Source organism: Neisseria sp. HMSC056A03, assembly GCF_001815685.1.
GTDB classification, from domain to species: domain Bacteria; phylum Pseudomonadota; class Gammaproteobacteria; order Burkholderiales; family Neisseriaceae; genus Neisseria; species Neisseria subflava.
On record NZ_KV821626.1, the window covers coordinates 110,010 to 154,080 of the forward strand.

38 protein-coding genes and 1 pseudogene are annotated in these 44,071 nt (G+C 48.6%); 19 read left to right on the top strand and 20 right to left on the bottom strand.

The features are described 5' to 3' along the window. Window positions 1-49: 49 nt before the first annotated feature. Complete coding sequence (gene argH, locus HMPREF3052_RS05460) at window positions 50-1,429, bottom strand: argininosuccinate lyase (RefSeq protein ID WP_070749027.1); 1,380 nt, start codon at window positions 1,427-1,429, stop codon at window positions 50-52. 93 nt (window positions 1,430-1,522) lie between these two features. Here argH and HMPREF3052_RS05465 point away from each other — a divergent pair, with 93 nt between their 5' ends. Together HMPREF3052_RS05465 and acnB are read left to right on the top strand one after the other, a co-directional pair. Further along, window positions 1,523-2,560, top strand: coding sequence for a sensor histidine kinase (locus tag HMPREF3052_RS05465; RefSeq protein WP_049329839.1), 1,038 nt, complete (start codon window positions 1,523-1,525; stop codon window positions 2,558-2,560). Window positions 2,561-2,760: 200 nt separating this feature from the next. Next, window positions 2,761-5,346 (top strand): bifunctional aconitate hydratase 2/2-methylisocitrate dehydratase, encoded by a 2,586-nt coding sequence (acnB, locus tag HMPREF3052_RS05470; RefSeq protein ID WP_070749029.1) that lies wholly within the window; start codon window positions 2,761-2,763, stop codon window positions 5,344-5,346. A gap of 183 nt (window positions 5,347-5,529) precedes the next feature. Here acnB and HMPREF3052_RS05475 read toward each other — a convergent pair whose 3' ends face one another. After that, the gene (locus HMPREF3052_RS05475) at window positions 5,530-6,924 is read right to left on the bottom strand and encodes a DEAD/DEAH box helicase (protein ID WP_141756613.1); all 1,395 of its coding nucleotides are present in this window, start codon (window positions 6,922-6,924) and stop codon (window positions 5,530-5,532) included. Between the two features lie 428 nt (window positions 6,925-7,352). Here HMPREF3052_RS05475 and HMPREF3052_RS05485 point away from each other — a divergent pair, with 428 nt between their 5' ends. Continuing rightward, on the top strand, window positions 7,353-7,685 hold the full coding sequence (locus HMPREF3052_RS05485) for a hypothetical protein (RefSeq protein WP_070749035.1): 333 nt from the start codon (window positions 7,353-7,355) through the stop codon (window positions 7,683-7,685). A gap of 197 nt (window positions 7,686-7,882) precedes the next feature. Here HMPREF3052_RS05485 and clpX read toward each other — a convergent pair whose 3' ends face one another. Then, the gene (gene clpX, locus HMPREF3052_RS05490) at window positions 7,883-9,148 is read right to left on the bottom strand and encodes an ATP-dependent Clp protease ATP-binding subunit ClpX (RefSeq protein WP_070749037.1); all 1,266 of its coding nucleotides are present in this window, start codon (window positions 9,146-9,148) and stop codon (window positions 7,883-7,885) included. A 289-nt stretch (window positions 9,149-9,437) separates the two neighbouring features. Here clpX and HMPREF3052_RS05495 point away from each other — a divergent pair, with 289 nt between their 5' ends. After that, window positions 9,438-10,370 (top strand): serine hydrolase, encoded by a 933-nt coding sequence (locus HMPREF3052_RS05495; protein ID WP_063068055.1) that lies wholly within the window; start codon window positions 9,438-9,440, stop codon window positions 10,368-10,370. A gap of 108 nt (window positions 10,371-10,478) precedes the next feature. Next, a complete protein-coding gene (locus HMPREF3052_RS05500) occupies window positions 10,479-11,252 on the top strand; it encodes a M48 family metallopeptidase (protein WP_070749039.1) in 774 nt (257 codons plus the stop codon). A gap of 63 nt (window positions 11,253-11,315) precedes the next feature. Here the strand turns inward: HMPREF3052_RS05500 and HMPREF3052_RS05505 are convergent, their stop codons facing one another. Next, entirely contained in the window at window positions 11,316-11,810 is a 495-nt protein-coding gene (locus HMPREF3052_RS05505; protein WP_070749092.1) for a DMP19 family protein, read from the bottom strand. A 113-nt stretch (window positions 11,811-11,923) separates the two neighbouring features. On the opposite strand from HMPREF3052_RS05505, the gene HMPREF3052_RS05510 reads away from it, so the two are divergent. Further along, window positions 11,924-12,121 (top strand): zinc-finger domain-containing protein, encoded by a 198-nt coding sequence (locus HMPREF3052_RS05510; protein WP_003686023.1) that lies wholly within the window; start codon window positions 11,924-11,926, stop codon window positions 12,119-12,121. 3 nt (window positions 12,122-12,124) lie between these two features. Continuing rightward, complete coding sequence (locus HMPREF3052_RS05515; protein WP_036473192.1) at window positions 12,125-12,481, top strand: hypothetical protein; 357 nt, start codon at window positions 12,125-12,127, stop codon at window positions 12,479-12,481. A 6-nt stretch (window positions 12,482-12,487) separates the two neighbouring features. Here HMPREF3052_RS05515 and mutY read toward each other — a convergent pair whose 3' ends face one another. After that, complete coding sequence (mutY, locus tag HMPREF3052_RS05520; protein ID WP_070749041.1) at window positions 12,488-13,522, bottom strand: A/G-specific adenine glycosylase; 1,035 nt, start codon at window positions 13,520-13,522, stop codon at window positions 12,488-12,490. 162 nt (window positions 13,523-13,684) lie between these two features. Here mutY and HMPREF3052_RS05525 point away from each other — a divergent pair. Next, window positions 13,685-14,726: pseudogene (locus HMPREF3052_RS05525) on the top strand (zinc-dependent alcohol dehydrogenase family protein). A gap of 69 nt (window positions 14,727-14,795) precedes the next feature. On the opposite strand, the gene trmA reads toward HMPREF3052_RS05525, so the two are convergent. From trmA to HMPREF3052_RS05560, 7 genes are all read right to left on the bottom strand, one after another. Continuing rightward, complete coding sequence (gene trmA, locus HMPREF3052_RS05530) at window positions 14,796-15,878, bottom strand: tRNA (uridine(54)-C5)-methyltransferase TrmA (RefSeq protein ID WP_070749043.1); 1,083 nt, start codon at window positions 15,876-15,878, stop codon at window positions 14,796-14,798. Between the two features lie 117 nt (window positions 15,879-15,995). Continuing rightward, window positions 15,996-17,498 carry a phosphate acetyltransferase gene (gene pta, locus HMPREF3052_RS05535; RefSeq protein ID WP_070749045.1) on the bottom strand — a complete coding sequence of 501 codons (1,503 nt, stop codon included), beginning with the start codon at window positions 17,496-17,498 and terminating at the stop codon, window positions 15,996-15,998. Window positions 17,499-17,646: 148 nt separating this feature from the next. Further along, window positions 17,647-18,723 carry a peptide chain release factor 1 gene (prfA, locus tag HMPREF3052_RS05540; protein ID WP_049329850.1) on the bottom strand — a complete coding sequence of 359 codons (1,077 nt, stop codon included), beginning with the start codon at window positions 18,721-18,723 and terminating at the stop codon, window positions 17,647-17,649. A gap of 156 nt (window positions 18,724-18,879) precedes the next feature. Next, a complete protein-coding gene (locus HMPREF3052_RS05545) occupies window positions 18,880-20,148 on the bottom strand; it encodes an NRAMP family divalent metal transporter (RefSeq protein ID WP_070749047.1) in 1,269 nt (422 codons plus the stop codon). 287 nt (window positions 20,149-20,435) lie between these two features. Continuing rightward, the gene (locus HMPREF3052_RS05550; protein ID WP_070749049.1) at window positions 20,436-21,203 is read right to left on the bottom strand and encodes a TatD family hydrolase; all 768 of its coding nucleotides are present in this window, start codon (window positions 21,201-21,203) and stop codon (window positions 20,436-20,438) included. 13 nt (window positions 21,204-21,216) lie between these two features. Beyond that, window positions 21,217-22,200, bottom strand: coding sequence for an asparaginase (locus HMPREF3052_RS05555; RefSeq protein WP_070749051.1), 984 nt, complete (start codon window positions 22,198-22,200; stop codon window positions 21,217-21,219). Window positions 22,201-22,266: 66 nt separating this feature from the next. Next, complete coding sequence (locus HMPREF3052_RS05560; protein WP_070749053.1) at window positions 22,267-22,929, bottom strand: DedA family protein; 663 nt, start codon at window positions 22,927-22,929, stop codon at window positions 22,267-22,269. Window positions 22,930-23,178: 249 nt separating this feature from the next. On the opposite strand from HMPREF3052_RS05560, the gene ubiD reads away from it, so the two are divergent. Continuing rightward, window positions 23,179-24,657: a 4-hydroxy-3-polyprenylbenzoate decarboxylase gene (gene ubiD / locus HMPREF3052_RS05565; RefSeq protein ID WP_070749055.1), complete on the top strand. Its 1,479-nt coding sequence runs from the start codon at window positions 23,179-23,181 to the stop codon at window positions 24,655-24,657. Window positions 24,658-24,924: 267 nt separating this feature from the next. Here ubiD and HMPREF3052_RS05575 read toward each other — a convergent pair whose 3' ends face one another. From HMPREF3052_RS05575 to nirK, 4 genes are all read right to left on the bottom strand, one after another. Then, on the bottom strand, window positions 24,925-27,018 hold the full coding sequence (locus HMPREF3052_RS05575) for an AsmA family protein (protein WP_070749059.1): 2,094 nt from the start codon (window positions 27,016-27,018) through the stop codon (window positions 24,925-24,927). 178 nt (window positions 27,019-27,196) lie between these two features. Next, a complete protein-coding gene (gene rpsO, locus HMPREF3052_RS05580) occupies window positions 27,197-27,466 on the bottom strand; it encodes a 30S ribosomal protein S15 (protein ID WP_003679932.1) in 270 nt (89 codons plus the stop codon). Between the two features lie 210 nt (window positions 27,467-27,676). After that, window positions 27,677-28,432 carry a formylglycine-generating enzyme family protein gene (locus HMPREF3052_RS05585; protein WP_070749061.1) on the bottom strand — a complete coding sequence of 252 codons (756 nt, stop codon included), beginning with the start codon at window positions 28,430-28,432 and terminating at the stop codon, window positions 27,677-27,679. A gap of 174 nt (window positions 28,433-28,606) precedes the next feature. Beyond that, complete coding sequence (gene nirK, locus HMPREF3052_RS05590) at window positions 28,607-29,764, bottom strand: copper-containing nitrite reductase (protein ID WP_070749063.1); 1,158 nt, start codon at window positions 29,762-29,764, stop codon at window positions 28,607-28,609. 399 nt (window positions 29,765-30,163) lie between these two features. On the opposite strand from nirK, the gene HMPREF3052_RS05595 reads away from it, so the two are divergent. From HMPREF3052_RS05595 to HMPREF3052_RS05605, 3 genes are all read left to right on the top strand, one after another. Next, window positions 30,164-32,419 carry a nitric-oxide reductase large subunit gene (locus HMPREF3052_RS05595; RefSeq protein ID WP_070749065.1) on the top strand — a complete coding sequence of 752 codons (2,256 nt, stop codon included), beginning with the start codon at window positions 30,164-30,166 and terminating at the stop codon, window positions 32,417-32,419. Between the two features lie 95 nt (window positions 32,420-32,514). Continuing rightward, entirely contained in the window at window positions 32,515-33,414 is a 900-nt protein-coding gene (gene prmB, locus HMPREF3052_RS05600; RefSeq protein ID WP_070749067.1) for a 50S ribosomal protein L3 N(5)-glutamine methyltransferase, read from the top strand. Window positions 33,415-33,688: 274 nt separating this feature from the next. Beyond that, on the top strand, window positions 33,689-34,378 hold the full coding sequence (locus HMPREF3052_RS05605) for a toxin-antitoxin system YwqK family antitoxin (protein WP_232444977.1): 690 nt from the start codon (window positions 33,689-33,691) through the stop codon (window positions 34,376-34,378). 45 nt (window positions 34,379-34,423) lie between these two features. On the opposite strand, the gene HMPREF3052_RS05610 is transcribed toward HMPREF3052_RS05605, so the two are convergent. Continuing rightward, complete coding sequence (locus HMPREF3052_RS05610) at window positions 34,424-34,984, bottom strand: adenine phosphoribosyltransferase (RefSeq protein WP_003682296.1); 561 nt, start codon at window positions 34,982-34,984, stop codon at window positions 34,424-34,426. Between the two features lie 168 nt (window positions 34,985-35,152). Here HMPREF3052_RS05610 and gmk point away from each other — a divergent pair, with 168 nt between their 5' ends. From gmk to HMPREF3052_RS05625, 3 genes are all read left to right on the top strand, one after another. Beyond that, on the top strand, window positions 35,153-35,770 hold the full coding sequence (gene gmk, locus HMPREF3052_RS05615) for a guanylate kinase (protein WP_070749068.1): 618 nt from the start codon (window positions 35,153-35,155) through the stop codon (window positions 35,768-35,770). A gap of 52 nt (window positions 35,771-35,822) precedes the next feature. After that, the gene (gene rpoZ / locus HMPREF3052_RS05620; protein ID WP_003682294.1) at window positions 35,823-36,029 is read left to right on the top strand and encodes a DNA-directed RNA polymerase subunit omega; all 207 of its coding nucleotides are present in this window, start codon (window positions 35,823-35,825) and stop codon (window positions 36,027-36,029) included. Window positions 36,030-36,133: 104 nt separating this feature from the next. Further along, complete coding sequence (locus HMPREF3052_RS05625) at window positions 36,134-38,290, top strand: RelA/SpoT family protein (protein ID WP_070749070.1); 2,157 nt, start codon at window positions 36,134-36,136, stop codon at window positions 38,288-38,290. Window positions 38,291-38,407: 117 nt separating this feature from the next. On the opposite strand, the gene HMPREF3052_RS11605 is transcribed toward HMPREF3052_RS05625, so the two are convergent. From HMPREF3052_RS11605 to HMPREF3052_RS05635, 3 genes are all read right to left on the bottom strand, one after another. Further along, window positions 38,408-38,569 carry a hypothetical protein gene (locus HMPREF3052_RS11605; RefSeq protein ID WP_141756612.1) on the bottom strand — a complete coding sequence of 54 codons (162 nt, stop codon included), beginning with the start codon at window positions 38,567-38,569 and terminating at the stop codon, window positions 38,408-38,410. A gap of 75 nt (window positions 38,570-38,644) precedes the next feature. Next, window positions 38,645-39,106, bottom strand: coding sequence for a recombination regulator RecX (gene recX, locus HMPREF3052_RS05630; protein WP_070749072.1), 462 nt, complete (start codon window positions 39,104-39,106; stop codon window positions 38,645-38,647). Window positions 39,107-39,206: 100 nt separating this feature from the next. Beyond that, a complete protein-coding gene (locus tag HMPREF3052_RS05635; RefSeq protein WP_070749074.1) occupies window positions 39,207-39,920 on the bottom strand; it encodes a phosphoglycolate phosphatase in 714 nt (237 codons plus the stop codon). Between the two features lie 421 nt (window positions 39,921-40,341). Here HMPREF3052_RS05635 and HMPREF3052_RS05640 point away from each other — a divergent pair, with 421 nt between their 5' ends. The 4 genes from HMPREF3052_RS05640 to HMPREF3052_RS05655 all read left to right on the top strand — a co-directional run bounded on the left by HMPREF3052_RS05640 (window position 40,342) and on the right by HMPREF3052_RS05655 (window position 44,005). Further along, entirely contained in the window at window positions 40,342-41,607 is a 1,266-nt protein-coding gene (locus tag HMPREF3052_RS05640) for a Glu/Leu/Phe/Val family dehydrogenase (RefSeq protein ID WP_003685975.1), read from the top strand. A gap of 160 nt (window positions 41,608-41,767) precedes the next feature. Continuing rightward, complete coding sequence (locus HMPREF3052_RS05645; RefSeq protein ID WP_049352165.1) at window positions 41,768-42,583, top strand: FKBP-type peptidyl-prolyl cis-trans isomerase; 816 nt, start codon at window positions 41,768-41,770, stop codon at window positions 42,581-42,583. Window positions 42,584-42,679: 96 nt separating this feature from the next. Then, complete coding sequence (gene purN, locus HMPREF3052_RS05650) at window positions 42,680-43,306, top strand: phosphoribosylglycinamide formyltransferase (RefSeq protein WP_070749076.1); 627 nt, start codon at window positions 42,680-42,682, stop codon at window positions 43,304-43,306. Between the two features lie 30 nt (window positions 43,307-43,336). Further along, entirely contained in the window at window positions 43,337-44,005 is a 669-nt protein-coding gene (locus HMPREF3052_RS05655; protein ID WP_049329869.1) for a DUF3108 domain-containing protein, read from the top strand. Window positions 44,006-44,071: the final 66 nt, after the last annotated feature.

Sequence of the window (44,071 nt, forward strand, 5' to 3'; positions counted from 1 at the left end):
GGCCGTCTGAAAATTTTCAGACGGCCTTTTATTGTGTGTTTAGATGGGTTTAAGCCAACAATTCACGCCAGCGTTTAACTTGGAAACGGACTTGTTCAGGCGCGGTGCCACCCAAGTGGTTGCGTGCGTTTAAGCTGCCTTCGGGTGTCAGCACGCTGTAAACATCTTCGGCAATCAAACCGCTGAAACCTTGCAGGACTTCAAGCGGCAATTCGCTCAAATCAACGCCAGCTTCATCGGCATGGCGCACAGCTTGGGCAACAACTTCGTGGCTGTCGCGGAAAGGCATGCCTTTTTTCACCAAGTAATCCGCCAAGTCGGTAGCCGTTGCAAAACCCTGCATCACGGCGGCGCGCATATTGTCGGGTTTGACGGTCACGCCGCGCATCATATCGGCGTAAATGCGCAGGGTGTCGATAAGTGTGTCGGCAGTGTCAAACAAAGGCTCTTTGTCTTCCTGATTGTCTTTGTTGTATGCCAAAGGTTGCGATTTCATCAGGGTAATCAGGCCGATCAGGTGGCCAATCACGCGACCGGATTTACCGCGCACGAGTTCGGGTACGTCGGGGTTTTTCTTTTGCGGCATGATGGACGAGCCGGTGCAGAAACGGTCGGCAATATCGATAAAGCCAAAACGCGGGCTCATCCACAAAATCAATTCTTCGGAAAGACGGCTCAGGTGAACCATAATCAGAGAAGCGGCAGCAGTGAACTCAATGGCAAAATCGCGGTCAGACACGGCATCGAGCGAGTTTTGGCAGATTTGCTCAAAGCCCAACAACTCGGCGGTAATTTCGCGTTGAATCGGGTAGGTAGTACCGGCAAGGGCTGCTGCGCCGAGCGGCATACGGTTGACGCGTTTGCGGCAGTCGGCCATGCGCTCGAAATCGCGGCCGAGCATTTCAACGTAGGCGAGCATGTGATGCCCGAAGCTGACCGGCTGGGCAACTTGCAGATGGGTAAAGCCGGGCATAACGGTTTCCGCATTTTGTTCTGCCAAATCAACCAAGGCCGTCTGAAGGTTTTGAATCAGGCTTTGAATAACGGTAATTTGATCGCGCAGCCACAGGCGGATGTCGGTAGCGACTTGGTCGTTGCGGCTGCGGCCGGTGTGCAGGCGTTTGCCGGCATCGCCGATTTTGTCGGTGAGGCGGCGTTCGATGTTCATGTGGACATCTTCCAAATCCAGCGACCAGGAAATCGTTCCTTCTTTGATTTCTGCTATAATCTCGGCCATGCCCTGACGGATGGCGGAGAGGTCGTCTTCGCTCAAAACGCCCGACTGTGTCAGCATTTGCGCGTGTGCCAGCGAGCCTTGGATGTCCCATTCTGCCAGTCGTTTGTCAAAATCAATCGAGCCGGTATATTTTTTGACCAGCTCGGAAACAGGTTCGTTAAAACGGCCTGACCAGGTTTTGTCCTTGCTCATATCAGCATCCTTAAAATATAAATAAAAAAACAGGGTCTACGTCTTCAATATAGCAGACCCGTCTATACATTATGAAAGAAAACGGTTGAAATCATGTCTATTATACGTCAAATAAACCAGAATTTCGCAGTGCCGGATTTGCGCAATTCCGCAACTTTGGTGCGCCTGCTCATTATTTTGTTAATCAGTTTGTTTATCTTTCCGTTGATGACAGTATCGGGGGTGCCTTATCCGGAACAGATTTTCCAACATTTTTCATGGGCTTGCCCCGTCATCCTTTTAATTTTACTTAAAGTCTATTTCTTACAGGCATTTGCGCCGTCCCTGCTTCGCTCGCAGTACAGCGTTGTGGTTTCCTACGTCTCCAACCTGCTGATTTTCTTGTTTGTCGATTTAGTAATTTTGAAGACAGATATTTGGTCGTTGATTCAGCACTTCTTCTTGCTGACCTTTTTTTGTTTCAGTTTCATGTACATCGAAGCGGCCCGCCGCAACAGCCTTGCGCCTTCTATTTCCGAAGCCAGATTGAGTGCGTTGACGGCGCGTATCCGTCCGCATTTCTTGTTTAACAGCCTGAATGCCGCCATCAGCTTAATCCGTCTGCGTCCGTATGATGCGGAAACTTTGCTGGAGAATCTAGCCAACCTGTTCCGCGCACAACTGCGCGACGGTAGTCAAAACAGCACCTTGGGGCAGGAAATCGAGTGGGCGCAGGAATATATTGCCATCGAGCAAATCCGCATGGGACATATGCGTGTACAGGTTATGTGGCAGCACCATGCACCCGACGATGCGGAAACGCCGCATCTGCTGCTGCAACCGCTTTTGGAAAATGCTGTATTCCATGGTGTCGAATCCAGCCACCGCCCAGGGATAATTACAGTATTAACAAAATTGGAAAAATCATCTATTTTCATCAGTATCGAAAATCCGTGTGGAAAAGAACCTAATGAAAATACCAAGCCGCATAAAGGCAATTCTATGGCCTTACGCAATCTGAAAGAGCGTCTGACTTTGATGTATGACACCGACGCGAAAATCAGAAACATCCAATCAGACGGCCTGTTCCGCGTTGAAATCATATTGCCGTACCGTAAAAAATCAGCCGAAGTTTCCCGTCTGTTTGGCTAAAACGCATAGAAGAGGGCGACTTTAGATAGGTTAGACTATTAATACATTAAATAAAATAGTTTAAATTTATTACATTCAGTAACATAACTGTTCCCATTTTTTGAAAACTGGTCTATGATGCTTAAAAGGATTGTTTACAATCTTTAATTGCAAATCATTTGCAATTACCCAGAAGAAAAAACAGAAAAAGGAACAAAGAGATGTTAGAAGCCTATCGTAAAGCCGCCGCCGAGCGCGCCGCCCTTGGTATTCCCCCCCTTCCTCTGACTGCTCAGCAGACTGCTGATCTGGTTGAGCTGCTGAAAAATCCACCTGCCGGTGAAGGTGAATTCTTGGTTGAGCTGTTGGCTCACCGCGTACCACCCGGTGTGGATGATGCCGCCAAAGTTAAAGCCTCATTTTTGGCTGCCGTTGCCGAAGGCAGCGCATCCAGCCCGTTGGTTTCCCCCGAATATGCGACCGAACTCTTAGGTACGATGCTCGGCGGTTACAACATTCACGCCTTAATCGAACTCTTGGACGACGACAAACTTGCGCCTATTGCCGCCAAAGGTTTGAAACATACGCTTCTGATGTTCGATTCTTTCCATGACGTTCAGGAAAAAGCCGAGAAAGGCAACAAATACGCGCAGGAAGTTTTGCAATCTTGGGCGGATGCCGAATGGTTCACCTCACGCGCCAAAGTTCCCGAAAAAATCACCGTTACTGTCTTTAAAGTTGACGGTGAAACCAATACAGACGACCTCTCTCCCGCACCTGATGCTTGGAGCCGTCCCGATATTCCACTGCACGCGCTGGCAATGTTGAAAAACCCGCGCGACGGCATCAATCCTGACAAACCGGGCGAAGTCGGTCCAATTAAACTGTTGGAAGAACTCAAAGCCAAAGGTCATCCCGTTGCCTATGTCGGCGATGTGGTCGGTACCGGTTCTTCTCGTAAATCCGCGACCAACTCCGTTATTTGGCATACCGGCGAAGACATCCCGTTCGTACCGAACAAACGCTTCGGCGGCGTATGCTTGGGCGGCAAAATCGCGCCGATTTTCTTCAATACTCAAGAAGACTCCGGCGCATTGCCGATTGAAGTCGATGTTTCCGCACTGAAAATGGGCGATGTCGTCGATATTCTGCCTTACGAAGGCAAAATCGTTAAAAACGGTGAAACCGTTGCCGAGTTCAGCCTGAAATCCCAAGTATTGCTGGACGAAGTGCAAGCCGGCGGTCGTATCAACCTGATTATCGGCCGTGGTCTGACCGCCAAAGCGCGTGAAGCCCTGAAACTGCCTGCTTCCACTGAATTCCGCCTGCCTCAAGCGCCTGCCGAAAGCAAAGCCGGTTTCACGCTGGCACAAAAAATGGTCGGTCGCGCCTGCGGTTTGCCGGAAGGTAAAGGCGTGCGCCCGGGTACTTATTGCGAACCGCGCATGACGACTGTCGGCTCGCAAGACACTACCGGCCCGATGACCCGCGACGAGTTGAAAGACTTGGCTTGTTTGGGCTTCTCCGCCGATATGGTGATGCAGTCTTTCTGTCACACCGCGGCTTATCCGAAACCTGTCGATGTCAGAACCCATAAAGAACTGCCCGCCTTTATTTCTACCCGTGGCGGCGTATCCTTGCGTCCGGGCGACGGCGTGATCCACTCATGGCTCAACCGCCTGCTGCTGCCCGATACCGTCGGCACCGGCGGCGACAGCCACACCCGTTTCCCTATCGGTATTTCCTTCCCTGCCGGTTCCGGCTTGGTTGCTTTCGCAGCAGCCACCGGCGTAATGCCGCTCGATATGCCTGAGTCCGTACTGGTACGCTTCAGCGGCAAGCTGCAACCGGGCGTCACCCTGCGCGATTTGGTGAACGCCATTCCGCTTTACGCGATTAAACAAGGTTTGCTCACCGTTGCCAAAGCCGGTAAGAAAAATATCTTCTCTGGTCGTATCCTCGAAATCGAAGGCCTGCCTGATTTGAAAGTGGAACAAGCCTTTGAATTAACCGACGCATCCGCCGAACGCTCCGCTGCCGGCTGTACCGTGAAGCTCAACAAAGAGCCGATTATCGAGTACATGAAATCCAACGTCGTATTGATGAAAAACATGATTGCCAACGGCTATCAAGATCCGCGCACTTTGGAACGCCGCATCAAAGCCATGGAAAAATGGCTGGCTAATCCGGAGCTGCTCGAAGCAGATAAAGATGCCGAATACGCCGCCGTGATTGAAATCAACATGGACGACATCAAAGAGCCGATTATCGCCTGCCCGAACGACCCGGACGACGTATGCTTCATGTCCGAACGTTCCGGCACCAAAATCGACGAGGTATTCATCGGTTCATGCATGACCAACATCGGTCACTTCCGTGCCGCTTCCAAACTCTTGGAAGGCAAGAGCGACATCCCCGTACGCCTGTGGGTAGCGCCACCGACCAAAATGGACGCAAAAGAGTTGTCCGACGAAGGCCACTACGGCGTACTCGGTCGCGCCGGCGCGCGTATGGAAATGCCGGGTTGTTCATTGTGTATGGGTAACCAAGCCCAAGTACACGAAGGCGCAACCGTCATGTCCACCTCTACCCGCAACTTCCCGAACCGCTTGGGTAAAAACACCTTCGTTTACCTCGGCTCGGCTGAGTTGGCGGCAATCTGTTCCAAACTGGGTAAAATCCCGACTGTTGAAGAATACCAAGCCAATATCGGTATCATCAACGAGCAGGGCGACCAAATCTACCGTTACATGAACTTCAACGAAATCGACAGCTACAACGAAGTAGCCGAGAAAGTGAATGTTTAATATAGCAAGGTAAACCGATTTTCAGACGGCCTTAAGTAACAAAGGCCGTCTGAAACGGAAAAATAAAGGACGTGTTCATCACGTCCTTTTTATTTTTAGTTTAATAAAAGGCCGTCTGAAAGATAAGTTTCAGACGGCCTTTGCTTAGGATAAATAATCAGAAAACCGATTAATCAGTGTTGTTTACTTTACGCCAAAACTAGGTTGGAGCAGGGCGCAAGGTTGACGCTCGTGACGGCTGCGGCGTGTTCTGCCGGTAATTTTACCGCAGACAATACTCGGATCGTTTTTCTCTTCTGCTTTTTTCGAGTTTTTGTCTGATTTATTCGCGTATTCGTTGCGTTTGTTTCTATCATCGCGGCGAGAGCGGCTGTCGTTGTGCTGAACCGGTTGCGCTTCGGTTTCATCTTGATTGTCATTACCCCACCAATGCGGCTCAAAGCCTTCGATGCGTTCCACATTCAAATCGCTGCCGATCAGCTCTTTAATGGATTCAAACATTTTCTGTTCGGTTTTATCCATTAAGGAAATAGCAACGCCGTCGGCACCGGCCCGGCCGGTACGTCCGATGCGGTGGACGTAGTCTTCGGGTTGGGTTGGCAGCTCGTAGTTGATGACGAAAGGTAACTCGGCAATATCCAGGCCGCGCGCGGCAACGTCGGTGGCAACCAAAACGCGTAATGTACCTTCTTTAAAGGCGTTGAGGGTTTCCAGTCGGCTTTGTTGGGATTTGTCGCCGTGGATGGATTGCGCGGCAATGTTGCGACGGACGAGGTCGCGGGTAACTTGATCGACGCTTTGTTTGGTTTTGCAGAATACAATGACTTGATTCATATGCAAATCAACAATCAGACGTTCGAGCAGGTTGCGTTTTTTGAGTGCATCAACGGCAATGATGTGTTGCTCGACATTGGCGTTGGTGGTGTTTTGCGCAGCCACTTCAACCATTTCAGGCGTGTGCATAAAATCTTGCGCAAGCTTGCGGATAGGTGGTGAGAAAGTGGCGGAGAAAAGCAGGGTTTGTCGCTGTTTGGGCAGCATCTGCATGATTTTGCGGATATCGTCGATGAAACCCATATCAAGCATACGGTCGGCTTCGTCGAGTACGACGATTTCGACTTTGTTTAAATTGATGTTTTTTTGTTTAACGTGGTCGAGCAGTCGGCCAACTGTAGCGACAACGATTTCACAACCGGCGCGCAAGTCGGCAGTTTGTTTGTCCATATTGACGCCACCGAAGAGGACGGTGTGGCGCAAAGGAAGATTTTTAATGTATGCCTGCACGTTTTGATCGATTTGATCGGCTAGTTCGCGGGTTGGGGTCAATACCAACATACGGACAGGGTGCATGGCAGGGGAGGTGCTGGATGTGGCGTAGCGTTTCAGGCGTTCGAGGCTGGGCAGCATAAAGGCGGCGGTTTTACCTGTGCCGGTTTGTGCTGCTGCCAAAAGGTCGTGTCCTGCCAAGGCTTTAGGAATCGCTGCGGCTTGAATAGGCGTCGGGTTTTCATAACCCTGATCGGTCAGGGCAGAGACTAATTCGCTGCCTAAACCGAGTGAAGAGAAAGGATTCATGATGGTGGCTTTCTGTTCAGACGGCCTTTTGAATGATAGGCCGTATGAAAAATCTGATTCTGAAATGGACAAACCGCAGTATGATTTTGATTCTGCGGTTTGAAAAAATGGGGAGCGGAACAATCCGTCAAGTAGTCCATTATGCCATAAAAAGAGGGACTCCCCAAATGATGGTTGCGGCTAGGATTGACCAAGTTTTGATATTTTTACAGTTCAAAAACAGAAAAATTTACTGGCCTGCAAGGTTTTGAGTTTATTGGGAATTAAGCATTTGTCTTAACGGCAATAGAATTAATTTATCAAAAACTTACAGGCTGAAATGAAACTAAATTGTACTCACGTACTCAATATTGAGGTGCAGAGCTTGTTTTGTAGCCTGTATCTCCCGTTTAACGGTAAACCATAAAATCAAAATTTAGGAATATACAATTATGAAAACTTTATTGATCGCTCTTGCAACCGGTAGCCTGATGTTGGCAGCTTGTTCTTCTTCCAAACCTGAAGAAGCGGCAGCGCCACGCATCACTGTTGAAGAAGCAATGACTCAATGTCAACAAGCATCTGGTGAAAATGCTGATCGCGCTGTATTTGATGCCTGCATGAAAGGCAAAGGCTATCAACGTACGGCTGAATCAGCTGCCTCCGAGCCTGCTGCATCTGAACCAGTAGCTGATTCTGAAACTGCTGCTCCTGAAGTTGCAGCTTCTGAGCCTGCCGCCAAAGCTGCTCCTGCTAAAAAAGCTGCTAAGAAAGCAAAAAAATAAGCTTCATAAAATTCAAGGAAGTCACCTCTCATCAATACTCCGGATGAAGATAGACTTAGAGCAACTTGAAAACAAAGGTCGTCTGAATATGTTTCAGACGGCCTTTATTTTTCATGTATAAGGCCATTATTTAGAGATATGTTTAAAAAATAAAAAAAGACGTGTAACGAGTACACGTCTTTTTCTGAGAATGATCCTTATTGCTTATATTCGCTACCGTCTTCGCGGAAAAGTTTTGGCTGTTCGCCTTTTTCCACGACCTCTTTATTGATGACGACTTTTGCTACGCCTTTCAAATCCGGTAGGGCGTACATGGTGTCCAAGAGGCAACGTTCGACGATAGAGCGCAGGCCGCGCGCACCGGTTTTACGTTCCATCGCCAGTTTGGCGATGCTGCGCAAAGCATCTTCTTCAAACTCAAGGCCGACATCTTCCATTTCAAACAAGGTTTGATATTGTTTGACCAAGGCATTTTTCGGTTCAGTCAAAATGTTGACCAAAGCATCCTCGTCCAATTCTGCCAATGTAGCAATCACGGGCAGACGGCCGATAAGTTCGGGAATCAAACCGAATTTAATCAAATCTTCAGGCTCGACTGTTTCAAACAGGGCTGAAATATCGGCGTTTTCATCTTTGCTGTGCACCGCCGCACCAAAGCCGATACCACCTTTTTCAGTACGTTGTCGGATGACTTTTTCCAAGCCGGCAAATGCGCCGCCGCAGATAAAGAGGATGTTGGTGGTATCAACGTTGATGAATTCTTGGTTCGGATGTTTGCGTCCGCCTTGAGGGGGAACGCTCGCTACCGTGCCTTCAATTAGTTTCAGCAGGGCTTGTTGCACGCCTTCACCGGATACGTCACGCGTGATGGACGGATTGTCGCTTTTGCGTGAAATTTTATCGATTTCATCGATATAAACGATGCCGCGCTGGGCTTTTTCAACGTCAAAATCACATTTGCCCAAAAGTTTGGTGATGATTTGTTCGACGTCTTCACCGACATAACCCGCTTCGGTTAAAGTTGTGGCATCTGCCATGACAAAAGGCACATCCAGTTTGCGCGCCAAAGATTGCGCCAACAGGGTTTTACCTGAGCCGGTAGGGCCGATGAGCAGGATATTGGATTTGGACAATTCAACTTTGCCCTCTGCTTTCGGGTGGCGCAGGCGTTTGTAGTGGTTGTAAACCGATACTGCCAACGCTTTTTTTGCGTGTTCCTGACCGATAACGTGGTCGTTGAGGTTGGCAACGATTTCGGCCGGGGTAGGCAGTTTTTTCTCGGCGTTTTCTTCTTTCGCTTTGGCAAGCTCGTTTTCAATCTCGCCTGATTCGTTGTCTTGCAGCATTATGCCGCAAGTTTCTACACATTCGTTGCAGATGAAGGCGTGTTCGCCTTCGATCAGATTTTTAACGTCGTTTTCGGACTTCCCGCAGAATGAACAGGTGCGTTTTTCTTCAGACATAATAATTTCTTCGTATGGTTGTATGGAGGCTGTGTTGTAAAGGGGGAACAGATATTTCGGGCGTATTGCCGGATTGAGGGAATGCCTCTGACAAAGGAGCCTAAGTATAATGACTATCTTGTGTTTTTTCAAATCAGAGCAGGCATTGTGCCGTATCGTCTAAGAAACAGATGAGGGCGCTGGATTTGAATATTTCGCAAACAAACGCAAAGTTTTCTCAACTCGCTTTACAATTAGCGAAAAATTCAACAGAATGTTGAATTAAATGTATTTTTTTGAATTGGCAGATATGAAATTCTATAAAACTTTAGGAATGGTATGGACAGGTGTGGCATTGGCCTTTGCTTCTGCGCCTGCCGTTGCCGATGATATGGATGTATTGGGACAATTTTTGGAGCAAAATTTCCCAGTGCAAAATGACCCGATGGAAGCTTTTGCGTTGAGTCATGCTGACCAAGTCGAAGCTCAAGCCGCTTTGGCAGGTCCTCTGCTTTCTTCGCAATCTGCTTTGATTTTCAATAATAAAACCGGTGAAGTGCTGTATCAGAAAAACCCTGATCGTGTCATGCCGATTGCCTCTATTTCCAAATTGATGAGTGCGATGGTGGTGTTGGATGCGCATCTGGATATGAACGAGCCTATCACGATTACCGAGGCTGAAATCGACCGTCTGAAAGGTACAGGCAGCCGTTTAAGCATCGGCACGACGCTGACACGCGGCGAACTGTTGCACCTGAGCCTGATGAGCAGTGAAAACCGTGCTACTCATGCGTTGGGCCGTACCTATCCGGGTGGTATGAGCGCGTTTGTTGCGGCAATGAATGCCAAAGCACAAAGCCTGGGCATGACCAGCAGCCGTTTCTATGAGCCTACCGGTCTGAATTTCCAAAACGTTTCCACTGCACGCGATTTGAACCGCATGGTTGCGGCAGCCAGCAAATATCCGCTGATCCGCAAAAATTCTACTTCAAATTATGGCTCGGTTTGGACGGCAAATGGTCGTCAAAACTACAAAAACTCCAATGCCTTGGTGCGTGAGGGCAGCTGGAATATTGAATTGCAGAAAACCGGCTATATCCGCGAGGCAGGACGTTCTATGGTGGTTAAGGCCAATGTACAGAATCAGCCGATTACCATCGTATTGCTCAACTCTCCGTCTTCCACAACACGCGTGAACGATGCGCGTAAGATTGAGTCTTGGATGTTGCAGCGCCGCTCTTAAATATTGCGCTTAAAGGCCGTCTGAAACCGTTCAGACGGCCTTTTGTGTAAAGTGTATTAAATTTGGGTACAATGTCGTTACATTAATTTTAAAACACAGAGAGAAAACATGTTGAAAAAATGGAATAAAAAATATTGGGCCGGCATGGGCGTGATTTTGGCGTTGACCGGCTGTACTTCTGTAGCAGATATGGTTGGCTACGATACCGCGACTTTAAATGAAGATGCGGCTAAAAGTTACACACAAGTCATTCAAAAAGCGCGTGGTCAAAAAGCTTTGGATGTTTCATCTCCAACTGCTCAACGCGTTCAACGTGTGTTTGCACGTCTGCGTCCTCATGCTGAGCGCGCCAACAAAACCGGCGTGCCCTTCAACTGGCAGATGAACGTTATCCGCAGTGATGAAATGAACGCATGGGCAATGCCGGGCGGTAAAATGGCCGTGTACACCGGCATAGTAGAAAAATTGAAGCTGACTGATGATGAAATTGCCGCCGTTGTCGGCCATGAAATGACCCATGCTTTGTTGGAACACAGTAAAAAAGCTTTGGGCGGACAAGTATTGACCGGCTTGGGCGGTTCGATTTTGGCCAGCTCAACCGGTGTGGATGGTGATTTGGTCGGCTTGGGTGCAGATTTGTTGGCAACCAAACCGTTCTCACGTTATCAGGAAAGCGAAGCGGATGCCGGCGGTGTGCGTTTGATGGCTGAAGCAGGCTACAACCCTGAGGCAGCGGTAAGCGTGTGGGAAAAAATGAACAAAGTACAGGGCGGCAGCTCATTGGCTATTTTGTCGACTCACCCGACCAATCAGGCGCGTATCAATGCAATCCGCAAAATGTTGCCTGAAGTGATGCCGATTTATCAGAAAAACAAACGTTAATTTGACGTATTGATGATTTTGCCGGTTTGAACAGATGATTCAAACTGGCAAAGTTTTATGGTTTCAGCCTGACAGTTTGGCAAATTTATCCCAATTTGCCTGAACGTAGGCTGCTGCGGTTTCCAAGTCTTCGTCGGCAACATCATAATAATCGCCGTCAAGCTCTTCAAAATCGGGAAAAGCTTTGCGGATTTCGTCGAAATCCCTTTGCTCGTCTGCCATTTTTTCAATGGCTTCGCCGTGTTTTTCGTACAGGGCTTTGGCTTTGTCTAAGATTTTCGGTATCGGCTTGATGCGCCAGCGGCGCAGGCTGTCGGCAACCGGATTGCCGAAGATGTATTCTCCGTATCCTGAAGCGATAAGCTGTACAAAGCCGCCTTCTTGAACCTGGCTGTCGAGGTAGCAAAGGGCAGTCAATGTATGCTGTTCGTCGTTGAGGCCGGACATTTCCTCGTCGCCTGCCTGTTCGGTGTGGTCCAAATAGGCTGCGCTGAGTGTATAAAGAAATGAAGCGTAATCGGAAGTATCGAAATCTTGAAGGCGGAGCAGGGTCGTCATAATCATCAAAGGCCGTCTGAAAAAAGTGATTATATAATGTTTTCAGTCTGAACCTAGCGGCCGTTTTGCTTTACAATATCGGAAGATAAGAAAACATAGTGAGGAACCAAACCATGAGTACACAGACTGAAAAAAACGTTGTAGTCATCAAGCCGCAGGATTTGCCGCTGCATTGCTCCGGCCCTAATCATGAAACATGGAACGGCCATCCGCGTGTGTTCTTGCCGATTCAGTCCAACAGTGAGATTGAATGCCCGTATTGCGGCACTTATTACCGTCTTGATGGCGAGATTCCGCATCACCATTACTAATCTATGCCTATGTTGAACAAAATCATCTGCGCTTTGTGCGTGAGTTTGTGCGCTGCGTGCGGTTCTTATAAGGCCGTGCGCCCTGACGCGCCGTTACCTGTCATTGCACAAGCGCAGACGTATTCTGTCCGTTATCAATCCGCACAAGGCCGGACGATTACTGCAATTTATATCAACAGCCACAGCCCGATGATGGTTGAGCTGCGTGAAGGCAATACGGTTGAAAAACTGGTGCAAGTCCGCTTGCGCAGTCAGGGCGTCGAGTACGCCAATCCAAGCTCGCGTTGGCAGATCGGCGATGGGTTTGCCGTACTGATTCGCGGTGGGAAAGAAGTTGTATTTAAAGAGATTGTGGAATAGGGCGGTTTAGCCTTTAGCCAAATATTTGATTAAAGGTTTGGGCAAACCATAATCCGCCAAATGTTCCAATGATACCCAAAGGCCGTCTGAAAGATGTTCAGACGGCCTTTGTTGCGTCTGAAAAGGGGTAATCATCAATAAACGGTGGGTCAGGCGGTGGGTAAACGTGGTTTGTTCTTCAAGGCCGTCTGAAACAATGCCGAAGTGTTCGGCGTAAGTATACAAATCGTCTAATTTTTCAAAACAGGGTACGCAATACAGACCGCCCCAAATGCCTTTGGCAGGGCGTTTTTCAAGCAATAATGCGCCGTCAGTGTGATGAATAATCAGCCAATAAAGCGGTAGGGTTTGCACTTCGGGAGCAGTTTTTTTGCGGGGCAGCTCGTCAATGCGGTTTTGTTTTTTTGCTTCGCAGATCTCTGCCATAGGGCATTGATGACACAAAGGTTTTGTCCGTTTACAGACGGTTGCGCCCAAATCCATCAGCCCTTGTGTATAGGCAGGCATATCGGCGTTTTCAGACGGCAGCAGGCTTTCGGCAAGCGTCCAAAGCGAGTTTTCAAATTTTTTGTCTTGCGGATTGCCATCTTGGGCAAATACACGGCAGAGAACACGTTTGACGTTGCCGTCCAAGATGGTTTCGAGTCGGTTGAAAGCAAAGGCAGAAATGGCGGCGGCGGTACTTCTGCCTACGCCGCAGAGCGTCTCCAAGTCTTTGCGCTCGGATGGAAAGATACCGCCGAATTGTCCGACGACTTGTTGCGCTGCTTTGTGCAGGTTGCGTGCGCGGCTGTAATAGCCCAAGCCTGCCCACAAGGATAAAACCTCGTCTTGCGGCGCGGCGGCCAGTGATTGCACGGTTGGGAATTTGGCTAAGAAACGCGGATAGTAGTCCAATACGGTAGCAACCTGCGTTTGTTGGAGCATGATTTCTGAAAGCCAGACGGAATAAGGGTCTTTGACCTGCCAAGGCAAGTCGTGACGGCCGTGTTGGCGCTGCCAATCGATGAGTCGTCGTGCGAAGGATGAGGGTGTGTTCATTAATATTTACTTTTTAATTATTTATTTTTAAAACAGTATATTACACTATAATATACAAAATAATAATCAGGATTGACTTATCTTATGGAGGGGTATATAAATATAGTTAACGTGGATTTACGCTGTATTGTTAAAATTTATTAACCGTCCAAGGAGATTCACTTGAAAGCAATGGTTTATCATGGCGCAAACGACATCCGTTTCGAAGAAAAACCTCGTCCTCAAATCATCGATCCGACCGATGCAGTCGTCAAAATCGTTAAGACCACGATTTGCGGTACTGACTTGGGTATTTGGAAGGGTAAAAACCCTGAAGTTGCCGACGGTCGTATTCTCGGTCATGAGGGCATCGGTATTGTAGAAGAAGTCGGCGATGCTGTAAAAAAACATCAAAGTCGATGATAAAGTCATTATTTCATGTGTCAGCAAATGCTGTACTTGCGACAACTGTAAAATCCAACTTTATTCACACTGCCGCAACGGCGGTTGGATCTTGGGCTATATGATTGACGGTACTCAGGCCGAATACGTCCGTACGCCTTATGCCGACAACAGCTTGGTTCCACTGCCTGACAACGTCAATGAAGAAGTTGCCCTGCTGTTGAGCGATGCCTTGCCGACCGCCCACGAAATCGGCGTGCAATATGGTGATGTGAAACCTGGCGATACCGTGTTCATCGCCGGTGCCGGCCCTGTCGGTATGTCTGCCTTGCTGACTGCGCAACTGTATAGCCCTGCTGCCATCATCGTTTGCGATATGGACGAAAACCGCTTGAAACTGGCGAAAGAATTGGGCGCAACCCATACTATTAACCCTGCTTCTGGCGATGTGAGCAAGCAAGTTGCCGATATCGTCGGCGAAGACGGCGTAGATTGCGCCATTGAAGCGGTCGGTATCCCGGCAACTTGGAATATGTGTCAAGACATCGTGAAACCCGGCGGCCATATTGCTGTGGTTGGCGTACATGGTCAATCCGTTGATTTCAAACTGGAAAAACTGTGGATTAAAAACCTTGCCATCACTACCGGCCTGGTTAACGCCAATACTACTGAAATGCTGATGAAAGCCATTTCCAGCAGCTCAGTGGATTACACCAAAATGATGACCCACCATTTCAAATTCAGCGAATTGGAAAAAGCTTACGATGTATTCAAACACGCTGCTGAAAACCAAGCCATGAAAGTGGTTTTGGAAGCGGATTGATTTGAAAATCGCTTAATATGCCGTTAATTAAAGGCCGTCTGAACATTCAGACGGCCTTTTTGTATGATTTTATTTTTTCTTCAACCAAACGCCGCTTTCGATATGGTGGGTAAATGGGAATTGGTCGAACAGGGCGGCGCGTTCGATGGCATGGGTTTGACAGAGCGTGTCGAGGTTGGCACGCAGGGTTTCAGGGTTGCAGGAAATATAGAGTACGTTGTCGAATCGGGCAACCAATTTGAGAGTTTCATCATCAACACCGGCGCGTGGAGGATCAACGAAAATGGTTGAAAAATCATAGTTTTTCAAGTCGATGCCTTGTTCTTGCAGGCGGCGGAATTCACGGTTTTGCGTGTATGCCTCGGTAAATTCTTCCGCAGACAGGCGGGCGATTTTGAGATTGGTAATTTGGTTGGCTTCAATATTCCATTGGGCGGCGTTGACGGAGGTTTTGGAAACTTCGGTCGCCAATACTTGATTAAAATGTTGCGAAAGCGGCAGGGTGAAATTGCCGTTGCCACAGTACAGCTCAAGTAGGTCTTTGCCTAAGTTTTGCGCAGCATCACACGCCCACGTCAGCATTTTTTGGCACACTTGGGCATTGGGTTGGGTAAAGCTGCCCTCAATTTGACGATAGCGGAAGGTCTTTCCGTTGACTTCTAATGCTTCGGTCACAAAATCTTGGCTCAATACGATTTTTTGTCCGCGGCTGCGGCCAATGATGTGGATGCCCAAATTGTGCGCCAACTCTTGCGCGGCTTGTTGCCATGCTTCGTTCAGTTTCTTGTGGTAAATCATGGTAACCAGCATTTCGCCGCTTAACGTGGACAAAAATTCGACGGCGTACCAGCGGTTTTTCAGCTCGGGATGATTGGATGTGGCTTCAATCAATTTCGGCATCAAGGCATTGATGGATTCGGATGCGGCAGGAAATTGGTCGCAACGGATCAGGCTTGCCCCGCTTGCCTTTTGCCCGCGCTCAAACATGGCGTAAAACATTTCACCGCCCTCATGCCAGATACGGAACTCGGCACGCATCCTGTAATGCTGTTCCGGAGATTCAAAGACTTCGATTTCAGGGAAATCCAGTCCTTGGAAAAGTTGCTGAAGATATTGCTTTTTGTCGGCTAGTTGTTGTTGGTAGGCAGTCATTGGGGCAGTCTTTCAGAAAATAATGGCGAATTATAATATAGTTGGTGCAAAGATACGAAAGGCCGTCTGAAACATCGGTTTCAGACGGCCTTTGATTTCAAAGCATCAGCTTGTCAATCAGCCTTGCATTTGTTTGGCTTGAACGGCAGTCAGGGCGATGGTGAAGACGATGTCTTCAATCAATGCACCGCGGGACAAGTCGTTAACCGGTTTACGCAAACCTTGCAACAACGGGCCTACGCTCAGGACGTTGGCGCTGCGTTGTACGGCTTTGTAAGTACAGTTGCCGGTATTGAGGTCTGGGAAAATCAGGACAGTTGCCTGACCAGCGACAGCGCTGCCCGGAGCTTTGGATTGGCCGATAGATGGAACGGTAGCCGCATCGTATTGCAACGGACCTTCGATGGCCAAATCAGGGCGTTTTTCGTTCGCCAGTTTGGTTGCTTCGATCACCGCATCGACATCAGGGCCGCTGCCTGAGTTGATGGTAGAGTAGGAAATCATGGCTACTTTTGGATCGATACCGAAGGCTTTGGCGCTGTCGGCAGATTGGATGGCGATGTCGGCCAGTTGTTCCGGAGTTGGGTTTGGGTTAACCGCGCAGTCGGCAAATGCTAATACTTGGTTAGGCAGCAACATGAAGAATACGCTGGATACAAGGCTTGCGCCCGGAGCGGTTTTAATCAGTTGCAGGGCAGGGCGGATAGTGTTGGCAGTAGTGTGGACTGCACCGGAAACCAAACCGTCTACGTCGTTTTGAGCCATCATCATGGTACCCAGTACGACGGTATCTTGCAGCTGTTTGCGTGCGTCTTCAGGAGTCAGGCCTTTGGATTTGCGCAATTCGCACATCGGCCCAACGTATTGCTCAACCAAAGAAGCAGGATCAATGATTTCCAAAGAATCAGGCAGGGAGATGCCGCGTTCTTTAGCTATGGCCTCAACTTCTTCGCGGGTAGCCAACAGTACGCAACGGGCGATGCCTTTTTCGTGGCAGATGGCGGCGGCGGCGACGGTGCGCGGTTCTGCGCCTTCAGGCAGAACGATGCGCATATCGGCTTTGCGGGCAAAATCGATCAGGTTGTAACGGAATTGGGCTGGAGACAGGCGTTTGGCTTCGCGTTTGGCCAAAGCGGATACGTCTTGTAGTTTGTCGCTGGAGCCGAAGAAAGTCAGGCCGGTTTGTTCGGCAACTTGTGCGCCCAAAGCAGCGGCTGCGCCGTCAATGATAAAGCCTTCCAATAAGCCTGGAGAGTTGGTATAGAGCTGTTTGGCAAGATTCAATTGTTGAGTGACGGCAGCGGCATCAGTGTTGTCGGATTTCAGCGCCAATACAACGCCTGCATCCAAAGACAGCGCCAATTCAACGTTTTTGCCTGCCAAGAACAATTTGTCCGCATCAGGAGTGATGCCTTCGATAACGAGATTGTCTGCATTCAATGCTGCAACTTTACCGACAAGTGCGTCAAACCAATCGTCGCTTTTGCCTTGAGCCAACAGGGTTTCGGCAGCAGGGTCAACGGCTTGGAAAACTTGCGCATTTAATGCTGCTGCAAATGCTTTTGCCGCTGCATCGGCGCTCAGACCGGCAGATACCGGTGCGATCAGGATTTTTGCCATTTTGTGTCCTCTCATTCGGTGATTGTAGAAGGGTGTTGCTGTGGCGCAGCTGGTGCTGCATTTATCACTTCGGGATAACATATACACGGCCATATTAACATATGTCATCAGGCCGTCTGAAAAGTATAAACGCAATGGACCAAATCCATCAATCCCCCATTGCTGCCAAAAGCTCGGCTTGATGCTCGGCAATCAGGGCATTGGTGATTTCTTCTAAATCGCCGTCCATCACAAAATCCAGTTTGTGCAGGGTAAGGTTGATGCGGTGGTCGGTAACGCGACCTTGTGGGTAGTTGTAGGTGCGGATGCGTTCGCTGCGGTCGCCGCTGCCGATCAGGGATTTGCGTTCAGCGGCTTCTTTGGCTTGGGCTTCGCGTTTTTGTGCGTCGTTCAGGCGGGCAGCGAGGACTTTCATTGCCTGCGCTTTGTTGGCGTGTTGGCTGCGGCCGTCTTGGCATTCGACCACCATGCCTGTCGGCAAGTGGGTAATACGGACGGCGGAGTCGGTTTTGTTGATGTGTTGACCGCCCGCGCCGGATGCACGGAAGGTGTCGATGCGCAGATCGGCTGGGTTCAACTCGATGTCTTCGAGTTCGTCCGCTTCGGGCATGACGGCAACGGTACAGGCGGAGGTGTGGATACGGCCTTGGCTTTCGGTAGCAGGGACGCGTTGCACGCGGTGGCCGCCGGATTCAAATTTCAGACGGCTGTATGCGCCCAAGCCGATAATGCGGGCGATGACTTCTTTATAGCCGCCCAATTCGCTTTCATTGGCGGAAACGATTTCGACCTGCCAGCGGTTGCGCTCGGCGTAGCGGCTGTACATACGAAGCAAATCGCCTGCAAACAGCGCGGCTTCGTCGCCGCCCGTTCCGGCGCGTACCTCGATAAAGATATTTTTGTCGTCGTCGGCATCTTTTGGCAGCAGCAGTTTTTGCAATTCGGTATCGAGTTCGTCGATTTTGGCTTTTGCCGCTTCGATTTCTTCGGCGGCAAAGTCTTTCATTTCAGGGTCGGACAGCATTTCTTCGGCATCTGCCAAGTCGCTTTGCGCCAGCTGGTAGTTTTGGAAGACTTCGACAACGGGGGTCAGTTCGGCGTGTTCACGTGTGAGTTTGCGGTAGTTGTCCATGTCGGACGTGGCTTCAGGCTGACCGAGCAGGTGGGTGACTTCTTCCAGTCGGTCGCTGAGTTGTTGTAGTTTTTCTAAAATAGACGGCTTCATAAATTTTCCAAAATACGGATGCCGTCGAGTGGTCTGCAACGGCGAAATAAGGAGTCATTATAATGGGTTTGAATGAAAATTCAAAAAGATATGATTGATTGGAAAGGCCGTCTGAAACCTGTTTTTGAGTTTCAGACGGCCTTTTTTAGTATGGGCTTATTTAGGTGCAGCCAAGATACCTGTTTGGTTCAGTAGGAACAAAACGGTAAAGCCGGTCAGGTAAATCAAACCGATAATGGCAAGGAAGTTCATGCCCATGGTCAGTTTGTGGCGTTTGTCACCTTTGACGAGGCGGTAGTTCAACCAAGCGAACACAGGGGCTGAAACGAAGGCGGTGATCATGGCGAATTTGAGCAGCTCGGCCATCGCGCTGTTGAACCAGAAAATCACGGCCAAGCCCGAACCTGCAACCCAGACGTTCCAGGCAAACAATTCGGCATTTCCGGTTTTGTCTTTGCCGCGCAGCAGGCGTACCGGTTCGGCAATCGCGCGTGCGTAGCCGTCCACTACGGTAATGGTGGTGCCGTACATGCAGGCAAAGGCAATAAATGCCACCAGTGGACGCGACCAGTCGCCGATGGTTACGGCGTACATATTAATCAGCTGGCCGACATATTTGCCACCGGCCATTTGTACGGCTTCGCCGTTGCCGTATTGAACATATGCACCCAAGGCCAAGAAGACGACCGCCAACACTGCGCTGGTGATGTAGCCGACATTGAAGTCGAAAATACCGTCGCGGTAGCTGGAAGGGTTGATGCGTTGTTTTTCGGTTACCCACAAAGAGTTGATGGCGGAAATTTCAATCGGCGCAGGCATCCAGCCCATCAGTGCGATTAAGAAGCCCAAGCCGGTCAGCGTCCATGGGGTAGGCTCGATAAAGTCGGGCTTCATCTGCATACCGCGAGACATGGCCACGGCTGCCGCGGCGACGGTGGCAATGGTCAGGCTGACGATGATGATTTTGGAAACGTTGTCCAATGCTTTATAGCGGCCGCTTGCCAGAATCAGCAGGCAGGAAGCCATGATCAGGGCGGACACTATACCGGTATCGAGAGTCAGCGATGGGATTGCCATTTTGACGATGGCGGCGGTAACGATGGCAACCGCACCCGCGTTAATCGTTGCCGATGCAATACACAAAATCAAAAATACCCACAAATAAACGCGGCTTTTTTCGGCATAGCCTTCAATCAGGCTTTTGCCCGTGTCCAGTGTGTAATGTGCGCTGAAGCGGAAAAACGGGTATTTAAAGAGATTGGTCAGAATAATGATCAGCGCAAGCTGCCAGCCGTAAAGCGCACCTGCCTGCGTGGAGGCAATCAGGTGCGAGCCGCCGACCGCTGCCGAAGCCATCATGATGCCAGGGCCGAGGGCATTAATTTTGCTCTGCCAGGTAGAGGAGTGTGTATGTTGTTCTGCCATAAGTATTTTCCGCCTGTTTCAGACGGCCTTATTATCAAAAAAAAGCATATTTTAACGTAAATAAAAAGTTTGCCCAATAATATGCGTAATACTTTTTATCAATCAAAGGAAAAATACGGTTTTAAAAAGCTGAAATGGTGCAATGAACGATATTTTGTGCCAAAAACATTTTTTCAGACGGCCTTGTATCGCTTTTTATTCATGAATATGGGGTAGGGAGGGCAGAGTGTGTCGGTTTGGAAACGAAATGGCAGTGCAAGGCTTTTTGATGCCTTGAGGAAGGCATATCAAGGGGAAGTATGGAGCAGGGAGTCCACGTTTTGCTCGGTGATTTCAGCCAGTTGCGCCAGCGGTACGCCGCGTAGTTCTGCGGCAATTTCGGCGATACGGCGGATGTTGGCTGGTGTATTGGTTTCATGGCCGAGCATAAAAGGGCTGTCGGTTTCGAGAACAAAATCCGTGTCGTTTAAAGCTTGTAAGGCGGCACGGACTTTTTTTGCATTGGGATTGAGTAGCAGCGAGCCTATGCCGATTTTGAAGCCGAGTTTCACCAAAATCTGTGCTTCTTCTACGCTGCCGGAGAAGGCGTGAACGATACCGCCTTGTGTGAAACCGGCGGTTTTAACGGCGGCGGCAATGGCGGCGGTGGCTTTCAGATTATGGATGATGACGCGGCGGTTGAGGTTTTGGGCGAGGATGAGTTGGCGGATAAAGGCGTCGGTCTGCGTGTCGCGTTGGGCTTGGGTTTGCTCTTTGCCATAAAAATCCAAGCCGATTTCGCCAACCCATGCTTGCGGATGCCGGATTAATTCGGACTCTAACTCTTGGAATGCCGCTTCGTTGAGGCCGTCTGAAAACCAAGGATGAATGCCCAAAGCGATATGGATGTTTTCAGACGGCCTTTCCAACTGTGCAACTGCCTGCCAATCATTTGGTGATGTAGCCGGTACGATAAAACGCGCTACGCCAACGGCTTGCGCTTCGGCAAGCACGGCAGGCAGCGTGTCGGCAAGTTTGGGATCAGCAAGATGACAGTGAGTGTCGGTGAAAGTCATATTAAATGGCGGTTTACAGCAGATTTAATTGTCGCAATTCTTGTTGCACCTTATCCGCATTCCAGTCATGCGATACGGCAAGGGTCATCAGCGCAGTGGCGGTTTCAAGGTTGCATTTGCCGCCATTAATGATGCCTGCCTGACGCAAAGCATCGCCTTGGGCATAGACGGCGGCGGCGCAACCTTGCGGCACTTGGCTGATGTTGAGCAGCAATTTGCCTTGTTGCGTAAAGGCTTGGACGGCTCGGACAAACGCATCGTCGCTCGGCGCATTGCCGTGGCCGTAGCTTTGCAGAATCAGGGCTTGGGTGGAAAGATGGGGCAGGCCGTCTGAAAGTTCTTGCGCGGTATAACCGGGAATCAGCGTGCGGACGGAAACTTTTGCTTCGGGGGATGGAAGACGCGGTTTGAGGCCGTCTGAATGTTGGGTCGGGGCGGTACGGATATTGTGCCAACCTTTGTTTTTCTCCCATTCGGCAAGCGCGCCAAAATGCAGGTTGTCAAAACCTGCGGCGGTTTCGGTGCTGACCTTGCTGCTGCCGACGGCTGGGAAGAGCTTGCCGTCAAAGGCAATCGCCACTTGTTTGAGTTTGAGCGAGAAGGCGGAAACGGAGATGGCAAGGTTGCGCGGCGCATCGCTGTTGGCGGCATCGTAAGGCCATTGCGAGCCGGTCAGGATAATAGGTTTGTCCAAACCTTGCAGCGAAAGGGCGAAGAGGTTGGCTGTGTACGCCATGGTATCCGTGCCGTGCAGTACCAAAATACCGTCATAGTCAGGCAGTTTGGCGATAATAAGCTCCAACCAGTCGCGTTGGTTTTGCAGCGTTACTGCGGAAGAATCGATGAGCGGCTGGCAAACGTGCCATTCGAAATCAAGGCCGTCTGAAAAGGGGGCAAGGGCTTTATCGACGAGGGCGGTGTCGGGACGCAGGCCGGCGCTGCTTTGGGTCATGCCGATGGTGCCACCGGTGTAGAGGACGAAGATTTTTTGTTTCATGGTGTTTCTGATGAATGATTGAGGCCGTCTGAAAGCAAGGAAGTGTTTCAGACGGCCTGGAATGGTTTATTGATTGGTTTGTTTTTTGGCTTTTGCAGCGCGTTTTTCGTGTAATTTTTCACGGAAGAAGGTATGGCGGCGGTGTTTTCTCCACCAAATCCAGCCGACAATGACGGCACCGATGCCCAGTACCGCAAAGATACCGGATTGCAGGCTGTGCATTTTTTTCATCAGCCAGTCGGTATTGCGTGCGCCGTATTCGCCCAGATAAATCCAAACCGGAACGGAAATCAGCGCGGCCAAGCCGTCCATCAGGATAAAGCGCAGGTAGGAAACCTTGCGGCTGATGCCGGCGGTTACGAAAACGGCGGTACGCAGGCCGGGCAGGAAACGGGCGACGAATAAAACCCAGTTGCCGTATTTGTCGAATTTTTCCTGTACTTGGGCGTAGCGTTTGGGTGTCATCACGCGCGCAATCGGTTTAAATTTAAGGATTTTTTGCCCCCAAATCCGGCCGGCCGCAAACATAAAGCCATCGCCCGCCAATACGCCGAGCATACCGACAAGAAACATAATATGAGGGTTGGTATAACCCAGGCCGGAAATCACGCCGCCGGTTACCAGTGTCAAATCTTCAGGAATCGGCACGCCGAAGCCGCAAATAACCAAAACGAAAAACACGGCCGCATAGCCGTATTCAACGAAAAAAGATTCTAAAAATGCAAACATGGCCGCTGTCCCACGATAGATATTGATTGATGACTGGATTAAGTTGGAATTTTACCAAAGATAAGGCCGTCTGAAAGCAATCACAAGCAGATATTGTTTAAATTTGACGGTAGTTTGCAAAAAATCTCGAAATTCGGACGTGGAAAGTTGGGATTTGAACAGATTTGGCAGGTACAATAGCCGCTGGTTTATCTTTTAAACCCGAAATGGCAGTCTGTTTTCAGACGGCCTGTTCAGGAAAATGAAATCATGAAATACAGAGATTTGCGAGAATTTATAGCCGGATTGGAAGCTGATGGCAAACTCAAGCGCATTCAGCATCCGGTGTCGCCGCATTTGGAAATGACCGAAATCGCCGACCGCGTACTGCGTGCCGAAGGGCCGGCGTTGTTGTTTGAGAATCCGATTAAGCCTGACGGTACGCGTTATGATTATCCTGTGTTGGCGAATCTGTTCGGCACGCCCGAACGCGTGGCGCTGGGCATGGGTGCGGACAGCGTATCCAAGCTGCGCGAAATCGGGCAGACGCTGGCGTATCTGAAAGAACCTGAACCGCCCAAAGGCATTAAAGACGCGTTTTCCAAACTGCCGCTGTTGAAAGATATTTGGAGCATGGCGCCGAACGTGGTGAAAAATGCGCCGTGTCAGGAAATTGTGTGGGAAGGCGAAGACGTTGATTTGTATAAACTTCCGATTCAGCATTGCTGGCCGGAAGACGTTGCGCCGCTGGTAACATGGGGCTTGACCGTCACGCGCGGACCAAACAAAAAACGCCAAAATCTCGGTATTTACCGTCAGCAGTTAATCGGCAAAAACAAGCTGATCATGCGCTGGCTGTCGCATCGTGGCGGCGCACTGGATTATCAGGAATTCCGCAAACTCAATCCTGATACGCCGTATCCTGTCGCCGTCGTGCTCGGCTGCGACCCTGCCACCATTTTGGGCGCGGTAACGCCTGTTCCCGATACCTTGAGCGAATACCAGTTTGCCGGACTGCTGCGTGGTTCGCGGACGGAGCTGGTGAAATGTATCGGCAGCAATTTGCAAGTGCCTGCCCGTGCTGAAATCGTGTTGGAAGGCGTGATTCATCCAAACGAAACCGCGCTGGAAGGCCCATACGGCGACCACACGGGCTATTACAATGAGCAGGATCATTTCCCCGTATTTACGATCGAACGCATTACCATGCGTGAAAACCCGATTTACCATTCGACCTACACAGGCAAACCGCCCGATGAACCCGCCGTTTTGGGTGTGGCGTTGAACGAAGTGTTCGTACCGCTTTTGCAAAAGCAGTTCCCCGAAATCACCGATTTCTACCTGCCGCCCGAAGGCTGCTCCTACCGCATGGCGGTGGTCAGCATGAAAAAACAGTACGCCGGACACGCCAAGCGCGTGATGATGGGTTGCTGGTCGTTCCTGCGCCAGTTTATGTACACCAAATTCATCATCGTGGTGGATGACGATGTGAACGTGCGCGACTGGAAAGAAGTCATCTGGGCAGTAACCACGCGCATGGACCCTGTACGCGATACCGTTTTGATGGAAAACACGCCCATCGACTACCTCGACTTCGCCAGCCCCGTCAGCGGACTCGGTGGCAAAATGGGTTTGGATGCGACCAACAAATGGACGGGCGAAACCGACCGCGAATGGGGGCGTGTGATTAAAAAAGACCCTGCCGTTACGGCTAAAATCGATGAGATTTGGGAGCGTTTGGGTTTGTAGATGTCAGATTTATTGGAATTTCTACTTCAAATATTGATGGAAATGATTGGGTCTATGTTTGAGGGTACGGTAGAAATATTGAGGCTCGATTGGAGAAAAAGAAAACTCTCCAAAACAGGCTTGATAATGTTGGTTATATGGTTTGCCATTATTGTTGCACTGATTGTGTATATGGTCATTCCTCAGTAAACATCTTATTCTGACAAGGCATCTGTTAAAAGGCCGTCTGAAACTTTTGGGGTTTCAGACGGCCTTTGACTTGAAAACCTAGCGTGGTTTGAGCCACTTCCATTGTTCTTGTATGGTTTCTTGCAGGGCTTTTTGTTTTTCTGCTGGTGTGTTCATGCCATTGGTCAAGCGGCTGTAGTCGAGGGTAATGGAAGGGTTTTGTACGGTTCCGCCGATTTTTAGGGGAATTGGTTTGTTTTTAGGTTGCAGTACGTTGCTGATAAGCAGGTTTTCCGATAGCTTTTGGGTATTCAAATCGGTATAGCCGCTGCTGACAACGTGCAGGCTGTCGGAAAACAGTTCGGTGTTGATATGATGGCTGATGCCTTTCTCGATTTCACTATTGAGGGTGAAATGATGGAAAGGGGTTTTGAGGTTGCTGTTGTCGATTTTTTCCGAAGAGATGCCGTTTTTCAGAATGCTGTCCATATCAATACCGTGCCATGCGCCGTTGGTAATATCGAGGAGCAGGCTGCCGTTTAGGGCTTGTATCATTTGGGTGCGGTCGTTGCCGGTGGTTTTTATGTCGATAACGGCGTCGCCGCTGCCGCTGAAGCTGTGGAAACCGAACAGGTCTTGTAGTAACGGTTGAATTTGTATGCCTTTTGCGTTTTGCTGAAGGTGGTAGGAAGCAGGTTGGGTCGCCGCAATACTCAGGCCGCCCTCGGTTTTGCCGCCATAAAGCCCGGCTTTGAAACGGTGCAGGGCGATATGTTCTTTATCGGCGGTGAGCAGGGATTCGATGTTTTCTAATTGCAGGCCGGCAGTTTGAATGCTGCCGATTTGGAGGTTGGCCTCAATGTCGGGCAACCAGGATTTAGCCAGCAGGGAAGGAAGGTTTAGTGATGGCTGGGTTTTCAGATCTTCCAAGTAAGGGGTCAGATTGAGTTTTTGTAAGGCGATACCGGCGTCAAGGTGCGGGCGCGGTTGGGCATCGCGTTGGTATTTAAAGGCCAAGGCAAGGGCTTGTCTGTCAAATGCACCTTTCAGACGGCCTTCCCATGTATTGAGGCTGAAATTGGCCTGGCCTTCGAGGGTGCTGATGAATCGGGGGCGGGGAAGGCGGTTGATGGTGTCTTGCAGGGTGCTGAGGTGCAGTTTGGGCGCATCGATGCCTTTGCCTTTTTGCCAAACCAATGGGCTGGAAAAGGTAAAGTTGGTTTGGAGGCGGTCGTTTTTATGGCTGCCTTTGAGTTCAAAATTGGCGGAGGTCAAAACGGTTGGATAGAGGTTGGCTTTGTCCAGTTTGAATGAACCGTCCCATTGGTTGTTTTCACTGCCGGCGGTCAATGCGCCGTTGAGTGTGTTGAGGTGCAAATAGCCGTTTTTGAATTGCAAGAGGGGCGAACGTGCGTTGATATGCAAGTTTTGATAGTCGCTTTCGGCTTGCAGATTGAAGTCGCGGAAAAGGACGGTCTGATTTTGCCAATTAAGGCTGCCTGCGATTTGGGCATCCAGCTTGTTTTTGAGTAATACGGTTTGCAGGTTTAATTTGAGGGAGGGAACGCTCCAGCCGGCATCATCTTGTACAAGATGGCCGGCACCCTGCCAACTGATGGGGTTGCCGATGTTTTGCAGTGTGCTGCTGATATCGAATGGACGGCCGTCTGAATCGGCTCTGCGCAGGGAAAATTGCAGATCGTTTAAGGCAATATCTTGCTCTTTATTGTGATAGCGGATGTTGCCGCTATTGATGATGACGCGGTTGAGTTGGAAGCTTTCTTTTGATGTGTGGTTTTGCTGCAGGCAGGCAGGCAGGTGGTTCTTGGGACCCAATGTCAGCGACGGATTGGAAAGAATCCATTTTTCAATAATGGGGGCGTCTGACCATAGGCTGCTCCAGCCAAAGCCCATTTTGGATTCGGCAATGCTCAGTGTCGGCGTGTCTGGTTCGGAAGATGAAAGGCTTAGATCTTTTAAAATAAGCGTAGGGCGCGGCAGCCATTTTCTGCTGATATTGGCATTGTATTTGACTTGGCAGCCATGGGCAGAAAAGTTTTTCTGTATGAATGCGTCAATGTTTTCTGTATTGAATATGCGGAACATTAAGGCACTCAAGACCGCCGCGAGGCATAAAAGCACGGCAATGCTGAAAACCAGGGTTTTCAGCCAAAATTTTCCTGAGTGCAACATGGAATGAACAGACAATTCAGATTCTCGCTTTGATGGGAGCTTTAAGGAGTGATTGGAAGTTTAAGCCTTGCTGCTTAAGCGTGTGGAAGTATAACACAGAGCGTGGGCCTGTGTTTCAGACGACATCGGTATGTTAATAAAAAACACCGCCCGAAGGCGGTGTTGATTTAAGCATAAATTATTTACGCAGACCCAGGCGGGTAATCAGTGTACGGTAAGTATCAGGCTGAGTACGACGCAGGTAAGACAACAGGCGACGACGTTGGCTAACCATTTTCAACAGGCCGCGACGGCTGTGGTGGTCTTTAGGGTTGGCTTTGAAGTGAGGAGTCAGGTCGTTGATGCGGAAAGTCAATAGAGCGACTTGTACTTCAGAAGAGCCGGTATCGCCTTCTTTGCGTTGGAAATCTTTAACAATTTGTGCTTTTTGTTCTACGGTCAATGCCATGATGGATAACTCCGAAAATAAAAGAACCTTTTCAGGTTCGGACAAGTTTGCCAAGCCGAACGACCTAAGCAAACTCCTAAGTGCCTTTTTATAAAGACGGGCGGATTATGCCACAATTTGTCTTTGTGCGCCATATCTTTTCAGACGGCCAAAAAAAGCGGCGATACCTTTCAGTACCGCCAAAGCTGCTTTGGTGATAAAAACTAAACTTTATTTGCTTGCGCAACGGAAGCCCAAGTTATTTAAAACATATTTGGACTGCAGACTGGTGCGGATGCCGTAGCGTAAGAATGCCGCATAGTTGGACGGATCGCTTGAACCTACGGATGCGCCGCTACAGAACATTTGCGTATTGGACGAGCCGGCAGAGAGTTGGCTGCTGTTGAAGTCTTCAGTCCATTCCCAAATCAGGCCGTGCATATCATATACGCCCCAATAGTTGGGTTTGTTTTTACCGATGTCGCGCAGACCGTTGCGACCGCCGTCTGCGTACCAATCTAAGATGGTGCGGTTGTAGCCAGGTTCGGCAGAGCCGTCTTTTTGAGTGGCAGAAGCCAAGCCTGCAAATTCCCACTCGTCAATAGTCGGCAGGCGTTTACCTTTGGAAACGCAGTAAGCATTCGCGGCGAACCATGAAACATTGGTTACCGGATGTTTGAGTTCGCTGGCTTTAGGCGCAAAACTGTTGCTGCCGTTCTTTACCCAATGTTTCAGGTAAGCTTTTTCAGCATGTCTGGAACTGATTTTGCCTTTTTGCCATTGCGGATGTGTGTTCACAAATTCGGCAAATTCGGCATTGGTTACCGGATATTTGTCAAGTTGGAAGGGTTTGACTTTAATAAGGGAAGTGTCTTTTTTGAGATAGAGAGGACGGTAGCTGCCTCCTTCGATTTTTACCATTTCGGCAGCAAATGTATTGCCGCAGATTAAGGCACTGCCTAAGAGGAGGAGTCGTATGAGTTTCATGGTACGCCCTTATTATCGATTGAAACAGGAAATTTATTTTTCAGATAGCCTAATCATAACAAGGCCGTCTGAAAAATCAATCTGTCTGATTTGAACAGGAAGATTAATCGTGATGGAAGCCACTGTTGCTCTAAAGAGTAGGGCAGCAGTGGCTTGGCGTATTAAACCGAGAGATTATTTAGCGGCTTCAGAAGCACCAGACGCAGCTGCTGGAGCAGAAGTGGCAGCACCGGCAGGTTGGTAAACGGTGTCGCTCAGTTTTTTGGTCATGATTTCAGGGTTTTCATCACCCTCAACTTTCAATTGACCCAAAGCACCTTTGTTGAACGCACGGAAGATAGAGTGGTCAACCAAAGTGTAGCTGCCTGGAACGTCGACTTTGAATTCGATCATGGCGGCGCCACCGGCAGGAATCACAGTGCTTTGTACGTTTTCGTTAATCAGTTTACCACCTTCAACATATACTTTGTCGAAGATTTCGCCGATAACGTGGAAAGAAGATACCAAGTTAGGACCACCGTTACCAACGTACAAACGAACAGTTTCACCAGTTTTAGCTTTCAGAGCGTTGTCGCCTGCGATAGAGCCTACGTGACCGTTGAATACAACGTATTCAGGTTGTTCAGCAATCGCTTTATCCATATCGAAAGGTTGCAAGCCTTGAGCACCTTTTTTACCTTTAGTATAGAAGTCGCCTTGTACGATGTAGAACTCTTTGTCCACTTTAGGCAGACCTTCTTTAGGTTCAACCAAGATCAAACCGTACATACCGTTGGCGATGTGCATACCTACAGGAGCAACGGCACAGTGGTAGATGTACAAGCCAGCTTGCAGTGCTTTGAAGCTGAAGGTAGAAGTGTGGCCAGGAGCAGTAAAGCTAGCTTCTGCACCACCGCCTGGACCGGTTGCAGCGTGGAAGTCAACGTTATGAGGAACGGTAGAAGAAGGGTGGTTAGAGAATTCAACTTCAACAGTATCGCCTTCACGTACACGGATCATTTGACCTGGAACGTCGCCGTTGAATGTCCAGTAGTGGTACTCAACACCGTCTTCCATGGTCATGGTTTTTTCAACGGTTTCCATTTTAACGCGTACTTTAGCCGGATGATCGCGATCAGTTGGAGGTGGAACTTCCGGAGCGTGAGTTACGATGGCATCGATTACAGGCAGTTCTGAAGAAGGAGTTTCTGCAGCAGCTTGTGGGTTGGAAGCGGCAGGAGCTTCAGCAGAAGCGGTAGCAGCCGGAGTTTCAGCTGGTTTAGCAGCTTGTTCGCCGCATGCGGCCAGTGCAAATACAGAAGCGATAAGTGCAGCTAAGGTTTGGCGTTTCATGTTTAAAGTTTCCTTATTGAAAGAAAAGTTAAGTATCCTGATAGGATGGTTTGAAATTTTGTATGATTATGTAGGCGCTTGTTTGGGTGTATTTTGACATAAATCAAATTGTTCAATGAATATGAATCTTTTAATCCTTAAATACTCCTTTAGTAGTATAAAAAACTAAACCGAAAAGTTTATTTTTGTGTGAAAATGTTAGTGTGGGCTTAACACAAAATATAACAAAGGAGGAGTTATACAGGATAATAGGAATCAATATCATGTAAGTTAATGGTTTTAAAGGAATATTATTGACAAAATATTTCTTTACTTTTAAAACCGTGATACAATCTTTAACATTCATATTTGATGAATTAATACCCAACCACTTTTTACCAAAATCAAGGAGTACTCAAAATGGGACAGTACAAGAAGCTTTGGTACTTGCTGTTTGCCGTACTGGCAGTATGCTTTACCATTCTTGGTTATATGGGTAGCGAGGTCTATAAAAAGGCTCCGCCATACCCTGAACAAGTCGTTTCTGCATCCGGCAAAGTCCTGATGACCAAAGACGATATTTTGGCAGGTCAATCTGCATGGCAAACTACCGGCGGTATGGAAGTTGGCTCTGTATTGGGTCACGGTGCATACCAAGCTCCGGACTGGACTGCCGACTGGCTGCACCGCGAGCTGGTTGCATGGTTGGATCTGACTGCGCAAGAAACTTACGGCAAAAAATTTGACGAAGTTTCTCCTGAAGAACAAGCTGTTCTGAAAACACGTTTGGCTGACGAATACCGCAACCAAAGCCGTATTAAGGAAGACGGTTCTGTCGTTATCAGCGATACCCGCGTGAAAGCGATCGAAAGCATTCTGCCTTACTACCACGGCGTGTACAGCGACGATCCTAAGTTTCAAACCACTCGCGAACACTTTGCAATGAAAAACAACACATTGCCAAGCCAAGAAGCGCGTGAAAAACTGTTCAACTTCTTCTTCTGGACTTCTTGGTCTGCTTCGACCAACCGTCCTGACGAGAACTTCACCTACACCAACAACTGGCCACATGAGCCTCTGATCAACAACGTACCGACTACTGAAAACTACATGTGGTCTTTCACCAGCGTGGTATTGTTGCTGATGGGTATCGGCTTGTTGATGTGGGGTTACTCTTTCTTGACCAAGCATGAAGAGGTTGAAGTACCTACTGAAGATCCTATCTCTAAAGTACAACTGACTCCTTCTCAAAAAGCGTTGGGCAAATATGTATTCCTGACTGTTGCGCTGTTTGTCGTACAAGTACTGTTGGGTGGTTTGACCGCTCACTATACTGTCGAAGGTCAAGGCTTCTACGGTATCGATACCGCACTGGGCTTTGAAATGGCCGACTGGTTCCCATATGCGTTGACCCGTACTTGGCACATCCAATCCGCTATTTTCTGGATTGCAACCGGCTTCCTGACAGCAGGTCTGTTCTTGGCTCCGATTGTGAACGGCGGTAAAGATCCTAAATTCCAACGTGCCGGTGTGAACTTCCTATACATCGCCCTGTTCATTGTAGTTGGCGGTTCTTACGCAGGTAACTTCTTTGCTTTGACTCACATCATTCCACCTGAACTGAACTTCTGGTTTGGCCACCAAGGTTACGAATACTTGGATTTGGGTCGCTTCTGGCAACTTCTGCTGATGGTCGGCCTGCTGTTGTGGCTGTTCCTGATGCTGCGTTGTACTATCTCTGCCTTTAAAGAAAAAGGTACAGATAAAAACCTGTTGGCTATCTTCGTAGCTTCTATGGTCGGTGTGGGTGTGTTCTACGCTCCTGGCCTGTTCTACGGTGAGAAATCTCCAATCGCTGTGATGGAATACTGGCGTTGGTGGGTGGTTCACCTGTGGGTAGAAGGCTTCTTCGAAGTGTTCGCTACTGCCGCCTTCGCATTCATCTTCTACAACATGGGCTTTGTCCGCCGTAGTACTGCTACTGCTTCTACTCTGGCAGCTGCTGCAATCTTCATGTTGGGCGGTATTCCAGGTACATTGCACCACTTGTACTTCTCCGGCTCTACCTCTGCTTCTATGGCAATCGGTGCATGTTTCTCCGCTTTGGAAGTTGTACCTTTGGTTCTGCTGGGTCGAGAAGCTTACGAACACTGGTCTTACCAACACCTGTCCGACTGGGCAAAACGTCTGCGTTGGCCTCTGATGTGCTTCGTAGCAGTTGCTTTCTGGAACATGATCGGTGCCGGCGTATTCGGCTTCTTGATTAACCCGCCGATTTCCCTGTTCTACATCCAAGGTCTGAACACTACTGCAGTTCACGCTCACGCGGCTCTGTTCGGTGTGTATGGTTTCTTGGCTCTGGGCTTCGTATTGCTGGTTGCACGCTACCTGAAACCTAATGTTCAATTTGACGACAAACTGATGACTTGGGGTTTCTGGCTGCTGAACGGCGGTCTGGTGGGTATGATTGCCATCAGCCTGTTGCCGGTCGGCGTGATTCAAGCTTACGCTTCTATCACTCATGGTCTGTGGTATGCACGTAGCGAAGAGTTCCTGCAAATGGAAATCTTGGATACCCTGCGTTGGGTTCGTACCGCTGCTGACTTGATCTTCATCGGTGGTGCTGTCTGCGTTGCTATCCAAGCTACCAAAATTGTATTCAGCCGCGATAAATAATCTTAAGCTGAATTAAATCGAAGGCCGTCTGAAAAGTTTTCAGACGGCCTTTCTGTTATAATTTCAACATTCTTAAATTGACAAGACAAAACATTATGTTTAACCAAGCTGCTCAAGAGCTGACCACTGTTCGCGATTTATTGCGTTTCGCCGTCAGCCGTTTTAATGATGCCGGACTGTTTTTCGGACATGGAAGTGATAATGCCCATGACGAGGCAGTCTATCTGATTTTGCACGCTTTGAACCTGCCTTTGGATATGTTGGAGCCTTATTTGGATGCTAAATTGTTGCAAAGTGAGAAGGAGGAAGTGCTGTCGATTATCGAACGCCGCGCAGTTGAGCATATTCCTGCCGCGTATCTGACGCATCAGGCATGGCAGGGCGAGTTTGATTTTTATGTTGATGAGCGCGTTATTGTGCCTCGTTCTTTCATTTATGAATTGCTTGGCGACGGTATCCGTCCTTGGATTGAACATGATGAATTGGTGCATCGAGCTTTAGATTTGTGTACCGGTAGCGGCTGTTTGGCCATTCAAATGGCGCATCACTATCCCGACGCACAAATCGATGCCGTTGATTTAAGCTTGGATGCACTGGAAGTGGCTGCGATTAATATTGAAGATTATGGCTTGGAAGACCGCATCAGCTTGGTGCATACCGATTTGTTTGAAGGTTTGGATGAAACCTACGACTTAATTGTTTCCAATCCGCCTTATGTCGACGCGGAATCTGTGGAGGCGTTGCCTGATGAATACCTACATGAGCCGGAATTGGCTTTGGGCAGCGGCGAAGATGGTTTGGATGCTACACGTCAAATTATCCTGCAAGCGGCGAAATATTTGAATCCGAAAGGTGTATTGCTGGTTGAAATCGGTCACAACCGTGAGGTATTGGAAGCGGCTTATCCCGAATTACCGTTTACTTGGTTGGAAACCAGCGGTGGCGATGGGTTTGTATTCCTGTTGACCCGCGAGCAATTACTGGGTGAAGAGTAGTTTATTTTGATGTAAATAAAACAAAGGCTGTCTGAAAAAGTTTCAGACGGCCTTTGTTTTGTATAATCTTTAATATTTAAAGAAAATACAAATGTCTATGGTATGCCGAATATGAAATCCAAGCAGGCTTTGAAACTATGGCTTATAATATTCGTCATAGTTTCTAATGTCAGTGAATTTTTATTACTGACTTTTTGTAGAACATATTACTGCCAAACTCCATATCATGAATAATTATTTAAAATCAGGCCTGTTGGCTGCTGCCTTGTTCAGTATGCCCGTTGCCGCCTTTGCCCAGCAACATACCGTTTATTTCAATCAAAACGGTAAACTGACGGCAACCATGCCTTCGGTTGCTTATGTCCGCCAATATAAGATTGAGGCAGGCAAGGCGCAGGTGCAGGATTTTTACTATCCATCGATGAAAAAATATTCTGATCCGTACGAAGTACCTGCCGGTCAGATTAAGGTTTTTGTGCCGGCGTTGGATAACGGTACGCTGACCCTGTGGCATTTCAACGGTCAGAAAAAGATGGTTGGCAGCTATCGCAACGGTAAACCGCATGGCGAATGGGTTAACTGGTATCCAAACGGCAAAAAATCTGCGGTAATGCCTTATCAAAATGGTCTGAGTGAGGGCGTGGGTTCCCGCTATTACCGAAATGGTGTGAAAGAAAGCGAAATCCAATTTAAGCACGATAAAGCCAATGGCCATTGGAAACAATGGTATTCAGACGGCAGCCCGAAAACCGAAATGATGATGAGCAATGACAAACCAACGGAGATCATCAGTTGGGATGAAAATGGCCGTGTTGTGTCTGAATTGAGTATTCGCAACGGTAAACGCAGCGGCATTATTTTGGATTGGTATGATGATGGTGCGAAGAAATCCGAGTTGGTTTATAAAGACGACCAGTTGGTGAAAAAAACTTTCTGGGATACGGACGGATACGTTCTCGAATGATTTTGACAATAAAAAACCGCAGGCTGATCAGCTTGCGGTTTTTTATTACATACAGCCTTTGTTTTGGCATAGGGTAAATAACGGTGCGCCGCTTTCACGGATTTTTTTGCCGCCGTCCAAGTCGGTAAATTCCAAAATGGCAGCCGCTTCGATTACTTCGCCGCCCAGTTTGCGGATCAGCTCGACACCTGCCAGCATTGTGCCGCCGGTTGCCACCAAATCATCTACCAACAAAACGCGTGCGCCCGGCTTGATGGCATCGGTATGGATTTCTACCGTTGCTTCGCCATATTCCAAAGCGTAACTTTGAGAAACCGTATCAAACGGCAGTTTGCCTTTTTTGCGGATGGGGACAAAGCCGACGTTCAGCTGATAGGCCAAAGCCGCGCCAATAATGAAGCCGCGCGCATCCAAGCCTGCCACGACATCAACTTTCTGCCCCATATAGCGGTAAACCAGTAAATCGACCAGCAGGCGGAAATATTCTGCGCTTTGCAAAACGGGAGTAATGTCATGAAACAAAATCCCTTTTTGCGGCCAGTTTTCAATTTTACGGATTTTGTCCGCCAAAGCTTCTACGCCCATTACTTCAGGATGAATCAACATTTCGACATTCCGAAATCAAAAAGTTTTTAACACGATATTGTAGCGGTCATATGCGGACTTGCCAAATTAATCGATACAATAGCCAAATTTTGCAACATGCCGTCTGAAATTCCGAGAAACATTGTGTTGTGTTATAATTTACAGGTACATACCATCGGCTGAACCACCATGCAAAATCATAAAAAAGGCAATATTTACATCATTTCTGCCGCTTCCGGCACAGGTAAAACGACCTTGGTGTCGCGCCTGTTGAAAAATCATGACGACATCCGTGTTTCTATTTCTCATACCACACGCCAGCCGCGTGAAGGTGAGGTACATGGTGTGCATTACCACTTTGTTCCCAAAGAAGAATTTGAATCACTGATTGAGCAAAGAGCCTTTTTGGAACACGCCAATGTGTACGGCAATTATTACGGCACCAGCATTGCCGGCGTGAATTCGTTGAGCGAAGAGGGCTATGACGTAATTTTGGAAATTGATGTGCAAGGTGCGGCGCAAGTGCGTAAATCGTTGCCTGAAGCCAGCAGCATTTTTATTCTGCCGCCTTCCTTTGAAGTATTGGCGCAACGTTTGATCGGCCGTGGTACAGACAGCGAAGAAGTTATTCAAACACGCCTTTCAAAAGCCCGTCATGAGATTGAGCAATCCGTTTTGTTCGATTACGTCGTTGTGAATGACGATTTGGATCGTGCCGAAGCCGATTTATTCCACATTATTAAAGCAGGCCGTCTGAAAAAATCCTCTCAACAGGGATTTATCTCAAACCTGTTGGAAAATTCCTAAAAAACAGCGAAAATAACCGTTTATTTGAAACATAGAAAGAAAGCAAGCAAACATGGCCCGTATTACTACTGAAGACTGCACAGGTAAAATCCCTAACCACTTCGACCTTACCCTCGTTGCCGCCCGTCGCGCACGCCAATTAGAAAACGGCAATACGCCTTTGGTTGACGACATCCGCAACAATAAACCAACCGTAACCGCCCTGCGCGAAATCGCAGCCGGACAAATCGGAACCGAGCTGCTGACCCGCAACAAATAAACCAACCGGCAAACCGATAAAACCGCCGCGCGGACTGTATCGGTGCGATATCACAACCGATACAGTCTGACGGCTTAAAAATAGCCATAAAAGGCCGTCTGAAAATGCCAGCCCCACTGCCTACCGCCCCCTATGATCCGTTGACAGCGGAAGCGCGCGAGCTTTTGTTTCGCACCGCATCCTATCTCAATACCAACGAGCAGGCCGAGCTTGAAAGAGCCGTTGCCTACGCTTTCCACGCCCATGACGGACAAACCCGTAAAAGCGGCGAACCCTACATCACCCATCCCCTTGCCGTTGCCACGCAGCTTGCGATTTGGCACATGGATGTTCAAGGCCTCTGCGCGGGCGTTATGCACGATGTATTGGAAGATACGGGTGTAACCAAAGTCGAAATGGCGGCAGAATTCGGCGATACCATTGCCGAAATGGTAGACGGCCTCTCCAAACTGGAAAAACTCAAATTTGAAGATCATGCCGAGCATCAGGCGGAAAGTTTCCGCAAGCTTATCCTCGCCATGACTAAAGATGTGCGTGTCATCGTCGTCAAACTTGCCGACCGATTGCACAATATGCGCACCCTTGGCTCTATGCGTCCGGAAAAACGCCGCCGCATCGCCAAAGAAACCCTCGAAATCTATGCTCAAATCGCCAACCGCATTGGCCTGAACAATGCGTATCAAGAGCTTCAAGACTTATCGTTCCAAAATCTCCACCCAAGACGCTACGAAACCCTGAAAAAAGCCATGGACAACAGCCGCAAAAATCGCCGCGATGTTGTCGGCAAAGTGTTGCGTGCATTCAGTCAGCGTTTGGTCGGTGTCAATATTGAAGCCAAAATCAAAGGCCGCGAGAAAAACTTATACAGCATCCATCAAAAAATGCTGGCTAAAAAACTGCGTTTTGCCGAAGTGATGGATATTTACGGCTTTCGGGTCATCGTAAACAGTATCCCTGCCTGTTACGCCGCGTTGGGCGCATTGCATAATTTATACCACCCCAAGCCCGGCCGTTTCAAAGACTATATCGCCATTCCGAAAAGCAACGGTTATCAAAGCCTGCATACGACCTTGGTCGGTCCTTACGGTTTGCCGATCGAAGTGCAAATCCGTACGCGTGAAATGGACGCTGTGGCTGAGGGGGGTATTGCCGGCCATTGGATTTACAAATCCGGTAAAAATACTCCGGACCAAGCCGTCCTCCATATGAACCGATGGATGAAAAATATTCTTGACCTGCAGGCCAGCAGCTCAAATGCCATCGAGTTTCTGGAGCATGTCAAAGTCGATTTGTTCCCCAACGAAGTCTATATCGTTACCCCGAAAGGCGATATCCTTACCTTGCCTAAAGGGGCGACACCGATTGACTTTGCCTATGCCGTTCACACCAATATCGGTCATAAAACCGTTGCCGCGCGTATCAATAACGTCATGATGCCGTTGCGTACCAAGCTGAAAACCGGCGATACGGTAGAAATCATTACTTCCGAGCATGCCAAGCCTAATGTAGCATGGCTGAACTTTGCCGTTTCCAGCCGTGCGCGCAGCGCCATCCGCCAATACATTAAAAATCTGAATCGTCACGATGCCGTTGTTTTGGGTGAGAACCTGCTGCAAAAAGCTTTATCCAGCCTGTTGCCTAAAGACATCCTGCTTTCAGACGACCTCAAGGAAAAATACCTTGCCGATTTGAATACCAAACAAACATCGTTTGAAGAGGTTCTCTACAATGTCGGTATGGGGCATACTTTGCCGGTACACGTTGCCATGCACATTGCCGAGTTGGCAGGCCAACATTTTGGCAGCACGGTCAAACTCAGCCCGATCAAAGTCAACGATCAAGAAACCGGCCGGATTCATTTTGCCGAATGTTGCCATCCGATTCCAGGCGATGCGATCCGCGCCTTATTGGTCAAAGACAAGGGTATGATTATCCACCGAGATACTTGTCAAACTTTGGTCAAAGCCGATCCGGAAGAGCAACTCGATGCGGGCTGGGACAGTTTGCGCAATCAAACGTACCGCACCATTCTCAATGTCAAATCTGAAGATGCGCATGGTTTGCTGGCTTCAATGGCGCAAGCGATTTCCAATTCCGGTGCGGATATCGAATCTGTGGATACGCCAACCAAAGCGCAAGCAGGAACGGAAGGTTTTGTAGAATTTAAATTCACAATTAAAGTCAAAGACTTGGATCAGGTTAATCAGATTATTCATGCAATGCATGCCAATCCGAATATCCGCAAAGTGATTCGAGGATAATCTCGTTATAAGCAAAGGCCGTCTGAAAGTGTTTTCAGACGGCCTTTTTGATGTTTACAAATAAAAGCTGTTGGCTTTTTTAAGAGGGTTTATGGCTTTTTTGTAATTGGATTGGGTTTAATTCAACCAAAAACGGAAAACCAAGAAGAAAACCAAGGCCAAAACGCCGGCCCAAACCAGCAACATGAATCCGGCTACTGCCTGACCCAAGCGGTAAACAGGATTTTTGCGTTCGTCTTCGATTAGGGGATTAGGTGTATCGTGCGGTTTGTCGGACATGATGAAGCTCTGATTGAATTATTGAATAAAAGCGTAAGGGTACGCCGATAGAAGCAAAGATTCAAGTGGGAATGATTATTGATAGAAGTCTTCGTCTTCATTCCACGCGGTTTTTAAGGCCGTCTGAATGGTGTCGGAGCCAAAGCCGCGATAGGCAAGGAAACGCGCTTGTTTTTGTTTTTCTTTCAAATCTTGAGCTTCTTGCTTGAATTTTTTACACAAGACGGAAATGGCGGTTTGCAGCTCGTCTTCCCTATCGGGTAAGAACTCCCGACAGTCGTCTGCATCGATACCTTGTTGCGCCAAGGCTTGCTTGAGGCGGAGCGTGCCATAACGGTTGCTCTTGCTGTGAATATAGGCTTCTGCGTAACGCTGGTCGGATTGCCAATTTCGTTCGGCGAATTCGTCCAAAACCTTTTCCAATTCTTCTTCGCTTTCAGCGTGGGGAGCCAGTTTGCGTTTCAAGCCGACACGGCTGACTTCCTGACGGGAAAGAATATCTAAGGCGCGGGCGCGTAAGGTTTTGGGAGGTTTCATGGGGATATGGAAGGGTAGGGATTTTAACTACATTGAATTACATTTCAGACGGCCTGATTGGGTGAAAGCACCGAAAAGGCCGTCTGAAAATAAAGCCGAATTATTCTTCGTCTTTGTTTTTTTGCGGTTGCAGATTTTCGTAGATTTCAGGCAGGGTGCGAATCAACAAATCAGGTTTGGTCGCTTTGTCTTGAGAGAGCAAGGTCATGTCGCCGTAGCCGAATGTTACGCCGACACTGAAGCAACCGGCCGCTTTGGCGGCAATAATGTCATTTTTAGAGTCGCCCACCATCAGCATATTGGCAACGTCGATGCCCAAAACTTCGGCCGCATGTTGAAGCGGCAATGGGCTGGGTTTTTTCTCGGTCAGGCTGTCGCCGCCGAGAACCAGGCTGAAATAGCCGTCGAGATTAAGCTGTTTCAGCAGCTCGGCTGCCAGCACTTCGTTTTTGTTGGTAATGACAACCAATGGAATACCCAAGGACTTGAGCAGGCCGAGACCGGCTTCGGTTTCAGGGTAGGGGCGAGTAAAGTCGCTCAAGTGCTCGCGATAATATTTCATAAAGAACACAAAGCCTTTTTCCCAGATTTCAGGATCGGCTTCTTTTTCACGATCATTGGTAATGACGCGATGAACCAGCTTGCTGATGCCGTCGCCGACATAACTTTCAACCGTTTGGGTGGGTAAAACAGGTAAACCCAAGTGCGCACACATGGCTTGGGCTGCTGCGGCCAAATCGGGAACGGAATCACATAAGGTACCGTCCAAATCAAAGGCAACGGCTTGAACGTGTTCTAAAGCAGCAGTGGTCATTAAGTAGCTTTCTGTCATATTATTTAAGCGCTTATTTTAACATTGTTTGCCTGATTTGCCGATGTTTTGCTGATTCTTTAAAAAGATGTTTGTTTAAATTGTTAACAATTTTTGATGGTGTAAGACTGTCAGCCTATTGGGAATGTGAAAGGGATTTTGTCAACAAAAAGGGTGGTTTGGTAGGTATTAAAAAACAAAGGGTTTGTGTGTTTTTTTGAATGGTTTGATGAGCATTTATACTAGGCCGTCTGAAAATTTTTTGGTTGGTGTGCCGATATTTTCAGACGACCTCAAACTAAATTCATATATAAATGAATAGATTCGCTTTTTATCGACTACACGCTATTACATTTTTGTCCGTTTTTGTATATAGTAACGTGTATGGCTCTCGTCTAATCATATGTATGAAAAGGAAAAATACATGTCCGCATCTGCTGTAAAAGAAACGCTGAATCCGTTTGAAATTGCGCAAAAACAAGTGAAAACTGCCTGCGACCGTCTGAATGCCGATCCAGCAGTATTTGAAATCTTGAAAAAGCCGCAACGTGTTTTGGAAGTCAACTTCCCTGTCAAACTCGACAACGGTACAGTAGAAAACTTCACCGGCTACCGTTCACAACACAATAATGCCGTCGGCCCTTACAAAGGCGGCGTGCGTTTCCATCCCAATGTGAATATGGACGAGGTTAAAGCCCTGTCTATCTGGATGACCATCAAATGCTGCGTGGCAGGTATTCCTTATGGCGGCGGTAAAGGCGGTATTACTTTGGATCCTCGTAACTATTCTGAAGCGGAATTGGAACGCATCGCCCGCGCTTATTCCGAAGCTATTTCTCCGCTAATTGGTGAGAAAATCGATATTCCTGCTCCTGATGTGAACACCAACGGCAAAATCATGTCTTGGATGGTTGATGCCTATGAAAATGTGGTGAAACATTCTGCACCGGGTGTATTCACCGGCAAACCGGTTGAGTTTGGCGGTTCCTTGGCACGTACCGAAGCCACCGGTTACGGCGTAAACTTCGCTGCCGTCCAAGCTTTGGAAAAACTGGGCAAAGACGTGAAGGGTGCTACTTACGCCATTCAAGGTTTCGGTAACGTGGGCTACCACACCGGTTACTATGCACATAAAGCTGGTGCGAAAATCGTTGCCGTATCTACTGTTGACGTTGCCATCTACAACGAAAACGGCTTGGATATGGAAGCAATCATCAAAGAATTCCAAACCAAAGGTTTCATCACCAATGAGGCCGGCTACGGTAAAGAAATCAGCAATGCCGAACTTTTGGCTTTGGATGTGGATGTACTCGCCCCTTGCGCGCTGGAAAACCAACTGACTTCTGAAAATGCCGGTAAAGTACGCGCGAAAATCGTGGTTGAAGGCGCAAACGGCCCGACCACTCCAGAAGCCGACGTTATTCTGCGTCAAAACGGCGTATTGGTTGTTCCTGATATTTTGGCAAACTGCGGCGGCGTGGTGGTATCCTATTTTGAATGGGTACAAAACCTGCAAGGCTACTACTGGGAGTTTGACGAAGTTCAAGAGAAAGAAACCGTTGTCCTGCGCCGTGCGTTCCGCGATATTTGGAACTTGGCTCAAGAATACGATGTCGACCTGCGTACCGCTTCCTACATGATGAGTATCCGTCGTGTTGAAAAAGCAATGAAACTGCGCGGCTGGTATTAATCGTTTGACCGATAGCTAAGAGTAGGCCGTCTGAAACCTGTTTTCAGACGGCCTTAATGTTTTTGATAAGCGCCTTTACAAATTTTTATCCACCTTGATTCCATTTCATTCAAACTCAGCTATAATCCCCTTTTTTGACCTTTCCGGAAAAGACATAATCATGAACAAAACTTTCAAATTCAGCGCATTGGCTTTGTCTGCTTTGTTGGCACTGACTGCTTGCAACCAAAAAGACACTGCCGCTAAAGACGCCCCTGCTGCTTCCGCAGCTTCAAATGCGACTGCAGATGCTTCTGCCATCGGCTCTACTGCCCAACAAGCCAGCTACGCAATGGGTGTGGACATCGGCCGTTCATTGAAACAAATGAAAGACCAAGGTACGGAAATCGATTTGAAAGTCTTCACCGAAGCCATGGAAGCCATGTTTGAAGGTAAAGAAGTCAAAATGACTGAAGCCCAAGCTCAGGAAGTGATGATGAAATTCCTGCAAGAGCAACAAGAAAAAGCCACTGCCAAACGTGCTGAAGATGCCAAAGTAAACTTGGAAAAAGGCGAAGCGTTCTTGAAAGAAAACGCGACTAAAGAAGGCGTGAAAACCAGCGCTTCCGGTCTGCAATACAAAATCATCAAAGAAGGCGAAGGCAAAAAACCGACTAAAGACGACATCGTTACCGTTGAATACGAAGGCCGTCTGATTGATGGTACCGTGTTTGACAGCAGCAAAGCCAACGGCGGCCCTGTAAGCTTCCCTGTAAGCCAAGTGATTCCAGGTTGGACTGAAGGTATCCAGCTCTTGAAAGAAGGCGGCGAAGCAACATTCTACATCCCTGCTAAATTGGCTTACCGCGAAGTTGGCGCCGGCGATAAAATCGGCCCGAACGCTACTTTGGTATTCGACGTGAAACTGGTTAAAGTCGGTGCGCCTGATGCTGCTGCACAACAACCTGTACAAGTTGACGTACAAAAAGTTCAATAATCCGAATCAAGGCTTACGCCCTTAAACAACGGATAAAAGGCCGTCTGAAAAATTCCGTTTCAGACGGCCTTTATTCCAAACAAACAAGGAATTATGATGAAAAATATCGTCATCCTTATTTCCGGACGCGGCAGCAATATGCAGGCGATTGTGAATGCCAATATTCCCGATGCCAACATTGCAGCCGTATTGAGCAACAGCGAGACCGCAGCCGGATTGGCATGGGCGGCAGAGCGCGGTATTGCCACCGACAGTTTAAATCATAAAAACTTCGACTCGCGTCTGGCATTTGATCAGGCAATGATGGAAAAAATCGATGCCTATCAGCCCGATTTGGTCGTATTGGCGGGCTTTATGCGCATTTTGACTCCGGAATTCTGCGCCCATTATGAAAACCGCCTGATCAATATCCATCCGTCCATCCTGCCTTCCTTTACCGGTTTGCACACCCACGAACGCGCATTGGAAGCAGGTTGCCGTGTGGCAGGCTGCACCATCCATTTCGTGACGCCCGAGCTGGATTGCGGCCCGATTATTTCACAAGGCATTGTTCCTATTTTGGACGGCGATACTGCTGACGACGTTGCTGCACGCGTGCTGACGGTTGAACACCAGCTTTTCCCGCAAGCCGTTGCCGACTTTGTTGCAGGCCGTCTGAAAATCGAAGGCAACCGCGTTTTGAATGCACAACGCAATGCCGCCGGTCAAAGCCTGTTGGCTTAATTAAAACACCATACACACAAGGAAAACATCATGAATCCGATTAAAACAACCCTGCTGACACTTTCCCTGCTCACTGCCTCTATCGGCGCACAAGCCGCTGAATTGCCGCAATCTGCCGTTTTGCAATACTCAGGCAGCTACGGTATTCCTGCGACCATGACCTTCACACGTAGCGGCAACCAATACAAAATCGTCTCTACCATTAAAGTACCGCTTTACAATATCCGCTTTGAATCCGGCGGCAGCATCAACGGCACGACCTTGCATCCGTCTTACTACAAAGATGTACGCGGCGGCAAAGTGTATGCCGAGGCCAAATTCTCCGGCGGCAATATCACTTATGGCAAAGCCGGTGATTTGAAAACCGAAAAATCCGGCCCGGCCATGGACTTGTTCACTTTGGCATGGCAACTGGCCGCCAATGACGTGCGCCTGCCGTCAGGTTTGAAAATTACCAACGGTAAAAAACTGTACACCGTCGGCAGCATGAACAAAATCGGTAGCGAAAGCTATAAACTGAACGGTGGTACAACGCCTGTGAGCAAATATCGCGTCCGCCGTGGCGATGATACCGTTACTTACTCTTTTGCTTCCGATATCGACAATATCCCTGCGCAAATCAGCTATACCGATGACGGCAAAACCTACAACCTGAAACTGACTTCCGTCAAAATCAACGGTAAAGTAGTGAAACCGTAATCTCTATTTGCTCAAACAAGAAGGCCGTCTGAAAAGTTTGAACTGCACCCCAAAAGTTGGACATCC

Bases quoted from the DNA above. Each gene is read 5' to 3' on its own strand.
- argH (WP_070749027.1), bottom strand. From the start codon at position 1,429: ATGAGCAAGGACAAAACCTGGTCAGGCCGTTTTAACGAACCTGTTTCC.
- HMPREF3052_RS05465 (WP_049329839.1), top strand. From the start codon at position 1,523: ATGTCTATTATACGTCAAATAAACCAGAATTTCGCAGTGCCGGATTTG.
- acnB (WP_070749029.1), top strand. From the start codon at position 2,761: ATGTTAGAAGCCTATCGTAAAGCCGCCGCCGAGCGCGCCGCCCTTGGT.
- HMPREF3052_RS05485 (WP_070749035.1), top strand. From the start codon at position 7,353: ATGAAAACTTTATTGATCGCTCTTGCAACCGGTAGCCTGATGTTGGCA.
- clpX (WP_070749037.1), bottom strand. From the start codon at position 9,148: ATGTCTGAAGAAAAACGCACCTGTTCATTCTGCGGGAAGTCCGAAAAC.
- HMPREF3052_RS05495 (WP_063068055.1), top strand. From the start codon at position 9,438: ATGAAATTCTATAAAACTTTAGGAATGGTATGGACAGGTGTGGCATTG.
- HMPREF3052_RS05500 (WP_070749039.1), top strand. From the start codon at position 10,479: ATGTTGAAAAAATGGAATAAAAAATATTGGGCCGGCATGGGCGTGATT.
- HMPREF3052_RS05505 (WP_070749092.1), bottom strand. From the start codon at position 11,810: ATGACGACCCTGCTCCGCCTTCAAGATTTCGATACTTCCGATTACGCT.
- HMPREF3052_RS05510 (WP_003686023.1), top strand. From the start codon at position 11,924: ATGAGTACACAGACTGAAAAAAACGTTGTAGTCATCAAGCCGCAGGAT.
- HMPREF3052_RS05515 (WP_036473192.1), top strand. From the start codon at position 12,125: ATGCCTATGTTGAACAAAATCATCTGCGCTTTGTGCGTGAGTTTGTGC.
- mutY (WP_070749041.1), bottom strand. From the start codon at position 13,522: ATGAACACACCCTCATCCTTCGCACGACGACTCATCGATTGGCAGCGC.
- trmA (WP_070749043.1), bottom strand. From the start codon at position 15,878: ATGACTGCCTACCAACAACAACTAGCCGACAAAAAGCAATATCTTCAG.
- pta (WP_070749045.1), bottom strand. From the start codon at position 17,498: ATGGCAAAAATCCTGATCGCACCGGTATCTGCCGGTCTGAGCGCCGAT.
- prfA (WP_049329850.1), bottom strand. From the start codon at position 18,723: ATGAAGCCGTCTATTTTAGAAAAACTACAACAACTCAGCGACCGACTG.
- HMPREF3052_RS05545 (WP_070749047.1), bottom strand. From the start codon at position 20,148: ATGGCAGAACAACATACACACTCCTCTACCTGGCAGAGCAAAATTAAT.
- HMPREF3052_RS05550 (WP_070749049.1), bottom strand. From the start codon at position 21,203: ATGACTTTCACCGACACTCACTGTCATCTTGCTGATCCCAAACTTGCC.
- HMPREF3052_RS05555 (WP_070749051.1), bottom strand. From the start codon at position 22,200: ATGAAACAAAAAATCTTCGTCCTCTACACCGGTGGCACCATCGGCATG.
- HMPREF3052_RS05560 (WP_070749053.1), bottom strand. From the start codon at position 22,929: ATGTTTGCATTTTTAGAATCTTTTTTCGTTGAATACGGCTATGCGGCC.
- ubiD (WP_070749055.1), top strand. From the start codon at position 23,179: ATGAAATACAGAGATTTGCGAGAATTTATAGCCGGATTGGAAGCTGAT.
- HMPREF3052_RS05575 (WP_070749059.1), bottom strand. From the start codon at position 27,018: ATGTTGCACTCAGGAAAATTTTGGCTGAAAACCCTGGTTTTCAGCATT.
- rpsO (WP_003679932.1), bottom strand. From the start codon at position 27,466: ATGGCATTGACCGTAGAACAAAAAGCACAAATTGTTAAAGATTTCCAA.
- HMPREF3052_RS05585 (WP_070749061.1), bottom strand. From the start codon at position 28,432: ATGAAACTCATACGACTCCTCCTCTTAGGCAGTGCCTTAATCTGCGGC.
- nirK (WP_070749063.1), bottom strand. From the start codon at position 29,764: ATGAAACGCCAAACCTTAGCTGCACTTATCGCTTCTGTATTTGCACTG.
- HMPREF3052_RS05595 (WP_070749065.1), top strand. From the start codon at position 30,164: ATGGGACAGTACAAGAAGCTTTGGTACTTGCTGTTTGCCGTACTGGCA.
- prmB (WP_070749067.1), top strand. From the start codon at position 32,515: ATGTTTAACCAAGCTGCTCAAGAGCTGACCACTGTTCGCGATTTATTG.
- HMPREF3052_RS05605 (WP_232444977.1), top strand. From the start codon at position 33,689: ATGCCCGTTGCCGCCTTTGCCCAGCAACATACCGTTTATTTCAATCAA.
- HMPREF3052_RS05610 (WP_003682296.1), bottom strand. From the start codon at position 34,984: ATGTTGATTCATCCTGAAGTAATGGGCGTAGAAGCTTTGGCGGACAAA.
- gmk (WP_070749068.1), top strand. From the start codon at position 35,153: ATGCAAAATCATAAAAAAGGCAATATTTACATCATTTCTGCCGCTTCC.
- rpoZ (WP_003682294.1), top strand. From the start codon at position 35,823: ATGGCCCGTATTACTACTGAAGACTGCACAGGTAAAATCCCTAACCAC.
- HMPREF3052_RS05625 (WP_070749070.1), top strand. From the start codon at position 36,134: ATGCCAGCCCCACTGCCTACCGCCCCCTATGATCCGTTGACAGCGGAA.
- HMPREF3052_RS11605 (WP_141756612.1), bottom strand. From the start codon at position 38,569: ATGTCCGACAAACCGCACGATACACCTAATCCCCTAATCGAAGACGAA.
- recX (WP_070749072.1), bottom strand. From the start codon at position 39,106: ATGAAACCTCCCAAAACCTTACGCGCCCGCGCCTTAGATATTCTTTCC.
- HMPREF3052_RS05635 (WP_070749074.1), bottom strand. From the start codon at position 39,920: ATGACCACTGCTGCTTTAGAACACGTTCAAGCCGTTGCCTTTGATTTG.
- HMPREF3052_RS05640 (WP_003685975.1), top strand. From the start codon at position 40,342: ATGTCCGCATCTGCTGTAAAAGAAACGCTGAATCCGTTTGAAATTGCG.
- HMPREF3052_RS05645 (WP_049352165.1), top strand. From the start codon at position 41,768: ATGAACAAAACTTTCAAATTCAGCGCATTGGCTTTGTCTGCTTTGTTG.
- purN (WP_070749076.1), top strand. From the start codon at position 42,680: ATGAAAAATATCGTCATCCTTATTTCCGGACGCGGCAGCAATATGCAG.
- HMPREF3052_RS05655 (WP_049329869.1), top strand. From the start codon at position 43,337: ATGAATCCGATTAAAACAACCCTGCTGACACTTTCCCTGCTCACTGCC.